We start from the raw sequence: 56,819 nt of genomic DNA, 5'->3' as shown, positions 1-56,819 counted from the left end.
TGTTCCGGTCCGGAGTGAGTGAAGTCGCCGCGATCGCCCTCGTCAGAACCGCGGTGCGATGCTCACCGACGGCAGAAAGCGATTCGCCCGCACCTGCAGGCGCAGCTGGCCGCGGCGCGCCAGCACGGCCCCGACGACGACCGCAGCGAGAGCGGGAACCCCACCAGAAATCACCATGCCGGCGTGGGCGCCGAACTGCTCGATGATCAGGCCCATGAGCGGTCCGCCGATGGCCTGTCCGCCGAGCAGGACGAGGACGTAGAGCGACATCACACGGCCACGGATGGCAATGTTGCTCGACATCTGGATGAGCGAGTTGCACGCCGTCAGAAACAGCAGGCAGGCCAGACCGACGGCAACGAGGCTCGCCGTGAACAAGGCGATCGTCGGCATCAGCCCCGCTGTTGCCTGCAGCAGCCCGGTCAGCCCGACCCCGATCACGATGGTGCGAAGGCGGATCGACGTTCGCCGAGTGGAGAGCAGCGCCCCGACGAGCGCACCGACCGCGAGCATGGAGTTGAACAGTCCGTACCCGCCGGGCCCTACGGCGAACACGTCCGCGGCGTAGGAGGCGAGGATGACCGGCATCGTCAGCCCGAACACCGAGAAAAACGCGATGAGGATCACCGGGTAGAGAATCGTCGGCTTCGCGACGGCGTAGCGCAGCCCTTCCCGGAGCTGCCCCTTCGCGCGCGGTGCCGGCGTAAGCCGAGTCATCTGGCCGGTGCGGAGCATCCCGAGCATGACCATGACGAGGAGACAGGCGATCCCGTTGAGCACGAATGCGGGGCCGGCTCCGACGGTCAGCAGAAGCACGCCGGCGATCGCGGGCCCGATCATCCCGGACAGCTGGAACACCGATGAGTTGATGCTGATCGCGTTGCGCAGCTTGCGTTGTCCGACGAGTTCGGAGACGATCACCTGGCGTGCCGGATTGTCGACGACCGTGACCAGCCCCGTGGCGAACGCAATCGCGAAGACGTGCCAGGCCTCGACGACCCCGAGCAGCGTGAGAACGGCCAGCCCGAAGGCGAGCACGGCGAACAGCGCCTGCGTGACCAGCAGCAGCATCCGCTTGCTGTACCGGTCGACGATCACTCCGCCGAACAGACCGAAGAACAGCATCGGCGCGAACTGCATGGCCACGGTGATGCCGACGGCGGTCGCGCTACCGGTGAGCTCGAGGACGAGCCAGTCCTGGGCGATGCGCTGGGTCCAGCCGCCGGTCATGGCGAGAAGGTTGCCGACGGTCCAGATTCGGAAGTTCGGCACGTCGAGCGCCATGAAGGTCTTGCGCCAGGGCAGGGGTCCGGTCTGCTGCGACACGGGTTCGGTGGGCGGGAATGCGGGCGAGGGCGCGGAGGCCACGAAAATTCTCCTGAACGTCGGGAAAGGCGGATGCCGCTGTCAACGTTAGCGACGACATCCATATTCGGACCCTCAATGGATAGAATAAGTGCCATTGCGTTGTCGAATGACGCTCATCGAAGGTCAGGGTATCTGTGTACGATCCGGTGCTGTTGAACACCTTCCTCGTGGTCGCCGAAACGCATAGTTTCACCAATGCGGCGCAGCGACTCGGCATCAGCCAGCCGACGGTGAGCCAGCAGATGAGCAAGCTGGAGCGGGCGGCGGGGCGGATGCTCATCGTCCGCGACACACGCGACGTGCGCCTCACCGACAACGGTGACGCGATGGCCGGATTCGCCCGCACGATCCTCGCGGCGCACGCGGCGGCGGAGAGCTATTTCAACGGGTCGGCGATGCGCGGCCGGCTGCGTTTCGGAACCGCAGACGACCTGGCCATCACGCAGTTGCCGAGGATCCTGAGGCATTTTCGGCAGCTCTATCCTGAGATCAACCTGGAGCTCACCGTCAACCAGAGCGCACCGCTGCAGCGGCGGCTGGAGGCCGGTCACCTCGACCTGATCTTCGTGAAGCAGAGTTCGGGTGAATCGAACGCCAGCACGCGGGTGGCCAAGGACACCATGGTGTGGATCGGGCAGGAGACCCTGACGTTCGGCGAGGCGGGACCCGTGCCCCTGATCGCGTACCAGGCGCCGAGCCTCAGCAGGCAACTCGCCATCGACGCCCTCGAGTCTGCCGGGCGGACGTGGCGGATCACCTGCAATACCCGCGACGTCAATGGGGTGCTCGCCGCCGTGCGCGCGGGGATCGGAGTCGCGGTGTTCCCGCACTCGCTGATTCCGTCCGATCTCGTCAAGGTCAGCGACAGGTTCGGACTGCCGGAACTCGGCGACGTCGACTACGTGCTGATGGCGAACCCGTCGGCGGCGAAAGAACCGGTGCAGGCGCTCATGTCGGCGATCATGAGTCGCGGGGTGCGACGCGAGGAGTAGGCCGGGGCTCGGAAAGGCGGCCGACGTCAGACCCCGATGTCCTCGTTCCACAACTCGGGCTCCGCGGCGATGAACTCGGTCATCAGTTCGACGCACTCCGCGCTGTCGAGCACGACGACGTCGACGCCCCGTTGGCGGAGGTAGTCCTCCCCGCCGTAGAAGGTGCGGTTTTCGCCGATGATCACCCGCGGGATCTTGTACAGCAGGATCGCCCCCGTGCACATGTCGCACGGTGAGAGCGTGGTCACCATCGTCGCCCGCGCGTAGACGCTCGCCGGCAACCGGCCCGCGTTCTCGAGACAGTTGGTCTCCCCGTGATGGATGGGGCTGGCATCCTGCACGCGGCGGTTGTGCCCGGTGGCGAGCACCTTCCCGTCGACGATGAGGGCCGCCCCGATCGGGATGCCGCCCTCAGCGCGGCTCTTGCGCGCCTCGGCGATCGCTGCATCGAGTTGTTGGCTGTCAGTGAGAGGCATGATTACTCCATTCGAAGAACACAAGAGGGGCGGATGCCGCGGGCGGAGAAAACAGGACGGTCATCACGCCCGCCGGTACGGCTTGAGGTAGGCGCCCGGGTAGCGGACGCCCCGGCCCCAGATCGCCAGCGCCGCGATGACGACAAGATAGGGGAAGGCGATGAGCAGTTCGTTGGGCACGTCGCTGAACAGCGGCGTGATCGCGAGCTGCAGCTGGAGGGCATCGGCGACGGCGAAGAGCAGCGCACCGCCGACCACCGGCCACACCTGCCACCGCCCGAAGATGACCAGGGCGATGCAGATCCAGCCGCGGCCGCTGACGATGTCGATGGTGAACGAGCCGAGCAGTGACAGGGTGAGGAATGAGCCGCCTAGCGCCATCAGCGCTCCGCCGAGGATGAGAGCCGCGTACCGGGTCTTCGCGACCGGGATACCGGCGGCATCCGCTGCTTCGGGGTTCTCTCCCACGGCCCGCAGCCGCAAGCCGAACCCACTGGACCGGAACACCCACCACACCGCGGGCGCCAGCACGAGGAAGGCGACGTAGGTCATCGGGTATTGCGAGAGCAGGCCGCCGCCGGGCAGCAGCCGGTCGAACTTCTCGGTCGTGGTCTGTGATCCGTCGCTGAACAGCAGCCGGTTGGTGAAGTTGCAGACGGCGACGAGCAGCAGCGTCGTCCCGATGCCGGCGACGTGCTGGTTAACGCCGAGGGTCACGGTCAGCAGGGCCATCAGCGCCCCGGCGAGGAGCCCGGAGACGAGCGCCGCCCCGACGCCGAACGCGAGGGATCCGCTCATCGCTGTCGCGAGGAAGCCGCAGAACGCCCCGGCATACATGGTGCCTTCGATGCCGAGGTTGAGTACGCCCGCACGCTCGTTGATCACCGCTCCGAGCGCCGCCCAGACGAGCGGCGTGGCGATGGTGAGGGTCGCGGCGAGGATGGCGAAGACGGGCAGGTTCACGAGGCCTCCCCCGCCACACGGGACCGTCGGCGGAACACCAGACGGTAATGCCGCAGGGACAGCACCGAGACGACGGCGAGGAGCAGGGTCGAACTGACGATCGCGCCCATCTGCGTCGGCAGCTGCAGAGTGATCGACGCGTTCTGCGCCCCGACCGTCATGGTGCCGAGCAGCAGCGCGACGAGGAGAACGCCGCCGGCGGTCAGCCCGCCGAGCGCGGCGACGACGACGCCGGTGTAGCCGTATCCGCTCGAGATCCCGCCGGTGAGCTGGTGCTGCACGCCGAGCACCTGCACCGCCCCGCCGAGCCCGGCGATGGCACCGGAGATCAGGGCGCAGCGCCACTGCAGCCGCACGACCGGGATGCCGGAGAATTGCGCGGCCCCGGGTGCCTGGCCCGCCGCCTTGAGCCGGAGCCCAAGCGGCGTGAACGACATCACGACGAAGGTGACGATCACGAGCACGAGCGCGATGACGAAACCCCAGTGCGTCCGCGTTCCCTCGACGATGGCGGGCAGCGTGTAGCCGGCGCCGTACCGGTCGCTGTCGGGAAAGCCGCTCTCGGAGTTGCGCCACGGCCCGTTGAGGAGCCCCTGGATCAACAGCAGCGCGACCGGGTTGAGCAGCAGCGTCGTGACCACTTCGTCGATGTGGGCGTGGCGTTTCAGCCAGGCCGGGACGACCGCCCAGGCCGTTCCGCCGATCGCGCCGGCGCCGAGCGCCAGCGGCAGGGCGACCGCGGCTGGGGCGTCGGCGAGGTACAGCCCGGGCACGGTCGCGGCGGCAGCGCCGGCGAGGAACTGCCCCTCCGCGCCGATGTTGTAGTAGCCGACACGGAACGCGATGGCGACGGCGAGACCGGTGAAGATCAGCGGTGTGGATGCCAGGAGCACCTCGTTGAGGCCGCCGACGGTCGTCAGCGGCGTGACGAGGTAACGCTGGTACGCGGCCATCGGGTTCGCGCCCGCGAGCCGGATCGGACCGGCGGTGAGCAGCAGCGTCACGAGCACGGCAATGGCCACGGCGGCCGGAGCCAGCCAGCGGGATTCGCGGGCGCGGAGGAGCACTTTCATGCGGCATCCCCGGCTCGTTGTCCGGTCATCAGCAGGCCGAGCGACTCGTGGGTGGCCTCGGCGGCGGGCAGTTCGCCGAGGATCTCGCCGGAGAAGATGACGGCGATGCGGTCGCAGATGCCGAGGAGCTCGTCGAGGTCCTCGGAGATGAGCAGCACCCCGGCCCCCGCGTCACGGAGGGCGCGCAGCTGCGAGTAGACGTACTCGCACGCGCCGACGTCGAGTCCGCGGGTCGGCTGGGAGGCGACGAGGGCGCGCGGGTTGCGGGAGATCGCCCGCGCGAGGAGCACCTTCTGCATGTTGCCGCCGGACAGCGACCGGATCGGGTCGCCGGGCTGCGCACGGATGTCGAAGCGTTCGATCAGCCCGGCCACGTGGTCGCGGATGCTACGGCGGTCGAGGAACGGCCCACGGCGGAACCCGTCGAGGTCTTCGAGCACGAGGTTCTGCGCGACGGTCAGCGCCGGGATGACGCTGCCCTTGCGGTCCTCGGTCAGCCGGCCGAGCCCGGCGCGGATCCGTCCGGCCGGGTCGAGGTCGGAGATGTCCGTCCCCGCGACGATGACGGACCCGCCCGTCGCGGGCAGGGTTCCGCAGAGCACCGACACGAGCTCGGTCTGGCCGTTGCCAGAGACCCCGGCGATGCCGACGATCTCGCCGTGGCCGACGCTCAGGGTGATGTCGTTGAGCACCGTCGATGTCGTGGTGCCGAGGCTGATCCCGCGGAGGGCGAGGGCCGGTTCGGCGATCGCACGCGGGGCGGATGCCGGCGGCGCGGCATCCGGGATCGTCGCCGGTGTGGCATCCGTCGCGGCATCGGGCGCCGTCGTTTCGTCGAGCTCGAGTCCGATGCTCGTGGCGAGGGCGGGCGATTCCTCGTCGACGAGCGCGGCCGACCCGACCATGAGGGCGGCGATGTCACGGGGGGCGAGGCCGGACGCGGGCCGGGAGGCGACGATCTTGCCTCGGCGGAGGATGCTCACCCGGTCGGCAATGCGGGTGACTTCGTGCAGTTTGTGGGAGATGAAGATGACGCCCATGCCGTCGGCGGTGAGCCGTTCGATGGACTCGAACAGCAGCTCGACATCTTGAGGCACGAGCACGGCGGTGGGTTCGTCGAGGATGAGGACGCGGCAGTCGTGGAACAGCGCCTTGACGATCTCGACCCGCTGGCGTTCGCCGACCGACAGGGTCTCGACGATGGCATCCGGGTCGATGGTGACGCCGATCCGCCCGGCCGCCGCCAGCACGCGGCCCCGGGCATCGGAGCGGGAGATGCGGCCGAACCCCACGCCCGCGAGCATGAGGTTCTCGGTGACGGTCATCGTGTCGACGAGGGAGAACTCCTGGGTGACCATCCCGATGCCGGACGCCATGGCATCCGCTGGCGAGACGATGCGGGTGGTCGCGCCGTCCACGCGGATCTCGCCGCTGTCGGGCTGGCTGAGGCCGAAGAGGATGCGGGTCAGCGTCGACTTGCCCGCGCCGTTCTCTCCGAGCAGCGCGTGGACCTCGCCGGGCAGCACAGTCAGCGAGATCGAATCGTTGGCGACGACCGCGCCGAAGGTCTTCGTGATGTCGACGAGTTCGGCGAGCGGGGTGGGGTGCGGGGCGGCGCCGGTCGACGCCGCCCCGGTGGTGCTGGAGTTCACGGAGCGCTTACTCGCCGATCGTGGTGGAACCGGCGGGGGCCTCTTCGTTGATCGGGGTTTCGAAGCTGCCGTCGAGGATCTCGGCCTGCTTCGCTTCGACCTTCTCGACCAGGTCAGCGGGGATCTCGAAGGCCGTTCCGGTGTTGATCGGCGCGATCGAGCTGCCGCCGTTCACCATGAACGAGTACTCGGCGAGGTTCGACGCCTCGAACTCGTCGGCGACGACCGCTTCGACGACCGCGTCGACCGTGGGGCGCATGTTCCAGAGCAGCGACGTCACGACGTGCTCAGGGGCCTGGTCCTGCTGATCGACCATCATGCCGAAGACCGGCAGGTTGTTCTCCTGGGCGGCGGCGATGACACCGTCGCGTTCGGCGAACAGCACGTCCGCTCCGCCGGCGATCGCGGCTTCAGCGGCCTGCTTCGCCGTGGCCGGGTCGAAGAACGAGTTGATGAACGAGACCGTCACCGTCGCCGATGGGTTGGTCTCTTCGACGCCGGCGATGAAGCCGTTGACGATGCGGTTCACCTCGGGGATCGGCATGGCGCCGACGACGCCGATGGTGCCGGACTTCGTCAGTCCACCGGCGAGCATGCCGGCGAGGTAGGCCGGGTCCTGCATCCAGTTGTCGAAGACGCTGAAGTTCGGCGCCTGCTCTTCTCCGCCGGAGCCGAACGCGAACGCGATGTCGGGGAACTCGGTGGCGACGGCACGCACGGCGTCTTCGGCGGCGAAGGCGTCACCGATGATGATGTCGGGCTTCTGGTTGGTGGCGATGTCTCGGAGCGCGCGTTCCATCTCGTCGGCGGTGTGCAGGTTGTCGGTGTGGTCGTAGGTGATCAGGCCGTCTTCCTCGGCCGATTCCAGCGCGGCGTGGATGGCGCCGTCCCACGGCTCTTCGAGCGGGGTCGCGAACGCGCCGAAGACCGAGGGCACGTCGGCGGCGCCGGGCTCGGTCGTCGCGTCGTTTCCTTCGTCGCCGGTCGTTCCGCCGCAACCGGCGAGGACGAGGGCGGCTGCGGATGCCACGCCCAGCGCGGCGAGGAATCTGCGGGGGGTGCGGGAGGAACGTCGGAGCATGAGGAGCCTTCTCTCTCGGGTGATGCCGGGTGGTGCCTGCTGTAGTCCTTCTGGTGCTGGTGCTGCGTGGGCGCCAGGGTGCGCCTTCCTTCCGAGAATAGGCCCACGGCATCCGTCGTGTCAGGCGGTGTTATTTCTCGCTCGTTAACTTTCTGGGCGGCCCTCGGCCTCGTCGCTGACGCAAAACTCACTGTTGCTTCAGAAACCACACCGTCAACGCCGATCGGGACGATACCCCCAGCTTGTGCAGGGTGTTTGCCACGTGATTCTCGACCGTGCGCTCCGACAGAAACAACCGCTCGGCGATCGCCCGGTTGCCGAGCCCCTCGGCGACGAGGGCAGCGACCTCCGTCTCGCGCGCGGTGAGCGGATGCCGCGCGCCGCCACGAGAGGACGTCGCGAGGTCGCCGCCCGCCTCCACCCCGAGCCGGTCCAGTTCGGCCCGCGCCTCGGCTGCGTAGTGCGCGGAACCCAGCCCTTCGGCGAGCGCGAGCGCGGTCTCGAGGTGGCGCCGGGCGGCATCCGTCTGGGACCGCAGCGCAGCCAGGCGTCCAAGGGCGAGGGCGACCGGCCCGCTGGAGGGCGTCAGTGCGAGAGCGGCAGCCTGCATCCGCTCGAAGGGAAGGAGGTCGTCGTAGAGTTCCCCCGCGGCATCCCGGTCGGCGAGATAGACACAGACTGCGCTGTGCCCGACGGCCCCGATCAGCCATTCCAGACTGTGCCGGGGGAATTCGGCCAGGTGCGGACGGATCGCCTTCCACATTGCCTCCACCTCGGTGCGGCGCCCCTGAGCGGTGAGGAGGCCGGCGAGCCAGCCGCGCGCGAAATACGGGGCATCCTGCAGCACCGCGCGAACGGAGGCCTCAGCCTCTTCGAGACCCTCGCCGGTGCGCAGCGCGATGTCACTCGTCATGATGAGGTGCATCCAGCTCGCGCTCGCGTCGCCTGCACCCTCGGCGAGACTAAGGGCGTCGTCGGCCCGCTCCCGCGCGTCGGCGAACCGTCCCTCCAGGTGCAGGAGCACAGCGTGCACGAGCGCCAGTCTCCAGTCCCAGAGCGGCTCGCGCATCCGCCGGACGACGGCGGTCAGCACCGCCAGTTCGGCGGTCAGTTCGACGAGGCGCCCGAGCTGCAGCAGCGCATTGATACGCCAGAGCAGCCCCCACGAGAGGTCGTCGTCGTTGCCGATTCGCCGGCCGAGCTCGATCGTGCGGTCGGCGATCGCCAGCCGGTCATCGACGTAGCCCACCCACACCTGCTGCACCTGGAGCGCGTTGAGGGTGAGGAAGGCTGCATCCGGATCGCTCGTCGTGACATCCGGCAGCGCCTCATCGAGGATGAAGTAGCGGGTGGCGACCCACGGGCTTCCCGTGACGGCGAGCTGCGCACGCACGCGCGCCGATCGTGCCGGGTCGCTCTCGCCGAGCAGCGCGAGGGCTTCGATGCAGAGTTCGTGGATCTCGGCTTGCAGCGCGAAATCCATGACGCCGCGAAGCACGACGGCGGCGTCGGCCATCGCGGCAGCATCCGCACGCGAGCGGGCGAGATCGGCGATCGCGGTGCAGGTGTGCCAGGCGACGGCGGTGCGGCCGGCGCGGGCCTGGCTGCGGGCCTTCTCGAGGAGCAGGTCGGTCGAGCGGATGCCGTGTCCGGCGGAGAGAGCGACCGCCGCGTCCCACAGTTCAGCGGCTTGAGCGTGCTCCCGACGCGCCGTCGCCTCCTGCGCTCGGCGGACCGCGGTCTCGAGGTCGGTGTCGCGGGGCTCCGTCACGCCCTCATCGTAGGACCGCCTCGGGCGGCGGATCTAGGTGGGAATCCCCGTATTTCCACGGATGCCGCCGGTCGCGCCCGCGAGCAGACTGAAGCCACGAGGCCATCAGAGAAAGGACACCATCATGGTCACTGCAACCGAAACGCTCGCGGGGCTGCGAGCCCGTCGTGTCGAATCCTGGGGTGCGATCGGGTTCTGGGGCGGGATCGCGGGCGCACTGTCGGCGATGCTCCTCATCGTCTACCCGCCGCAGGTATCACCGGACCACTTCAGCTACCCGTTCCGCGGCATGGGGTTCACGATCGCGCAACTGTTCTTCGCACTCCAGCACGTGACGATGATGCTCGTGGTCGCCGGTCTACTGCGCACAGCGGCGGGGCACTCGCGGCTGGCGCGCGGCGGCATTGGCGCCGCCATTGTCGGGCTTCTCCTCATGTCCGTGGTCGAGCTCGTCGTCATTTCCGCGGCGGATGCCGTCGTAGGAGATCCGCTCTACGACACGATGTCGTCGCTGTACGGCATCCCGACGATTCTCACCGCGACGGGACTTGTCGTCGGAGGAATCGGCATCCTCCGCGTGGGGGTGTGGCGGAGCCGGACGCGGCTGCTGCCCCTGATCCTCGGCGTCTACGTGTTCGTCGTGCTGACGCCCGCGCTGTTCGGGCCGAACTGGCTCGGCCGTGTCGCTATCGGCCTCTGGTGCCTGCTGTTCGCGCTGCAGGGCTGGATCCTCTGGCGTGGCACGCTGTCGCGAACGGTGGTGGAGTCATGAACAGACGTCGGCTGAACCCGATCCTGGTCGGGGCCGTGGGGGGCCTCGCGTGGTCAGCCAGCCTCCGCGGTTTCATGGTCGAGATCGCCGGGTCGGAATCGCAGTTCAGGTGGTTACGGACGTTCGGTGGCATCCTGATTCCGAGCACGGTCGCCGGTGGTCTGATCGGCTGGGCCGAGGTGAGGCGTCGTGCTGGACGCCCGGTCCGGGCGGTGATCCTGGCGCCGCTCCTCCCGTCGGTGGTGACGCTGGCGATGCCGGGGCAACTCGCGTCGGTGGTCACGACCGGGCAGGGCACCGCAGGCCCCGCCGTCGCGCTGATCGGGATGGCCGGCGGCTACGCGCTCTCGCCCGGTGGCCGGGTGTGGGCGCGGGTCGCCTGTGGCACTGTCGCCTTGTCGATCGTGCCGCTGTGGGCGGCGTTCTCGACGCAGATCGGAGAGACGCCCGCGGTCACGACCCCGCGGGGCGCCTGGACGGCGGTGCTCTTCTGGTCACTGCTCGCGGTGCTGGCGTTCGCCTGCACTGTTCCGTTGCGGCGGGCGGATGCCGCGCCCTCCGGCCTCACGGGCACCTCCGCTCGCGCCCAACTTCCCGCTCGCTTGAGGGAGCGCAGCGACTGAAGTGTGCGGGCCGGAGTGCTGCTCCAGCCAGCGGGGGCGGATTACACCGTCAATGACCCACGTATACGGCACGGGGTCACCCGTTGCGGACGAGGTCATCCGGTACGTCGGATGACCTCGTCCGGAACGGATGACCTCGCCACGAGAGAGGGGCCTCGGCACGAAAGCGGTGCAGGTCACTCGTCGCCACGACAGAAACGGCTGCACCACCCCAGCTACGACAAAACGGCTGGACTTTTCGAAAAAGTCCAGCCGCTTTCGTCGTTTCAGCGAGGGATGCGACCTAGGCGGCGGGCGCCGGGATCGTCGCCGTGTCGATGACGAACCGGTAGCGCACGTCGCTCTTGATGACACGCTCGTATGCGTCGTTGACCTGGTCGGCATCGATCACTTCGATGTCGGCACCGAGCCCGTGCTCAGCACAGAAGTCGAGCATCTCCTGCGTCTCACGGATGCCGCCGATGTTGGATCCGGCGAGGCGGCGGCGTCCGCCGACGAGGGAGAAGACGCTGAAGGTCTGCGGCTTCTCGGGCAGCCCGACGAACACCATCGACCCGTTGAGGGTGAGCATCGACAGGTAGTCGTCGATCGGCAGGTCCGCCGAGACCGTGTTGATGATCAGGTCGAAGCGCTTGCGGTTCGTCTTGAAGGTCTCCGGGTCGCTCGTGGCGAAGTAGTCGGTGGCGCCGAGCTTGAGCCCGTCCTCCTGCTTCGACAGCGTCTGGCTGAGCACGGTCACGTCGGCGCCGAGCGCCGCGGCGATCTTGACGCCCATGTGGCCGAGCCCGCCCATGCCGACGATCGCGACCTTCTTGCCCGGGCCGGCGCCCCAGTGCTTGAGCGGCGAGTAGGTGGTGATGCCCGCGCAGAGCAGCGGTGCGGCTTCGTCGAGGCCGATGCCCTCGGGGATGCTCAGCACATAGTTCTCGTTCGCGACGATCTGGGTGCTGTAGCCGCCGTGGGTGTTCTCACCCGTGTATTCGCGCCCGTTGTAGGTGGCGACGTTGCCCTTGAGGCAGAACTGCTCCTCGCCGGCCAGACAGTTGTCGCACTCGCGACAGGAGTCGACGAAGCATCCGATGCCGACCCGGTCGCCGACCGAGTGCTTGGTGACATCCGCCCCGACGGCCGTGACGATGCCGGCGATCTCGTGGCCGGGGACCATCGGGAAGATGCCTGCGCCCCACTCCTCACGGGCCTGGTGGATGTCGGAGTGGCAGATGCCGGCGAAGGCGATGTCGATCTGCACGTCGTTCGCGCCGACGTTGCGGCGTTCGATGGTGGAGCGCTCGAAGGCTGCTCCGGGGGATGCGGCGACAAGCGCGGGCACGGTGGTGGTCAAAGGGATACCTCCGGAGTGGGTGGGGCAGGCGCGTGTGCACCCGCGGTAATCGTCAAGGCTACAACGGCTCCCCGGGGATCCCGGCCCGCCGCCTGGAGCGAGCTGCGCTCAGGTAGAGCCGCCCTCAGGTCTCTGCGTCTCCCCCGGCCGCGAACACCCGATTGTCGAAGGCGGAGTATTCGTCGTAGCCGAGCAGGTCGTAGAGCTCGTCCCTGGTCTGCATCTGATCGAGGCTGGCGTGCTGCGACCCGGTTGCGAGGATGTCATCGATCCCGCGCTCCATTGCCCCCATGGCCAGTCGCATCAACGTCATCGGATAGATCGCGACGTTCACACCGAGGTCGATCAGCTGCTGGCGCGTGAGCGGCAGTCCACGTCCGAACTCGTTGAGGTTCACCATCAGGGGCACCGTCACGCTTGCACGCATGGCCTCGTATTCGGCGGCGCCGCTCAGCGCCTCCGCGAAGATCACATCGGCGCCCGCCTCTTCGTATGCTCGGGCCCGCTCGATCGCATCGGCCAGGCCATTCACGTTTCTGGCGTCAGTCCGGGCGATGATGGCGAAATTCTGGTCGCGACGGGCAGAGACCGCGGCGGTGATCCGGCGCACAGCAACACCCCGGTCGACGACAGCGACGCCCTCTGAGTGGCCACACTTCTTGGGGTTCACCTGATCCTCGATATGACACCCGGCCAGTCCTGCATCCTCCAGGCTCTGGATGCTCCGGGCAACGTTCATCGGCTCGCCGAACCCCGTGTCGGCGTCGACGATCGCCGGGATGTCGACCATCCGGGCAATCTGGTGCGCGCGGGAGGCCACCTCAGTGATGGTGGTCAGGCCGATATCGGGCAGTCCGAGGTCGGCGGCGATCATGTGGCCGGAGATGTAGACCCCGTCGCAGCCTTTTCGCTGGATGATCTGGGCTGCGAGGGCGTTGAAAGCACCCGGAAGGGTGATCAGCGCACCGCTTGCCAGGCGCTCGCGGAAGACCCTACGCTTCTGCTCGGGCGTGGTCGCGGAATACAACACGGGAGTTCCCCTCTCGGTGCGGGGCGGTCCGAGCCGCCGAAGCGCCATCAAATTTCATATTATGCAAACGGTAGTCGCTCAAAGTGATAAAGTGAACGCCATGGGGCCAAAGCGAAGCGCGACAATTCTCGGAAACGACCATCGGGTGCCAGGGACGGAAAGCGGGCGACGCCTGCTGAACGTTCTGCTGAGCTTCTCTGAGTCGCGGCCGCTGTGGACGGTGACGGAACTGGCGAGCACCCTCGAGCTCAGCCCCTCGATGGTGTACCGCTACATCGCCTTGCTGCGCGAGGTCGGCCTCGTCGACGGCGCCCCCGACAGCAAGTACCGCGTGACCGACCTGGCGGCGTCGCTCGCTGCGGCGGCAGGCGCCGCCCGTGCCCCGCTCGGAGAAGCGGCATTGCCCGTGCTCCTGAGGCTGCGAGACGCCATCGACGAGACGGTGCTGGTTGCCCGCAGAAGCGGATGGCGGGTCTTCACTGTCGACCGGGTCGAGTCGCGCAAACCCGTGCGGCTGCAGTTCGAACCCGGCCAGGCCATGAACCTTCACACCGGTTCGATGCCGCGCGTTTTGTTGGCGACGATGTCGCCCAGCGAGCGGGAAAAGTACCTTGCGAGCCTCGATGAGCAGACTCGGTCCGCTCCGGCGCTCAGCCGTGACGCGCTCGACCAGGTGGCCACTGAGGGCGTGACCGAAAGCTTCGAGGAGATCGACGAGGGGATCTGGGGCGTCGGGGCCGCCATCGTCGTGAAGGGTGAGACGCTCGGCGCGATCGGCTGCGCCGCCCCGATCTACCGCAACGACGCCGACAAACGGCGGATGATCCGCGAACTCGTCGTGGGCGCTGCCGGTGACATTGCCCGGTCGATGAGCTGACACCTCATCGCCACGCATCGACTCCGGCCACCACCGAGACGAAGTCGGCGACCCGCTCGGTGACCTCCTTTTCGTAGCCGTGGTACCAGTGGTCAGAGTCCGGCATCCTCGCCGGGTAGGTGTCGACGGTGAGCCCGTCGTAGATGTCGGTCCACAGGCCGTCACGGGACTCGGTTCCTCCCCAGCCCATGAGAACCGGGGACGGAAGGGCGTTGACCCGGTCGATCCAGAACTCGCTGCCGGGCTGCGCCACGCGCTCCCGCAGGGACTTCGCGCTGATCGCCCAGTACCAGGACGGCAACGGGATGAGCTCGTCCGGTCGCCCGGCCGCGATGAGGTCGTCGGCGTGAGCGAGCGCGCGATCGAGGTCGGCGGCATCCGGCCACCACCAGGAGAGCGCCACCTTGTTGTCGGTGAGCGGTGACAGCAGGATCCGCCCGACGATGTCGTCGCCCTCGGGCGTGAAGACGCCGGCGTAATATCCGCCTGACGAGTGCCCGGACAGGATGATCCTGGTGAAGCCCTCGGCCCGGAGGAAGTCGACGGCGGCGTGGATGTCGGCCTCGCCGTCGGCGAGCGACTCATACATGCCACCGGCCACCGGGACGTCGTCACGGTCGGTGTTATAGGCGAGCGCATGGCAGCGCATGTTCACGGCGAAGTGCGCAACTCCGCGCAGGGCGTCAGGCAACCACCGGGCGTGGATGTCGAGCATGGTCGCTCCCTTGCCGTGCACGTGCAGCAGCACAGTGCCGGCACCCGCCTCGGATTCGGCGGGGTAGAGCACGGAGTCCAGCTCCCAGCCGTCCGAGGTGACGAGTGTCACCAGCTCGGCTGAGCGGCGGCGGGTGGGCTGACGTGACGCCATGGGAAACTCCTGAGGTTGAGGGACGAAAGAATTCAGTGCATGACCGTGCCGCCATCGATCACCAGGGTCTGCCCGGTGATGATGCGCGCATCGGATGAAGCCAGGTAGCGCACGGTCGAAACCACGTCGCTGATGGCGAGGTCGACGGGCAGGGCGCGGCTGTCGCGGAAGGCGGCCTTGCGTTCATCGGACCAGACGCCCTCGTTGCGTTCGGTGGAGATGAGACCGGGAGCGACGGCGTTGATCCGCACGCCGTCCGGCCCGAACGCGAACGCCAGCGCCTTCGTCATCCCGATCACTCCGGCTTTGGCCGCCGCGTAGAACACCATCTCCGCGTGGCCCTTGAACGCGATCGCCGACGCGATGTTGACAACGGCTCCGGATGCCGCGCGCAGCGCCTCCCGGCAGGCCCAGGTCGCGAAGTAACTCGAGTTGAGGTTGATGTCGACGTACGTCTTCCACAGCTGCGGGGTCAGGTCGTCGAACGAGGTCAGCGGCCACACACCGACGCCGTTCACGAGCACGTCGATGCTCGGGATGTCGCTGAGTTCGGCGACAGCGTCGGGGTCGCTGAGGTCGACGATGTGGGCGATGCCGCCCACACGGCGAGCGACCTCCGTCGCGGTCGGCGACAGGTCGACGACGTGGACGCTGTAGCCGTCGTCGGCGAAGGAGCGAGCGAGCGCCTGCCCGATCTCGCCCGCTCCCCCGGTGACGACCGCCGTCTTCACGCGCGTTCGCCCCGCATCAGCGCGGCAGCAGCCTCGCCGGAGACGACCTCGCCGATCTTCGCCTGGATGTCGAACAGGTTCGCCTCGTGCGGCCCGGGGAGCCGGTCGCCGACGGCGTCGGCGACGACGATCGGGATGAAACCGTTCTGCATGGCATCCGTCGCGGTTGCCCGGATGCATCCGCTCGTGGACAACCCGGTGATGATGAGGGTGTCCACTTTCATCGCGGTGAGCATGGCCTGCAGTGAGGTGTGCGCGAAAGCGCTGGGGTACTGCTTGACGATCTCGATGTCGCTCCCGTCGGGGGCGAGGCCCTCGATGTAGCCGCTGAACGCGCTGTCGGGCTCGAACCACTTCAGCGCCGGCACCTTCTTGATGAAGACGCCGCCGTTCAGGCCGGCCGGGTCGTGCTCGACCCGGGTGATGATCACGGGGATGCCGGCATCCGTCGCGACCTGCCGCATCCGCCGCATCCCCTCAGCGGCGTCTTCGACACCGGCATAGAGCGGACACTCCGGGTTCACGTATGCCTCGGCCGGGTCGACGATGATCAACGCGAGGCGCTCCCCTGCCTGCAGTTTGCCCTGCAGCCCGGCGGCCTCGTAGTCCGAGACGTCGGTCGGCTCCGAAGCGGTCACAGCGAGACCTCGGCGAAACCGGTGGTCTGCAGGAACGACTTGGCGACGATCACCGGGGCGATGCGCTCCGCCACGAGTTTCTGGTGGGCGGGGTGCGCCCCGTAGTTGCGCCAGGCGTCCTCACTGTCGAAGCTGAGCTGAAAGATCAGCCCGGCGTTGCCGTCCTTGAGGCCGGCGTCCTGGGCGACGGCCACGCTCGTCAGGCCGTCGATCTGGCCGAGCATCGCGGCGAGACCGTCAGCGATCGCCTGCCGGTCGGCGTCGGTGGCCGTCGGGGCGAAGGTGAGCATTCCGATGTGCGTGATCATGTCGATTCCTTTTGCTTAGTGCTCGGAGAAGAGCGAACCGAAACCGTCGAACTGGTCGAGGATGCCGTTGGTCCGGTAAGCGTGCCACACCGTCGCCGTATTGATCGCGAGCACGGGCTTGCCGAGTTCGATTTCCATCTCGGGGGCGACCCGGGCTACGGGAAGGTTCGTGCCGGCCTGGATGAGCAGGTCGACGTCGTCGGCGTTGACCTTGCGGAACGCCTCCTTGATCTCTTCAGGCGTCACATCGCCGATCGAGGTTGCGGTTTCACACTTGAGACCGTGCACCTCGGCCACTTCGAAACCCATCTGCTCGAAGAAGTCGCGGACCTGCTGGTCGCCGACCGGCTGGTACGGGGTGATGACGCCGATCTTCTTTGCTCCGTAAGCGTCGAGGGCCGCCTTACAGGCGAGCGCGCCGGTCGTGACGTCGAGCCCGTTGGAGAGGTCCTTCATCCACTTCTCGAATTCGGCCGCTCCGTCTGCACCGCCCCAGAAGGTTTCGGCGCTCATACCCATCACCAGGTAGTCCACCTTGGCGGTGACGACGTCGCGGACGGCGCGTCCGATCTCGGTGCGCAGTCCCTCGAGGAACCGCACGAAAGACGCGTCGTCGTTGAGCACCGGGTCGGGGATGTAGATACGGCCGGTGTGCCATGAGACACCCTCGACCCGCATCCAGTTGAACTCGGCTTCGACGACGGTGTTCGTCGACGGGAGGATGAGCCCGAACTGTGCGCGGGGTGACGATTGGCTGGTCATTGTGCTCCTTGAGAGGTCGGGTGAGAGTGGATGGGTCAGTGCGCTGGCGCCGGGACGGCGAGGCAGACGCCGGCGAGCGTGAGGCGCTTGAGCGACGGCAGGCTGTCGGGGTCCACCGCGAAGACGACGAGGGGCACCTCGGGAACCGCCCGGTGGATCCGCGCGATGTCGTCGGCGTCGGTCACCCAGACCCCGAGCAGGTCGGCTCCGGCCTTGACGTAGGCGGCTCCGCGGTCGATGGTTTGCGTGACCGCGTCCTCGCTGAACGGCCCCGCGGTCGCGAGGACGAGCATGTCATGTCTCGTCCCGATGGCGGCTGAAACGGCGGACGACACCTGGTCGGGTGGGGTGCTGCCGTGGTCGCTGAATGCGACCGCTGCGATGTTGGCGCGTTCGAGAGCGGACACCGCGCCGGACACCCCGGACGGGACCTCGGTGCCGTTGAGTTCGACGATGAGAGGCCCCGAATCGTCGCCCACCAGGTCGAGCGATTCAGCCGCTGTCCTGCCCTTCGACGCGGGGACGAACGCGACAGTGTCGGATTCGCTCTCGGAGTCCCAGAGGTGCCCGATCCGGGCGCCCTCGCGGATGGAGTCGGAGAATTGCTGCCCGGCCGGTGCGGCGGGAGCGGGACGCACGGGGCTGAGTCCCCGGGTCATGCGCCTGCGCGACACCTCGAATGAGGCGATCATCGAGGTCTTCCGGAGGTACGCCCGGGCGGCAACGGGATCCGCGGCGATCGCGGCCATCTCCGCCATGCGGCTGTTGCGGTTGCCGGCATCCCGTTCGCGCATTTCCTCGTAGTTCTTCTGCGTGTTCTGCTGCACGTCGCTGGCCGCGGCATCCCGCCGGACCTTCGCGTAGGTCTCGACCGCGCGCCGGGGGTCGCCGCCCTCGAGCGCGAAGCGCACCGCCTGAACGGCAGCGTGGGCGTCGTGGATTCCGCTGTTCATCCCCATCCCGCCGAGCGGGTTGTTGATGTGCGCGGCGTCCCCGGCGAGCAGGATCCGTCCGTGACCGAACGTGGCGGCGAGGCGCTGGTGCACTTTGTAGATCGTGCTGTGGGCGACCGGGTACGGTTCGCTGAGCGGCACGACACCCTGAAGGCGTTCTTCCACGCGGGCCGGGTCGAGCGCTTCTTCGTCGGTCTCGTCTTCGGCGATCGGGAACAGCACACGCCAGTGGTTCGGCGTGCGAAGCAGCACTCCCCAGTCGTCGGGGTCGTACACGTAGCTGACGTAGGCCAGGTCGTCGTAGTCCTCGAGGAAGTCGTGGGTGGTGGATGCCACAAGGAATCGTTCCGGGTAGGTGACACCCTCGAAAGCGATGCCGAGCGAGTTGCGCACGGCTGACCCGGCACCGTCAGCGCCGATCAGCCAGTCGGCGGTGTACGAGGGGGTGCGCCCGTCGCCGGGGAGGAAGACGTAGGCCTTGTCACGCCCGAGTTCGACCCGCTCGACCGGAGCGTTGTAACGCAGCGTGACGTGGGGCATGGCCTCGAGGTGGCGGCGGATGATCCGCGTGATGTTGCCCTGCTCGTTCTGGATGCGGAACGGGAACGGGGTGTCTCCTTCGAGCAGGCCCATGTCGAGGTGGGCGATGAGCTCGCGGTTGCGCCCGCGGTACTGGAAGCCGGGTGCCTTGAGACCGGTCGCGATCAGCTCGTCGACGACGCCGAGTTCGGCGAGGATCTCCAGGCTCGGCGGATGAAAGGTCGACGCCCGCGACTCAGTGGACAGGTCTGCCCCCGCCTCGAGGACGGTGACCGGGATGCCGGCGCGAGCGAGGCTCAGGGCCGCGGTCATTCCGACCGGACCCATTCCGGCGATGACGATGGTGGGTGGGGTGTCGCTCGTCATGTTGTTACCTTTCGACGAAGCCGATTCGGCGGAGAGAGGGGAAAGTTCAGGAGTACGAGAGTGTTGCTCTCGGGGTTGTCGGGTCGGCGAATCCGGAGAGCGGCTGACCGGCTACGGAGAGCTGGCCGGCGTCGATCGGCAGGATGTGGCCGGTGATCATCGACGCGTCGGCCGAGAGCAGGAACGCGATCGCTTCGGCGACATCGACCGGGTCGGCCATGGCACGGAGCGGCACGCGCAGGGTGAGGACGTCTTCACCCTGCGTTTCGCGCATGAATTCGGTGAGTGGAGTCCGCACGAGCCCAGGGGCGACCGCATTCACGCGGATGCCGTGTTGCCCGAGTTCGCCGGCCATCGCCCGGGTGAGGGCGATGATGGCGCCTTTCGACGCGTGGTAGTGCGAGCCGAGCCCGGCGACATAGCCGAAGCCGACGGTCGAGGCCACGGTGACGATCGCGCCGCCGTTTCCGGCAGCGACCATGGCCCGGGCCGCACTGCGGCACGCCGTCGCGGTCCCGATCACATTGACGGCCATGGTCTTCGCCCAGGCGTCGTCGCTCGAGTCGAGGAATGGTTCTTTGATCGAGATGCCGGCGCAGGCGACGAGCCCGGTGAGGCCGTCGGCCGCGATCTCGTCTGTCGCTTTCGCGAGCGCTGTTGCGTCGGAGGCGTCGACGGTGGCCCAGTGGCCGCGACGCTCAGCGGGTAGCTCGTTCCACCACTCCGCGGTCTCAGGACCCGACCGGTCGAGAACGGAGACGCGACTGCCGGCATCCGCGAGGAGCTGGGCGGTGGCTGCGCCGATACCGGAGGCTCCTCCGGTGATGAGCACGTGGTTCACGTTCTGCTCCCTGCGTAGTCGGTCGTGAAGTGGGGGATGTCGCGGGTCGAGGGTTCGGACGGCGGAAAGCCCGCGCCCGGCGCGCCGGTCACGGCCATCTGGCCGCCTTCGACCGGGAGGACGTGGCCGGTGGTCAGCGAGGATGCCGGCGACAGCAGCCAGGCGATGGCACCGGCGACTTCGTCCGGCTCGGCGAGCCGGCCGGCCGGCACACGGGCGCCGAGCTTCGCTTCGCCGAGTTCTTCGCGTTCGGTCGCCGACATCGGAGTGCGGACGAGGCCGGGGGCGACGACGTTCACTCGGATACCGTGGCGGGCGAGATCGCCCGCGAATGCCTTGGAGAGGCCGATCACGGCGGCCTTCGAGGCGTGGTAGCCGACGCCGAGGCCGGCGACGTAGCCGAGCCCGGCCGTCGAGGTCAGGGTGACGATGCTTCCGGGGCGTGCGGATCCGACCAGATGCTGCGACACCGCCTGCACGACGGTGAAGGTGCCCGTCAGGTTGATGGCGATGGTGCGTTCGAACTCGTCGGCTGAGATGTCGAGGCTGGATCCGCGGGTGACCACGCCTGCGCAGGTCACGAGGCCGTCGAGCGGGACCTCGGTCGCCGCGACCGCCGACCGGACGGCGGGGCCGTCGGTGACGTCGATCGCGTGCCAGGCGCCCCTCTTCTCAGCGGGAAGCCCGGCCCACCACGACGAGGAGTCCGCCGGGCTCCGGTCGATCACGCTGATCCGGTGACCGGATGCCGCCAGGCGGCGCGCCAGGGATTCTCCGATCCCTGACGCACCACCGGTGATGAGGGTGTGGGTCACTTCGGGTCCACGGTCAGCTGCTCATCGGGGACGTACGTACCGTCTTCGTAGTGACCGATCGTCACACCGAACGACAGGTTGCCGGTCTCGGTGCCTTCGTGCGCTCCACAGATGCCCTCGGACTCGGGCAGCTCGGTCAGGGCCGTCCGGATGGCTTCGGGGTCGGTGCCGGCCTCCTTGATCGCTTCGGCGAGGAGCATCATGCCGTCGTAGGCGATGGCAGCGTATTCGGTCGGCGCTTCGCCGAACTCCTCTTCGTAGGCGGCTGACCAGTCGGCGAGGTCACCCTCGGTCGCTGCGGACGGGATGCACTGGTTGCGGTTGTAGATCGTTTCGAAGCCCTCCTGGTTCAGCTGGGCGTAGGTACCCGGCTGAAGTCCGGCGACGAAGCTCGGAAGCTTCACACCCGCGGTCGCGAGCGCGTTGGCCGCGACGATGTAGTCGGCCTGCTGCCCGTAGATGAAGAGCATCTCGGCGTCGGAGTTGCGAAGGTTGTTCGCCTGCGTTGACAGGTCGACGTCACCCGACTGGAAGATCTCCTCGTCGACGATCTCGAAGTCGAACTCTTCCGCGGCCTCCGTCAGAACTTCGAAGGCACCGGTGCCAAGCTCTCCGCTCTCACGGAGGACGGCGACCTTCGACACCCCGAGGGATTCGACGGCGAACTGCGCCGCAGCCCGCGAGGTGATGGCGTCGCTCGAGGTCATGCTGAACGCCCAGTCGCTCTCAGCGGCGAGCCGGGAGTTGGTGCCACCCATCACGACGGGGATTCCGGCACGGTCAACCTGTGTCATCACGGCGAACCCCTGGGTGCTCACTGGGAAGCCGATCACGGCTACCGGGTTCTCGCCGGTCACGCGGTTGAAGGCGTTGAGGGCCGTCTTGTCGTCGGCTCCGGTGTCTTCGTTGATGAGCTTGATGGTGGCGCCGTCGATTCCGCCGTCTTCGTTGATGGCTTTGGCGGCCATTTCGATGCCGTGCGTCATTGGTTCGCCGAGGACAGCGGACCCGCCTGTCGTGGGCAGGGCAACGGCGATCGTGAGCTCTTCGGGTGCGTCTCCGCCGGCGTCTCCGCTGGCGCCGCCGCCGGAACATCCGGCGAGAACCAGAACGGCCGCAGCCGCGGTGAGCAGCGACGCAGACTTCTTCAGTGCGATGGTCATGGTACGTCCTTACTTGTGAGGGGGTGTTCGGAATGTGCGATGGTGCGGGGTGGGGGACTGTGGGGGAAGCTCAAGAGCCGAGGTAGGCCTTACGGACGTCGGGGTTGTCCATCAGCTCTCCGGCGACGCCTTCTGCGACGATGCGGCCGGTCTCGAGAACGTAGCCTCGGTCGGATGATCCGAGCGCGAGTCGGGCGTTCTGCTCGACGAGGAGAACGGACAGGCCGTTCTCCCTGCTGTAACGGCTGATTAGCCGGACGACCTCGGTCGCGAGCTTGGGCGACAGACCGAGCGAGGGCTCATCGAGGAGCAGCAGGCGCGGTTTGGCGATGATCGCGCGGCCCATCGCCAGCATCTGCTGTTCACCGCCGGACAGCGTCCAGGAGAGGCTGTCCTTGCGCTCGCCGAGTCGGGGGAAGATGTTGTAGATGTCGGCGATCGCTGCCTTCAGCTCCGCCCCGCGCATGCTGCTGGCGACGGAGGCGACGTCGAGGTTCTCGGCGACGGTCAGACCGGGGAACACCCGGCGGCCCTCTGGAACGAGGTTGAGGCCGTTCCGCGCGAGCCAGTCCGTGTTTTTCCCCACGACGTCGGTGCCTTCGAAGACGACGGCGCCCTTGGTCGGCTTGACCAGTCCGACGATGCCTTTCAACGTCGTCGACTTGCCGGCGCCGTTGGCGCCGATCAGGGTGACGACCTCGCCCTGTTCGATGTGCAACGAGATGCCACGGACCGCTGCCGCCGCGCCGTAGCCGAGGACGAGGTCGTGGATTTCCAGGATGGCGGTCATAGTTCTTCCTCACTTGCGCCGAGGTATGCCCGCAGCACTTCCGGGTGCTCGCGAACTTCGGCGGGAGTTCCCTCGGCGATCACGTGCCCGTTGTCGAGGACGGTCACCTGGCTGGCGACGGAGGCGACGAAGTCCATGTTGTGTTCGACGACGAGGATGGACAGGTCGTCCCGGCCGATGCGCTGGACGAGTTCGGCGAGCTGCACGGTCTCTGCGTCGTTCATGCCTGCCGCGGGTTCGTCGAGCAGCAGCACGGTCGGCTTCAGCGCGAGCGCGCGGGCGATCTCGACCAGGCGACGGTGACCGTACGGCAGCGTTCCGGCCGTGCGATTGGCGTCTCGCGCCACGCCGGCGAGTTCGAGAAGTTCGAACGCTTCCTCTCGCATCCGCTTTTCTGCCGCCCGGTACGTCGGCAGCTGGATGACGGCCGAAAGGAAGCCGTACCCGCGGGAGTGGTGCATCGCGACCATGATGTTGTCGAGTACCGTCATGTCGTCGAAGAGCCGCAGGGTCTGGAACGTTCTCGCGATCCCGCGTCGTGCTGCTTTGGCTGAATTCTTGCCGGCCAGTTCTTCGCCGTTGAGTGTGATCGTGCCGCCGTCCCACTGGTCAACCGCTGAGACGCAGTTGATCAGGGTCGACTTGCCGCTCCCGTTCGGTCCGATGAGCGCACGCGTGGTGCCCTGTTCCACTGACAGGTCGACATTGTCGAGGGCGACGACGCCGCCGAACCGGCGGGTGAGCCCGGTCACCGAGATTGCCGCGGTCATGACTCTTCTCCCTTCAGAAGATCGAGCTCGGTCTTCTCCCGTCGACGGCGGATGCCGGTGAGACGGCCGACGTACCGTCCGATGCCGAGGATCACTCCCCAGATGCCGCCGGGAACGAACGCGACCATGATCAGGAGGAGCACACCGTAGAGCAGCAGGTAGTAGTCCTGGATCGGCCGGAGCAGCTCGGGCAGGAAGGTGAGCAGCACGGCGCCGATCACGGCGCCCCAGTGGCTGGTCGCTCCGCCGACGACGACCATGGCGAGAAGCGACACCGAGAGCGCGAGGTTGTACGTTCCCGGGCTGATGTAGGTGGTGAAGCCGGCGTTGAGCGCACCGGCGAGGCCTGCGAATGCCGCCCCGATGACGAAGGCGAGAACCTTCACCGCACTGAGCGAGACGCCCATGGCCGCGGCGGCCACGTCGCTGTCGCGAACCGCCTGCATCGCCCGGCCGTAGGAGGAGTTCTTGACCCGGTGGACGACGAAGATGGCGAGGACGGCGAAGATCCCGATGAAGACGGCCCAGTCAGACACGGTCACGAGCTCGAAACTGCCGAAGAGGGGGGCGGTGATGCCGCTCACGCCGGTCGCTCCGCCGGAGAGCCAGGTCCAGTTGACGAGGATGAGGGCGACGACCTGGCCGAAGCCCAGCGTGGCCAGCGCGAGATAGTGTCCCTTCAACCGGAGTGCGGGGATGCCGAGGGCGAGGCCGACGATCGCGCTCAGGAGAACACCGATCACCATGGCGAGGCCGAAGTCCATCGACAGTTTCGTGACCAGGAGCCCGACCGAGTAACCGCCGATCGCGAAGAACGCGGCCTGTCCGAGGGAGACCTGGCCGCTGAGGCCGAATGTCACGTACAGGCCGACCGTGGCGATCACCATGATCTCGGCGTTGACCGTGACCTGGAGCCAGTAGTTGTTGTCGATGCCGAGCCCCAGGCCGACAGCGAGCACGAGGAGCGCCGGCCAGATCAGCCAGGATGCCACCCGGCTCACTGTGCCGTTGGGCTGCATCCGCGGAGCGGGGGTCAGTGCACGTTCGCTCGATTGCGTGGTCAGATTGCTCACAGCTTTTCACCTACCTTCGCGCCGAAGATTCCCTGCGGCCGGAGCAGCAGGAACCCGATCATCAGCGCGAACGCGAGAAGGTCCTTGCTGTCGGAGCCGATGAACGAACCGCCGAGGTTCTCGACGATGCCGAGGCCGAACGCCGCGACCGCGGCGCCGGGGAGGTTCCCGAATCCGCCGATCACACACGCGGCGAAGGCCTTGAGCGCAATGAGCATGCCGACGTGGACGGTGACGGAGAACATGGGGGCGACCAGGACGCCGGCGGCGCCGGTCAGCGCGGTGCTGATCGCGAAGGCGATGACCACGATCTGCCCCGTCCGGATGCCCATCAGCTGGGCGGTGTCTGCGTCAACCGCGGTCGCCTGCATCTGCCGACCGAGCCGGGTTCGGCTGAGGAGGAGCGTCACGCCGATGATGAGGACGATCGACACCACGAAGATGAACAGCGAGACGGTGCTGACCCGTGAGCCGAGAATGTCGAGCGACACGTTCGGCACGAGCGAGGGCAGCGATCGCGGGTTGGGTCCCCAGATCAGGTGGGCGGCCTGCTGCAGGATGATGCCGACGGCCACCGTCGAGATGATCATCGATGCGTGTGGCGCGTTCCGCAGTGGACGGTAGGTCACCCGCTCCATGAGCACACCGACGACGGCGGCTGCTCCGATGCCGAGCAGCGCTGCCGCGACGAGCGGGACACCGGCGACGGCGGCGACGGACGAGGCGACGAATGCCCCGATCATCACGAACTCGGCCTGGGCGAAGTTGAGGACTCCGGCCACCCGATAGGTCAGCAGGAACGCGACAGCCAGGAGGGCGTAGATGCCTCCGACCGCGAGTCCGCTGACGACGGATTGAATGATCATGAAGTGGAGGCTCCGTTCAGAACGAGCGCGTCATAGAGATGAGGCTGGCGGGTGGCGACCGGGTCGAGGTGGAAACCCTGGACCTTGCTGTGCGAGTCCATCAGGTCGAGTTCGAGGAAGATGTTCTCTTCGAATCCGGTGCGCGACGAGACAGCGGTCGGGTACCGCATCAACGCGACCGGCTGGCCGGGAAGGAACCGGTCGGCGATGACGATCTGGCTGCCGAAGCCGGCCGGGTTGTCGGTGCGCGCACAGGAGATCAGATGGGTGCGGTTTTCCTCCGTGCGTTCGGTGGCCGCCTGCGTGGCCGCTTCGAGGCGGTCCCAGTTGGCCGGGTGTGCAATGACCTCGGCTCCGCGCAATGTGAGGATGCGCGCGACCTCCGGCAGCCAGATCTCGTCGCCGATCATCAGGCCGATTCGTCCGATCGGAGTGTCGGCGACCACCAGGTCGTCGCCCGCGGTCGCCCACAGCCGCTCGGATTCGTTGAGGTGCGCCTTGCGGTAGGTCGAGTGGATGTCGCCGCTGTCGCTCAGGAGGTACGCGGTGGAGAAGTAGCGGTCGCGGTCACGCTCGACGAGGTTGACGACGATCCAGACGCCGTGTTCACCGGCCGCGGCGGTCAGGAGGTCGAGGGCCTGTGCCGACAGCTCGGCTGCCGCCCCCGGATCCGCTTCGATTTCGCCGGGGCGGTGGATGAAAAGCTCCGGGAAGACGCCGAGAGCGGTGCCACGTTTGGCTGCGTATTCGACCTGGGCCACCGCACGGGTGAGCGTCCAGCTGGTCGCGTGGTACCAGGATGTCTGCAGGGTGGCGACGGGGAGCGGCTTTGCCGGGGTGCCGGGCGGCACTGGGCCGTACATCTCGGCGACGCGGAGTCCGTGGATGTCGTCGAGCAGTTCTCCGTACAGGTCGGGCCGGCGAAAGCTGTCGAGGTCACCGATCCCGGCGAGCACCTTCGGGTGGCTGGTCGCCGGCGTGATGTCGGCGACGACCATGCCCTCGTCGGTCTCTCCGGCGTTGGCAAGAATCTGGCCGGTCGGCGAGATGATCTGAGAGCCACCGGTCCACGGGTATCCGTTCGCGGGGCCGCCGACGGTGTTGGCTGCGATGTGCCAGACGTGGTTCTCGATCGCGCGAAGCGGTTCATGCACCCGCATCTCGTCTGGCCCGCGGGAGTTGAGTGAGTTGGTGAGGATCTGCGCTCCCTGGAGGGCGAGGAGCCGCGGCACTTCGGGAACGATGCCGTCGGCGCAGAGCAGCATGCCGATCCGGCCGATCCTCGTGTCGACGACCTCGATCGCTTTGCTCCCCGGCGTGAACAGCGTGTACTCGTAGTCCCAGAACACCGTCTTGTGGTGCACGTGGAGGATGTCACCGGTCGAGTCGATGAGGATCTGGGTGATGTAGACGTCGGGAGCGGTGTCCGCCCGCAGGTCGACGCCGACCGCCGCCATGATGCCGAGCTCGCGCGCGGCTGCCTGGATCCCGGTGACGAAGGGCCCGTCGATGGCCTCACATGCGTCAAAAGCTGCCTCGCGGCTGGTGAAGTCCCGCACCCGGTTCGAGTTCTCAGGAGTGACGAGCAGGTGCGCGCCCTCTGCTTTCGCCTTCGTCATGTAGCCAACGACCAGGTCGAGGTTGGCGGCGACGTCAGCGCCCGAGAAGAACTGCGCTGCGGCGACGCGCACCGTCTCGGCCGGGGCCACGGGGCTGGACTTCATGTCTTCCGCCTTTTTCTCAGATTGTAGAAAAGAGATTCGCTCTGTGTGCGATTGAGGCAACACTAGGCACTTGGATCAGACTGTGTCAAACTTTTCATGCAGCGTCGCCCAGAGTCTGTAATCAGATTGAAACAGCCTCTCCCGACCTCCTTTTTCCTGCTCTCACGTGGAATTTTCCTTCAACTTGGCAGCCCGAACAGCGGCTCTGCGCCGATCTGTTTGCTTGGGGGCGGGGGGAAATTCTCGCGTTTCTAGCAAAAGTTTTACGCCTCTGAAACAAAGAATGCAAACACCGGAAAGAGAGCCGGCAGCAAGCGCGGCGCGGCGCTCTCTTGCGGGTTCATTGCACATTGTGAAAACTGAGTTCTCTATAGTGCAAAGAGGGAGACCCATCCGAGGGCCTGCCGGAAGGGAGTTCCGAATGACGACTGCGCGAACGCTGGCCGAGAAGATCTGGGATGCGCACCGCGTCGGCGAGACGGCCCCTGCGGAGCCGGACCTCCTCTACATCGACCTGCATCTGGTGCATGAAGTGTCGAGCCCGCAGGCGCTCGATGGACTCCGGCAGGCCGGCCTTCCCGTCCGTCGGACCGACCTGACGATCGCCACCGAGGACCACAACACTCCGACCCAGAACATCCTGCGGCCGATCGCCGACCCGGTGAGTCGCGTGCAGATCGAAACTCTCCGGGCCAACTGTGACGAGTTCGGCATCCGCCTCCACTCACTGGGCGACAGCGAACAGGGCATCGTGCACGTCGTCGGCCCACAGCTGGGGCTCACCCAGCCGGGCATCACCGTCGCGTGCGGCGATTCGCACACCTCGACCCATGGAGCATTCGGCGCGCTCGCGTTCGGCATCGGCACGAGCGAGGTGGAACACGTACTGGCCACCCAGACCCTGGCCCTTGCACCGTTCAAGACGATGGCCGTCACCATCGACGGGGATCTGCCCCCGGAGGTGAGCGCCAAAGACATCATCCTCACCGTGATCTCCCGCATCGGAATGACGGGGGCCCAGGGCCACATCGTCGAGTACCGCGGTTCGGCCATCCGCTCCCTGTCGATGGAGGCGCGGATGACGGTGTGCAACATGTCGGCGGAGGCCGGCGCCAGGGCCGGCATCATCGCCCCGGATGACACGACGTTCGAGTACGTGCGTGGTCGCGCCCATGCGCCGGGTGGCTCCGACTGGGCTGAGGCGGAGGCGTACTGGCGGACCCTTCGCACAGACGAGGACGCCGTGTTCGACCGCGAGGTCGTCCTCGATGCCTCCGAACTCTCTCCCTTCGTGACCTGGGGGACGAACCCCGGCCAGGGCGTGCCTCTTGCTGACATCGTCCCCGAACCGTCGTCCTTCCCGACGGCGGACGAGCGCGCGGCTGCGACCCGGTCGCTGGAGTACATGGACCTCACGGCGGGAACACCGATGCGGGAGATTCCAGTGGATGTCGTCTTCATCGGGTCCTGCACGAACTCACGGATCGAAGACCTGCGGGCAGCGGCGGACGTGATGCGCGGACGAACGAAAGCCGACGGCATCCGTGTGATGATCGTTCCCGGGTCGGCCCGCGTGCGGATCGAGGCCGAGGCCGAAGGGCTTCACACGGTGTTCACCGACTTCGGCGCCGATTGGCGGTTCGCGGGCTGCTCGATGTGCCTCGGCATGAACCCCGACCAGCTCGCCCCCGGCGAACGCTGCGCCTCGACCTCGAACCGGAACTTCGAAGGCCGGCAGGGCAAGGGAGCGCGAACCCACCTGGTGTCGCCGGCGGTCGCCGCGGCGACCGCCGTGGTCGGCCGCCTCGCCGCGCCGTCGGACCTGGCTCCGCGCGAGGACTGACCGGTCAGGCGGGCTGGTGCGCCGTCGACCCACGAATGACGAGCCGCGACTCCAGCACGACCTGCTCGGCCGGGGCCGCCGGGTCCTGGATGCGGGCGAGAAGCATCCGGGTCGCAGCGCCCGCCATCCCCGCGATGTCCTGCCGCACGGTGGTGAGGTCGAACGACTCCCACGACGCCATGTCGGTGTCGTCATAGCCGATGATCCAGATGTCGTCGGGCACCGCAGTCCCGGCCGACCGTGCCGCGTCGATGGCGCCGAAGGCGAGGAGGTCGTTGCTGCAGAAGACCGAGTCGACGGCGTCCGACCCATCCAGCGCCCGGGCCATGGCGGCGTAGCCGTTGCGGTGGGTGTACTCACCCTGGAAGATACGGTCGGGACTGAGCGGATGCCCCAGTTCGGCAAGCCGTGTGGCGAAACCGTGCAGCCGCCCCTGGGAGGTCGTGGCGAGGGGCGTGCCCCCGATGAAGGCCGGGCGGGTCCTCCCGTGCCGGACGAGGTAGTCGGCGACAAGCGCTCCGCCGGCGACGTTGTCGCTGCCGACCTGGTCGCAATCGACGCCCGCGAGGGTCCGGTTCACGAGGACGAGTGGGCTCTGCCGTTCGAGCGCGCCGTGCAGTTCGCTGGACGTCTCGGTGACCGTAGTGAAGACGACGCCGTCGACGGAGCCCTGGCGGATGGCGAGAAGCGCGGCGTCGTTCTTGGCGGAATCGGCGACCCACACGGTCATCCGGTACCCGGCCTCGTCGAAGGCGTCGCTGAGGGCGTCGAGGATCTGCGGGTAGAACGGGTTCGTGAGGTCGGCCACGACAACCCCGACGGTGCCGGTCCGGCCGGTCTTCATGGTCTGCGCCGCGAGGTTCGGCTGGTAGCCGACCGCGGCCATCGCCTGCAGCACCCGGGCTCGGGTGGCATCGCTGACCGGCGTGCCGGGCGTCATAACCCGCGACACCGTCGCCTGCGACACGCCCGCCGCGCGCGCGACATCCCGGCTGTTCACCATGTTTCCTCCGCTCCCGAATCTAGCGCCCTTTTTCGCGAAGCGCTTGTTTCCGCCGATGAATACGTATACAGTCCTACCAATCCCCGTTTCAACGTCGAAAGAGAGACCCCCGATGAGCACACCGGCATCCACCCTGGTGAAGGCACGCAGCGCAGAAGGCAACGACACCTCAGGCCGCGCCGACGTCAGCACCATCGTCGAAGGCGTGATCGCCGACATCCGCGAGCGTGGCGACGTCGCCGTTCGTGAATACTCGGAGAAGTTCGACAAGTGGTCGCCTGAGGCGTTCCTGCTCAGCGACGGGGCCATCGCCGAAGTGATGGCCCGTGTTCCCCAGCAGGTGATCGATGACATCCTCTTCGTGCAGGAGCAGGTCCGTACCATGGCGACGCGGCAGCTCGAGTCGCTGGGCGAGTTCGAGATCGAGACCTTTCCCGGCGTGAAGCTCGGGCAGAAGAACATTCCCGTGTCGGCGTCGGCCGCCTATGTGCCCGGTGGGCGCTACCCGCTGCTGGCCTCGGCCCACATGACGATCATCACCGCCAAGGTCGCCGGTGTTCCGCGGGTGGCCGCGGCGACCCCGCCGATCGACGGCGGCATCCCGGATGCCACGGTGGCCGCCATGCACCTCGCCGGCGCTGACGAGATCTACATCCTCGGTGGCGTGCAGGCGATCGCTGCCCTCGCCGTCGGTACCGAGACGATGGACCCGGTGAACCTGCTGGCCGGCCCGGGCAACGCGTTCGTGGCCGAGGCGAAGAAGCAGCTCTTCGGCGAGGTCGGCATCGACCTCTTCGCCGGCCCGACCGAAGTGCTCATCGTTGCTGACGACAAAGCCGACCCGTTCATCGTCGCTGTCGACCTGCTCTCGCAGGCCGAGCACGGCCCGGACTCCCCCGCCGTGCTCATCACCACCTCCGACGAGCTTGCGCATGCCGTTCTCGACCACATCGAGCGCATCCTCCCCGACATGCCGACCCGCGACTTCGCGGAACCGGCCTGGCGCAACTTCGGCGAGATCCACGTCGTCGACAGCCTCGACGATGCGTACGTGCTCGCGGACGAGTACGCGTTCGAGCATGTACAGATCCTCACCGAGAACCCGCGCGAGGCGCTTGAGAAGATGCACCACTACGGTGCACTGTTCCTCGGTGAAGGCACCTGCGTCTCCTACGGCGACAAGACCATCGGTACCAACCATGTGCTGCCGACGCGGGGCGCGGCCCGGTACACCGGAGGACTGTGGGTGGGCAAATACCTGCGCACCGTCACCTACCAGGAGGTCACGAACACCGAGTCGAGCGCCATGCTCGGCGAAGTGACCGGTCGTGCCGCGCGCGTCGAACGCTTCGAAGGGCACGCCCGCTCCGGCGACGTGCGTGTGGCCAAGTACCGCGGCGCCAGCTTCGACTGGATCCCCGCCAACGCGACCGTCTGAGCCCGAAAGCAAAAAGGGGCAGGGCGCATCCGTCGCTAACGTTGGACCATCAGCGACCGGATGCGCCTTCGCACTCGTCAGGAAAGGACCCCATGCTTGACTTTCGACTCGACGGCCACACGGCGCTCGTCACCGGGGCCGGGCGCGGCCTCGGTCTGGCCATCGCCGACGGTTTGCAGGAGCTGGGGGCCACGGTCTACGGAACCGCGCGGGATGCGACGAACGCCGCGACCGTTGCCGAGCGCTACGGCACGACGGCGGTGACGCTCGACGTCACCGATGTACGATCGGTCCGCCGGGCGGTCGATGCGTTGTTCGAGTCGGGTGTCGAGATCGACCTTCTGGTGAACAACGCCGGAATCAACGCGCCAGGGCCCGCGCTCGACCTCGAGCCCGAGGCCTGGGACTCGGTTTACGCCGCCAATGTGCGCGGTCTCTTCTTCACCTCGCAGGCGGTTGCGCGACAGTGGGTCGCCAGTGGCATCCGCGGGTCGATCGTCAACATCGGATCGCAGGCCGGGAGCGTCGCCATCGAAGAGCGTGCCGCGTATGGTTCGAGCAAGGCTGCCGTTGCGCAGCTGACCAGGAACCTGGCGCTCGAGTGGGCTGCGGCCGGCATCCGGGTGAATACTGTGGCGCCGACCTTTGTGCGCACCGAGTTGACGGCGTCCACGCTGGCTCGGGGCGAGTGGGCTGCTGAGCTGCAGTCCCGGATTCCGCTCGGGCGCTTCGGGGAACCGTCGGAGGTCGTGGGTGGAGTTGCCTATCTCCTCGGCGGCGCGGCGTCTCTCGTCACGGGGCACACCTTGGCGATCGACGGCGGCTATACGATCCGCTGAGGGCCCCGCCCCACCGCTGACCGGGCTCGTCACAATCGAGGCCAGGTCATCCGTTCCGGACGAAAACACCCGGCGCGCCGGATGACCTCGACCGAAACGGATGACCTGGCGGCTCAGGGGGCGAGCGCAGCGGGGGCGACCGGCGGCGCGCGCGTCAGACGGAAGCGGTCCCGACGAGGTTGGCCGCCTCGTGGTGGGCGCGATAGCCGCGCTGGATCTCGATCTGGTCGGCCACGTACTTGGCGTCGTGCCAGACACCCCAGATGAAGCTCGACCCGCGGCGTGACTGCCAGGGCAGCCCGAGGAAGTACACGCCCGGCTCCGTCGAGACCCCGCGCTGGTGCCGCGGCCTGCCCCGTTCGTCGAAGGCGTCGATCTCGAGCCAGCTGTAATCGACGGCGTAGCCCGTCGCCCACACGACGGATGCCACGCCGGCGTCGGCGAGGTCCAGCTCGAGGATCGGGTTGATCACGCTGTCCGGGTCCGGCCGCTGACGACGGGCTTCAGGCTCTTCGGGAAGATCGAGCCCGTTGCGCTCGACGTAGGCATCGGCTTCGTCGAGCACACCCAGGTAGTTGGCGTCGCCGTTGGCGATGTTGGCCCGGAGGTCCTGGCCGAAGTGCACGGTCCCGCCGTCGAACGACTGGGTCCGGCCGACGAGCGTGATCCCGTCCTCGGCGAGTTCCCGGAAGTCGACGGTGTGGCCGCCGTTCGCTCCGCTGACAGCGATCGTGACGTGCTCCGCGCCCAGAGGAGGCGTCGAGGCATCCCACTTGCCGAGAACTCCGAGCCACCAGACGAAGTCGTGCCCGCGGTAGCTGCGCGGCGGGCGGTCATGAGGCCCGACGGAGAGGTAGACCTGCCGCCCCGAGCGCTGGATCTCGGCAGCGATCTGAACGCCGGAGGATCCGGCACCGACGACCAGGACGGCGCCCTCGGGCAGCTGCTGCGGGTTGCGGTATGAATTCGAGTGGATCTGGACGAGCTCGGCGCTCTGCGGCACGACGGCAGGAAGAACGGGCCGCTGGAACGGGCCGGTTGCAGCCACCACGTACTGGGCGTCGAGATCGCCGTCGGATGTTTCCACGCGGAAGCCGCTGCCACCGACGTTCCGGCGCACGGCGGTCACCTCGACACCGCACCGGATCGGGGCTCCGATCTTCTCGGCGTAGGCGACGAAGTAGTCGGCAACCTGTTCCTTGGAGGCGAAAGCACCGGGTTCGAGGTCGGGAAACTCGAGGCCCGGAAAACGGTCGTGCCAGACCGGCCCGTTCGCGACCAGCGAGTCCCACCGCTCCGAACGCCACCGTTCGGCGATGCGGTGTCGCTCCAGGACGAGGTGCGGGATGCCGCGTTCGGTCAGGTGCTCGCTCAGCGCGACCCCGGCCTGGCCGGCCCCGACGACGACGACCTCGATCTTCTGGCCTGACATGCAACCTCCTGGTACTGGGCAAACTGCCGTGGTTATTTCCCCATCTCAGCAGGACGATCTGCATCTGCCTAACGAATAAAAATGCTGAACCACATCACTTTTCGAAATGTAAAAGCTGTGTTTCGGCATGGTTTCCGTTGGCCTGTTTTAGACGGCGACCGTCGCAGGAGGAACCGGCGCCTGCACGGCACGGCGGCACTGGTCGGCGAAGACGCGGGCGCGTTTACCGACGGCGGCATCGGCGCTGGCGAGCACGATGTCGAGGCCGGGCACGGTGTCGGTTACGCGCAACGTGTGGATCATCCGCCCGTCGTAGGTGTAGTCCAGCGCCGGTTTCTGGTGGAGCAGCGTGAAGCCGTGGTTGCGCGCGACCATCGCGCGCACGGACTCGAAACTCGCGAACCGGTGACCGACGACCGGGGTCAGGCCGAGTTCGAGGAACGCGTTGAGAAAGTAGTCCCGGCTGATGGGCATGTCGAGCAGCACCATGGGTTCGTCGACGAGTTCGGCGAGGCTGATCTCGGAGCGGGATGCCAACGGGTGGCTGGCAGCAACGGCCGCGTACAGCGGCACCGTCGCCAGTGTCTCGACGTGCAGGGACGGGTCGAGCCCGATGTTGTAGGTCAGCGCGACCTCGATCGCGTGGTTCAGGATCGCCTCATTGATGCCATCGGCTCCGAGGTCCCGGATGCGCAGTTGCAGGTCCGGGTATTCCTTCGCTGTGCTCTCCAGGATCTCCGGCAGGTAGAACGGCGCGAGGGTCGAATAGCAGGCCGCCTCCAGGTTGCCTGAGATCGACTCGGGCCGGAGCGCGTCCACCGCGTCCTCCACCGAGTTCAGGATGCTGCGCGCTCGCACGAGAAGCTCCGAGCCGCTTGCCGTCAGCAGGAGCCCTTTGGCGCGCCGGCGGACGAACAGCCGCGTCCCGAGGCTGTCCTCGAGGTTGCCGATCGATGTCGACACCGCCGACTGTGCAACATAGAGGGAGGCGGCCGCCAGGGTCATGCTCCCGTGCTCGGCCGCAGCGATGAAGTAGGACAGCTGCGTGAGCGACAGGTCGCGTGCGGCGGAGGGGCGCATATTGCGGCCAATCGTTCGGGATCTGGTCCGTCGAGTATCGCCCGATGTTGTTACTAATAGATTTCTGTGTCGTTGCTGACCGATTGCATCTGCAAAATCGATGCAGATGGGCGCAGGAGGCTATTTGCATCCCATGCCCGGATGCGCGAAAACTGGTCGTGGCGGCATCAGCCCGTCGGAAAGAAGGCTGTCGAGATGACGACCCACACGCGCATCCGTCCGTTCAACACCAAAGAGACGTATCCCGAGCAGAATCTCGACAACGATCTCTGCCAGGCAGTTGTCGCCGGCGGTGTCGTCTACCTCCGTGGACAGATCGCGCAGGACCTCGACACGCGTGAAAGCGTCGGCATCGGCGACATTGAAGCCCAGGCCGAGAAGGCGATGGCCAACATCGACATGCTGCTGCGGGAGGCAGGCGGATCCCTCGAGCACATCGTCAAGGTCGTGGTGTACCTCACGGACATCCGCTTCCGCGAGCCTGTCTACACGGTGATGGGGCGCTGGCTGAAGGGCGTCTACCCTGTCTCCACCGGCCTCGTCGTGTCGGCCCTCGCCCGGCCGGAATGGCTCGTCGAGATCGACGCGACCGCTGTCCTCACCGAACCGAGCGGCGCGTGACCTTCTCCCTGGCCGCCCGTGACCCGGCCACGGGCGCGTTCGGCATGGTCATCAGCTCGTCCAGCCCCGCTGTCGCGTCGCGGTGCCTGAACCTGCGCGCGGGCGTCGGCGTGGCGGCATCCCAGAACGTCACCAACCCGGCACTTGGGCCCCTCCTGCTCGACGGACTCGAGGCGGGGGCGGATGCCGACAGCGCGATCGCAGCAGCCGTGGCGGCTGACCCGTTCAGCGACTACCGCCAGCTCACCGTCGTGGATGCCGAGGGCCGCGTCGCCATGCATTCCGGCACCCAGGCGCTCGGCATCTTCGGGGTGGCCGTGGGCGACCATGCGGTTGCCGCGGGCAACATGCTCTCCGGCTTGGACGTGCTCGACGCGATGGTCGGCGGCTACGCCTCCAGCGGTGCGGAAGCCTTCGAGGAACGCCTGCTGGCCGGCTTCCTCTCCGCGATCGAGGCGGGCGGCGAGGCCGGCCCCGTGCGATCCGCCGGCCTCGCCGTCGTCGAGGACGCATCCTGGCGGGTGACCGACCTGCGCGTGGACGACTCCGACGACCCGGCCGGCGAACTCACCCGGCTGCTCGCGTTGTGGCTCCCGCAGAAGAACGACTACCTGGTGCGGGCCCTGCGCCCGGGGAACGCGCCCTCCTACGGCGTCCCCGGAGACGAGTGATGCCCGCGCCCGCCGAGCTCAAAGCGCGACTGCGAGCATCGGTCGAGGACTCGGCCGACAGCATCCTCGCCGTGAGCCACCGCCTGCATGCCGACCCCGAGCTCGGCTGGCAAGAGGTGCGATCGGTCGCTCTGCTGACCGCGCAGCTCGACGCGCTCGGCTTCACCATCGACCGCGATGTGGCCGGGCTGCCGACGGCGTTCGTCGCCAGCCGGGGCTCCGGCCCGGTCGTCGTGGGCCTGATCGCCGAGTATGACGCTCTCGCGGGGATCGGCCACGCCTGCGGGCACAACATCATCGCCGCGGCGACGATCGGCGCAGCGGCGGCTCTCGCTCCCCACGCCGACGAGCTCGGCATCACCCTCCAGGTGATCGGCACGCCGGCCGAAGAGGGCGGCGGAGGCAAGATCTATCTGCTCGACGCCGGGGTCTTCGATCGTCTGGATCTGGCCATGATGATCCACCCCGGACCGGTCGACTCGGTGATGGCGCGGCCGCGTGCCGTCGCCCACTTCGACGTCGAATACACCGGCAAGGCGTCCCACGCGGGCGCGTACCCGCACCTCGGCCGCAACGCGGCGGATGCTTTCACCGTCGCGCAGGTGGGAATCGGGCTGCTCCGCCAGCAGCTGCCCGACAGCGTGCGCGTGCACGGAATCGTGACCGAGGCCGGCACCGCTCCGAACGCGATCCCCGAGACGGCGAAGGGCAGCTGGTACGTCCGGGCTGATTCCCTCGAGCAACTCGATGGCATCTTCGACCGGGTGTCCGCATGCTTCGCGGCAGGCGCCCTCGCCACAGGATGCGAATGGGAGCTTCGGGAGACCAGCCCCCGCTACGCCGAATTCCGCAACGACGTCGCACTTGCGAACCTGTTCACGGCCAACGCGGCCGCGCTCGGCCGCGACATGGACCCCGACGAACTCCTGCCCGGCGGCATGAACACCGCCTCGACCGACCTCGGGAACGTGTCCCAGCGGGTGCGGGCGATCCACCCCTACCTCGGCATCGGCTCGCTGCCCGCCGTGAACCACCAGGCGGAGTTCGCCGCGGCGAGCGTCACGGCGACCGCCGACCGGGCGGTCCTCGACGGCGCCATCCTGCTGGCGCAGACGATCGTCGACGCCGTGACAACCGAGAGTTTTCCCCGTGAGGCCGACCCGCAAACAGCCGGCGACCTCACCGACCCCAAGGAGTGAACCGTGCGTTCTCACGCAGAATGGCAGTCCCTCGCGGCAGGCGTCCGCCCCCGAACCCAGCTCTTCATCGACGGCTCGAGCGTCGCGGCGGCCGACGGTGAGGCGTTCGAGACGATCAACCCGTCGACGGGCCTCGTGCTGGCATCCGTCGCCCGCGGAAAGTCCGAAGACGTCGACCGCGCCGTGCGCGCCGCCCGTCGCGCGTTCGACGCCGGCTCCTGGTCACGTGCGGCTCCGACACACCGCAAGACCGTGCTGCTGCGGCTAGCCGACCTGATCCGCACCCACGCCGACGAGCTGTCGCTGCTCGACACCCTCGACGGCGGAAAGCTGATCAGCGACACGTCGACGATCGACATCCCGGGGAGCGCCGGGATTCTGCAGTGGTACGCCGAGGCGATCGACAAGCTGTACGGCGAGGTCGCCCCGACGGGCCCCGGCGACCTCGCGATCGTGACCCGCGAAGCACTCGGGGTCGTCGGTGCGGTCGTGCCGTGGAACTACCCGCTCGAGATGGCGATCTGGAAGCTGGCCCCTGCGCTCGCGGCAGGCAACAGCGTCGTCCTCAAGCCGGCGGAGGAGTCGCCGCTCTCGGCGCTCCGTCTCGCCGAACTCGCCGCCGAAGCCGGGCTGCCCGACGGCGTCCTCAACGTCGTGTCGGGGCTCGGCCCCGAAGCGGGTCGCGCCATCGGCGAGCACCCCGACGTCGATTCCGTGGTCTTCACCGGGTCGACCGCCGTGGGCAAGATGTTCCTCGGCTACGCGGCGACCTCGAACATGAAACAGGTCTGGCTCGAGTGCGGCGGCAAGTCCTCGAACCTCGTCTTCGACGACGTCGAGGACCTCGATGCGGCCGCCGACAAGGCGATCGCCGGGATCTTCTCCTGCGCGGGGCAGGTCTGCTCGGCGAACTCGCGCCTGCTCGTGCAGTCCGGCATCGCCGACGAGTTCCTGCAGCGCGTCGCCGACCGGGCCGCGGGCATCCGCGTGGGTGACCCGCTCGACCCGGCCAGCGAGATGGGTCCGATCGTCAGCTCGGCGCAGCTCGACCGGGTGCTCGGCTACATCGCGACCGGGAACAGCGAGGCCACGCTGACCTCCGGCGGGCAGCGCCTGCACGCCGAGACCGGCGGGTACTTCGTGCAGCCGACCGTCTTCTCCGGCGTCGCGCCCGGATCCACGCTGGCCCGCGAAGAGGTCTTCGGCCCACTCCTCGCCGTCAGCACCTTCGACACCGAAGCGGATGCCATCGCGATGGCCAACGCCACCGAGTACGGCCTCGCCGCATCGGTGTTCACCGACAACATCCGTCGGGCCCACCGCGTCTCGCGAGCGCTCCACGCCGGAACCGTCTCGGTCAACACCGTCGACGCGCTCGACGTGACGACCCCGTTCGGCGGCGTCAAGCAGTCGGGCTACGGACGCGACCTGTCGCTGCACGCGCTCGACAAGTTCACCTCGCTCAAGACGACCTGGTTCGCGAACTCGTGACCGGCGACGTCGACTACCTCGTCATCGGCGGGGGAACCGCCGGCTGCATCGTCGCCGCGCGGCTGAGCGAGGATCCGTCGGTTACCGTCGCCCTGGTCGAGGCCGGCCCGAGCGATGCCGACGAACCGCGCGCCCACTCGATCCGGCGCTGGGACGAGATGCTCGAGGGCGAATACGACCTCGACTACCGCAGCGTCGAGCAGCCCCGCGGCAACTCCTTCATCCGGATGGCGCGGATGCGGATCCTCGGCGGATGCTCCACCGCCAACACCATGATCACCTGGCGTCCGCTCCGCGGCGACATGGACGAGTGGCAGTCGCTCGGCGTGACCGGGTGGGACTACGACACCATGTCGGCCTACTACGACCGCCTCGAGACGCCGATCACCCCGGTGGCCCCGCAGGACCGCAACCCGTACCTGCAGACCGTGATCGACTCGGCGGCCGCTGCCCTCGACATTCCGGTGCGCGAGTCGTGGAACGACGCCGAGTTCCTCACCGGCGCCGGCTACTTCGAGATCGGCTACGAACCGGAGACGAACGCGCGGTCGTCGACGTCCCGGGTCTACATCCGCTCCGGCGCCGAGAACCGGGCGAACCTCGACCTCGTCCTCGACGTGCTGGTCGAGCGGATCCTCCTCGACAACGGCCGCGCCGGCGGCGCCGTGCTCCGTGAGAAGGACGGCAGCCTCCGCGAGCTCCGCGCCCGCCGCGAAGTGATCGTCTGCTGCGGCGCGATCGACTCCCCTGCCCTGCTCATGCGGTCGGGCATCGGCCCGGCGGCCGTGCTCGAAGCAGCCGGCGTCCCGGTCACCGTCGACCTCCCGGGTGTCGGCGAGAACCTGCAGGACCACGCCGAAGGACTTGTCATCTGGGAGGCCCGCGGCGAGCGCCCGACCGTGAGCGCCACCGGGTGGGATGCCGGTTACGTCACCACCATCGATCCAGACAGCACCATGCCCGACGTGTCGACGCACATCCCGCTCGAGACCTGGGGCGTGCACGCGGAACGCCGCGGCGTGGAGCTGCCGGCGAACACCGTCTCCCTGGTGCCGAACGTGGCGAAGCCCCGCAGCCGCGGGCGCGTGTGGATCACGTCGCCGGCATCCGACGCTCCGCCGTCGATCGACTACGGGTACTTCACCGATCCTGAGGGCCACGACGAGCGGATGCTCATCGCCGGCGCCCGCAACGCACGTCTCGTCGCGCAGCAGGAGCCGTTCGCGTCGCAGCTCGTGCGCGAGGTGTTTCCCGGGCCCGAGGTGCAGTCGGACGAGGAGCTCTCCGAGGCGCTGCGGGCGACGCACCAGACGGTGTACCACGTGTCCTGCACCTGCAAGATGGGTGCCGACGACGATCCGCTGGCCGTGCTCGACTCGGAGCTGCGGGTGCGCGGTGTGGACGGCCTCCGGGTCGTCGACGCGTCCGTCTTCCCGACGATTTCGGCGCTGAACCCGGTCGGCCTCATCATGGCGATTGCGGAGCGCGCGGCGGACCTCATAGCGGCGGACCGCTGACCCACCCCGCTGGCTCGACCAAACCCCGCTGGCTGGAGCGAAGCGAAGCCAAGGCCCCGCACAAAACCCAGCCTCGGTGCGCGGCACTCGTCCCTCGCACCGCTATTCGCCCACCGAGGTCGCCCACTCGAACGTGCTCAGCGACGCCGCAGGAACCTCCGCCGTGACCGTCATTCTGCCGTCCCCCACGTCGATCGACCGCGGAACGCCCGACGGGTTCCAGACGAGAAGGACCGTCGAATCGTCGGGCGTCCGGAACGCCACGTGCCGCAGCTCACCGTCGCCCGAGTTAGAGTCGACCCGCACCGACCCCGGTGGCACGAAGCGCGCGGCGTGCGCGAGCACGTAGTACTCGGCGTTGCGGGTCACGGTCCCGTCCGACGCGATCGTGACCACACCCGAGCAGGTCGAGCAGCCTCCCCGGTGCGGTCCGTTGTTCTCGTCGAGCGCAAGGTTCCAGGTGAGCACGCCCGCGGCACGGTTGCGCAGTGAATCGATCAGCAGGTTCGTCGCCTGCCAGCTGAAGGTGTCGGCGAAGACCTTCTCTCGTGAGTCCCCGGCAGCGCTCGACCCCGAACATTCCGTGACCCAGATCTCGATCTCCCGGAACTGCTCCCACAGCCGACTCTGCGCCCCGGCGTTCCCGTAATAGCAATGGAAGGCGATGCCGTCGATCCACTCGGCGGCCGCCGTATTGAGCAGGTCGGCGGGGTACAGGTAGGCGGGGTCTTCCCCCTCCGGTGTCGTCGCCACGTCACCGGGATTCAGTTCCCAGTTGTGGTCGAAGCCGAGAATCGACGTCTCGAATCCGGCGGCCTCGAGCGCCGGACCGAGCTCCTCGATGAGTTTCGCCTGCTGCCAGACCGGCATGTCGGTGCCGGGGTACCCGTCGGGGTAGCGCAGCTGCGGCTCGTTCTGCACGGTGAGGTAGTCGATGTCGAGGCCGGCGTCGCGGTACTCCTCGAGGAAACGCACGAGGTACGCGGCATACGTCTCGTAGGCGCGGTCCTCGTCGAGTAGCCGGCCTCCTTCGAGGCTGCCGTTCGTCTTCAGCCAGCCCGGCGGGCTCCACGGTGAGGCGATCAGCCGCAACTCGGGGTTGATCGCCACCACCTCCTGCAGCACCGGGATCATCGCGCGCCGGTCCGGTTCGACGCTGAATCGGTCGAGTTCCCAGTCCGTCTCGCCGGCCGGCAGATCGTCGAAGGTGAACGCGTCGGTGTCGACGAAGTCCGAGGCTCCGATCGGCAGTCGCAGGGTCGACAACCGAGCCGGCCCGTGAAGGTCGAACAGCTCGTCGAGCAGGTCGGCCCGGGCGTCGGCGGGCATGCCGGCGAACAGGTCCGCCGACGCATGCGTCATCGCTGCACCGAAGCCGTCGACCCGCTGGTGCTCGACGTCCGTGTCGACTGAGACGGTCAGCTCTCCCTCCGACGCCGGCTGCGCGTCGACGTCGAGGGGGCGCATGAGGTCGCGTCCGTCGGCGCTCGTCGTCACGGCGGTGACCTCGGATGCTGTGGGGCTCGGCGTCGAGGTCGGCGACGAGTTCGGCGTCGCGACCTCAGGTGCGGCGTTGCGTGGGGTGACGACCAGAAGGATCACGAGAAGTGCCGCGATCCCGGAGGCGAGGAGAAGCCATCGGCGACGCGACCGGTCGGGCTGCCGGTCCGTGTCGCTCATGAATCCTCCGTGCCGGGGCTCGCCCCGCACGCGGGCCGGCGTCCGGCACCGAAGTGCCGGACGCCGACCGTGCATTGCGAGACCGGCGTCATCCCCCCTGCACCTTCAGTGCGAAGGCCTGGGCCGGATCGTCGGCGTCACAGGTCTGCTGGACGATGCGGGCGCCGTTGTCGCGACTGCCCCCGTCGACCGCGGCGCAGAGCCCGCTGTTCGCGTTGACGAGCTGGTAGTAGCCGTCGCCGACACGTACCAGTTCGAATCTCTGGCTGGCATCCCTTCTCGCCAGTTCCGAGATCACCAGCGGGGCCCCCACCGCAGTGGAGGCATCCGCCACCTCGAGCACCAGGCCCGCATTCACATTCGTGATCCGGTAGGTGCCGCCCCCGGCCTGGGACAGCGTCCACTCGGCGTTGGACTGAGGAGCCGGGCAGGTCCACTGCTGCACCGGCGTTCCCTCCGCCGTGCCCTGGTCGACCGCGTCGAGGCAGGCGCCGGAGTTTTCGCTGACGACGGTGTAGACCGCGTCCGTCGAGATCCCGTTGACGTTCTCCCTGTCTGTGGACTTCACGCGCACCGAGTCGGAGAGCTCGATGTCCTGCGCCGAGGAGCCGACGAGCACGTCGATCGTCCCTCTGGGGGTGATCCACTTGTCGACGTACGAGTCCCAGTAGGACAGCGACTCACGGTCGAGCTCGACGGTGACGGTCGTCGACTCGCCGGCCGCGAGCGCGACCCGAGTGAATCCCGCCAGCTGCCGAGGTGCCGTGTTGACGACATCCGTCGGCAGCTCACCGACGTAGACCTGCGGTGTTTCGATACCGGCACGGTCACCGGTGTTGGTGACCTCGAACGTCGCCGTCACCCGTCCCTTGCCCCGTGAGGTCAGGTCGAGGTCGGAGTATTCGAAGGTCGTGTAGGAGAGCCCGTGACCGAACGCGTACTGCGGCTCGATGTCGAACTCCTCGTACCCGCGGTATCCGACGAAGACGTCCTCGGTGTAGTACGAGTCGAGGCCGATACCCGGGTACTGCTCAGGCGTCGAAATCGGCGTCGCATCCGCTGTCACGGGGAACGTCACCGGCAGCCTGCCCGAAGGGTTCACCTCACCGAACAGGATGCGTGCAAGCGCGGCGCCCTGGTTCTGGCCGCCGTACCACGCCTCGAGGATGGCCGGCACGCCGTCAGCCCATTCGGCTGTTGTCGTCGGGCCCCCGGTCGTCAGCACGACGATCGTGTTCGGGTTCGCCGCTTTCACCTGCTCGATGAGCGTTTCCTGGCCGCTCGGCAGGCCGATGTCCGGCTTGTCTCCACCTTCGGAGCCGTAGTCGCGGACGACCACAACGGCGACGTCCGACTCCGCGGCGAGGTCAGCGGCAGCCAGCGCCTTCGGATCCACGACGCCGGCAGGCTTCGTCCATCCGAGCTTCAGCTGCGTGCCCTCTTCGGTGCCGTCGGAGACGTCGAGCGTGTAGTCGACCTCGAGGGCGTATTCCTGGCCGGCCATCAGGTCGAGCGAGACCGTGTCGGTGCCCAGTTTCGTCGCACCTGTTCCGAGGATCGCCTCGCCGTCGAGGGTGACTGTCGACGTGCCGGATGCCACCAGTTCCAGCACGTAGGTGCCGGTCACTGGCGGTGTCAGCGTCGTCGAGAAAGTCGCTCCGGTGCCTCGGCCTGGCAGCGCAGGCAGAAGCGTCGACTGCGAGTTGAAGCCCTCGAAGTAGTAGAACCCGCCGTTGATCGAGACGTCCTGAGTCGTCTCGTCAGCGATCACAGCACCGTCAGCATCGACGACGGTGGTGTCGACTCCCGGGCTGCCGTCCGCACTGGTGAGGTAGTCGGAGGGAATCGCATCGAGTCCCGGCAGCAACGTCGACGATGTGACGAAGTCCGTGCCCCGTGCGTGTTGCACCGTTGCGTCGGGCAGCAGCTCGGTGAGGCCCTCGAGTGGGCTGATCGTGTCGGTCGGCAGAACCAGCGAGCTTCCGCCGCCCGCCGTAGCTGCGTCGGCATCCGCACCGATCACCGCTACCGAGTTGATCTCATCCTCATCGAGAGGCAGGATGCCGTCGTTCTTCAGCAGGACCGTGCCCTGCTCGGCGATCTCCTGCGCGGCGAGCGCGTGGCCGGCTTCATCGAATTCCTGGATGGTCGCCGGGTTGTCGAACAGTCCGAAGCGGATCATCGCCGTGAGGATGCGCAGTACCGCGACGTCGATCTCCGCTTCGGCGACCTGGCCGCTGAGCACGGCATCCTTCAGCGAGAGGAAGAAGCCGAAGCTCGGCTGCTCCTGGTCGAGCCCGGCCCGCAGCGCCTCCACGGAACTGTGGGTGGCGCCGTAGTCGCTCATCACCCAGCCCTCGAAGCCGATCTGGTCGCGCAGGATGCCGGTGAGGAGCTCGGAGTGCTCACACGCGTAGAGCCAGTTCACCTTGTTGAAGGCACACATCGCTGAACCCGGGTTCGCACCCGTGATACCGATGTCGAACGGCCGAACGTAAATCTCCTGGAGGGCGCGCTCGCTCACGATCGCGTTGCCGCCGACGAGGCGGTCCTCCTCCTGGTTGTACGCGGTGTAGTGCTTGATGTCAGCGACCACCGGATACGCCTGGATCGCGTTGATCTGCGCCGCTGCGATCGTGCCCGACAGGAACGGGTCTTCGCCGTATCCTTCGAAGGTGCGACCGGCCTGCGCGACGCGGGCGATGTCGACGGCCGTTCCGAGCGAGACATTGTGGCCGCTCTTGAAGGCTTCGTCGCCGATCACATCACCGAAGGTCGTCGCCGCCTCGGTGTTGAAGGTCGACGCGAGCGCGATCGGGGCGGGCAGTGAGGTCGCTCGCTTCTCGTTGGCACGGGGGTCCGCGATGCGGACGCCGGCCGGGCCGTCAGCCATGGTGAGCGCCGGGATTCCGAGGCGCTCGATGGGTGCGTTGTAGAACCCATAGAAGTTGTTCTGCTCACCTTCGAGCATGTCGATTTTCTCGTCGAGGGTCATCTGCGCCAGCAGCGCCTGTGCGCGGGCGACCGCGTCTGCGGGGGCCGCGGATGCCCCGGCCGGCACGGTGGCGACGACGAGCGCTGTCGCCACGGTGAGCGCGGCGATCAGTTTTCCCGTCGATCGTCGTTGATCGGTGCGAGTTCGCATTTTTCGTTCCTAACTAGTGGGGAATCCCCGGGCGCGCCACAGATGCCTGTTCCGCTGCCGCAGCAAGGACAGAGTGAGAACGGACGTGGCAGTCATCCGGGGGTCAAGCATTTAGTGGTTCTGTGTCATCCCTTCGTTCAGGTGGTGGGTGATGTCTGATTTCAGCGTGGGTGTGGAGGGTTGGCGGAATCGCCGGGAAGGGTGTGGCTCAGCGGAGCAGCACGACAGAGGTTGTCGAGGGAAGCCAGCGGTCGCCGGAACGGACGGCTGCGGCCATGGGCAGGCTCGCGAAAAGTGCCGGTTCTACGGCGAGAGGCTTCCACTCGAGCGGACGCACGCACCAATACCGCCTGCGCGCGGGAGGCAGATGTGGCGTCGGTCGAAAACGCACCCATGCACACCCCCTCAGCGAGATGACGAGGCGCGGGGTCTGGGTGCCGTCACGGCGATAGTACACATGAGCTGGACTCACCTCAAGGAAAACCCCTCCGCTCGCTTGGGGAGATCTCGACAGGCTTGGTTCCTGAGCCTGTCGAAGGGCGATCAACGGCTACGCGACCGAAGCGAAGGAACCCCGCGCAAACCCGGGCTACCCGCGGAACGCGGGCAGCCCAGTGATGTGCTGGCCGAGGATCAGCGTGTGCACCTCGTCGGTACCTTCATAGGTGCGCACAGACTCGAGGTTGTTCGCGTGGCGCATGGGCGAGTAGTCCAGCGTGATCCCGTTGCCGCCGAGCATGGCCCGCGCCTCGCGCGCGATGTCGATGGCGATGCGGGTGTTGTTGAGTTTGGCGACCGAGATCATGTGGTGCTGGAGCTTTCCGGCATCCTTCAACCGGCCCAGACGCAACGCGATCATCTGGGCCTTCGAAATCTCGAGCGCCCAATTCACGAGCTTCTGCTGGGTGAGCTGGAAACCCGCGAGCGGCTTGCCGAACTGCATCCGCTCAGACGCGTAGGCGAGGGCCTGGTCGAAGCTGTCGCGGGCGGCGCCCAGGGCGCCCCACGCGATTCCGTAGCGGGCCTCGTTGAGGCACGAGAATGGCCCTTTCAGGCCGATCGCTCCGGGCAGTACCGCATCTTCGGGCAAACGAACGTCGACGAGGTCGATGTCGCACTGAATCGACGCGCGCATCGAGAGCTTGGGCCCGATGGGCGTGGCGGTGAAGCCAGGCGAGTCTGTCGGCACGAGGAAGCCGCGCAGTCCTTCCTCGGCCCGGGCCCAGATCACGGCGATGTCGGCGATCGACGCGAGACCGATCCACCGTTTGGCCCCGTTGAGCACCCATTCGCCGCCGTCGAGGCGCGCGGTGGTGATCATGCTCGACGGGTCCGACCCGGCCGTGGGCTCGGTCAGGCCGAAGCACCCGATGATTTCGCCCGCCGCCATTCCGGGGAGCCAGGCCTGCTTCTGCGCCTCAGACCCGTGCTTGTGGATCGCCGACATCGCGAGGGATCCCTGCACCGAGACGAAGGTGCGGATGCCGGAATCCCCGGCTTCCAGCTCCTGCATGGCGAGACCGTAGTCGACGGCCGAGCCGCCGGCGCAGCCGTAGCCGGAGAGGTGCATGCCGAGCAGACCCAGGTCAGCCATCTCGGGAATCCGCTCGACCGGGAACGTCGCGCTCTCGAACCAGCCGGCGATGTTCGGGCGGATGCGGCGATCGACGAACTCGCGCACACGGCCGCGCAGCTCCAGTTCGGCGCTGCTGAACTCATCGTCGAGATCGAGGAGGTCGCTGGCGCTGCGCGCGGCGTCGGGAACACTCTGGTCTTTCACGGTCACTCCTCTGTGATTCGCCTCCGTCGAGTCTGCCGCGCAGCAACTGCCGCTGCGTCTTTCTCGTCGATCGAGTTGGGCAACTACCGAATGACGGTGACTCGCTCGCGGCCCAGCCACTGCTGGTCCGCGGTCAGGACGGACGCATCAAGCCGATCGGCGAGCGCGAGGCACAGCCGATCGGCAAGCGAAAGCCCTTCGCCCGAACGCCACAGCGCGGCCGCCTTCTCCGCGTCGGACGCCGTGACCGGTTCGACGACCAGCTCGAAGCTCAGCAACAGAGAGCGGGCGAGGTCCCAGTCAGCTTTCGCCGCGATCACCTTCTGGGCCACTTCCGACCAATTCGCTGCGCTGCACACGCCACCACGCTCGAGCTGCGTGCGAACGTGACCGCTTCCCGCTTCGCCACGCAGGTAGGCCAACAGAGCGGATGCATCGAAGACGGTCACGCGTCGTCTTCCGCCGCAGACGCCCTCCGGCGGTCCTCGAGGAGCGAGGCGACGACATCCGCCCCCGAAAGTTGCTTACGGAGGATCTCTTCGAGGGCGCTGCGCTCGGCAAGCAGCACTCCCGACTCCGTTTCGACAGCCACGAGCGTCGTACCTTCGGCCCACTGCCGACGTTGCCGGATGTCGGCTGGTAAGACAATACGGCCCTTGTTTCCCACTCGAATTGACTCAGTCCCACTCATGGGGTGACGGTACCACTTTCGGTCGCTACCGTGAAGGGCGTATCGACACGACGATCCACCCACCGGCTCCGAGCTTTTCGCGCAGATAACTAGATCGCCGCAATACTCCACGAGGCGAACGTGACCCCACCCGGCTGCAGCACGAGCAGGTCCTCACCCGAGTTGAATGCGTCGGGCGGGCACGTCATCGGTTCGACGGCGAGGCCGATCCGGCTGGGCTTCGGCGCCTCCTGGTCGGCGGTGTGCACCTGCACCCACTTGCACGACGAGTCCCACCGCATGCGCACCCCGGTTCCGGATGCCGCGGTCACGCGGACCTCGGCGGTCCGGTTCTCGTCGCGCACGAGCCCGGTAAACGCGTGGTCGAGGAAAGTGTCGCCGATCTCGCGGGGCTCACGGAAGTCAAAGGTTCCGCCTGACTCGGTGGCGACGTCCGCCACTCCGATCGGGATCAACCGGTCATCGGTCACCGTCAGCACGTGCTCGGCCGGGAGGAGAAGGGTCCAGTCATCGACGGTTCCCTCACCGGCGACGAGGTACGGGTGCGGGCCGGTGCCGAACGGGGCGGGCACGGTGCCGGTGTTGCGGGCGGCGACGGTGGTGTGCAGACCGTCTGCGTCGAGATGGAATTCGACCCGCACCTGGATCCGGAACGGATACGCGGTCTCGGCCTCGATCGTCGTGGCGAGCATCACTCGGTCGGCGGCCTCGTCGAGGGCGATGAAGTCGTGCCAGGCCACGAGTCCGTGCAGCGCGTGGCCGCGCTTCGGCTCGGTGAGCGCGAGCTCGTAGTCGGTGCCTTCGAAGCTGTAGCGACCGTCGACCACGCGGTTCGGCCACGGGGCGAGGGTGGCGCCGCGGTACGCCGGGCGCACCTCATCGGCGTCGAAGGGCACGACGAGGTCGCGGCCGTGATGCTGCAGCGAGCGCAGCGATGCGCCGACGCTGGCGATGGTGGCGGTGTAGGCGCCGCTGGTGAGCTCGAACTGCGTTCCGGAGAGTGGCGTGGTCATTCCCATATTCTGCCGGGTGTTTTGATGCGTCGTTTCACTCCGCCGGCGGCGCCCACGCCGTCACCGACACAGTGCCCCCGGTGATGTCGGTCTCGACGACGATCATCTGACGCTCGGCACCATGGTGGGAGGCGACGTGGAGCCAGCCGGCGGCATCCTGCCCCGCGGTCGGCATCGCCGCCCAGCCGAGCGTCGAGACGACGGCCGCACCGGGCTGCACATCGATGCGAGTGACGCCGGGATCGTCGCTCAACATCGATCCGCCGTGGTCGACGGCCACGTCGAGGGCGCTGCTGAACTCGTCGGCGAAGGCGACATCCGGGTAACCCTCCACGATGCACGCGGCATCGCTGACGTTCTCGGCCCGCAAAACGAGCGCTCGACTGCCGAGGGCGGCATCCGGCACCCCGGCCGACATCTCGAGCTGGCCGCTCGTGCACCACAGTGGATCTGCCTGCCAGTCGCCCGGTGCGACCGGCGGCACCGGGGTTCCGGTCGGGGCCGGCTCCGGCACTGCCTCGGTCGGAATCTGCGCCTGCATGGCGGCGTACGCCAACGGGGCGGCAACGGTCAGGCCCACCGCGGCGAGCAGGAACAGGCCGGCCGCAGGGATGGCGATCACCCGACGGGTGAAGACAGGGCGTTCAGGCCGACCGGCGCCGTCCAGGGCGACGGCGAGCAGCGCTGGAATCCACCCGAAGATGAGCCCCCACTGCGCCGCCCCGGCCACGCGCTCGGCGACGAAACGCAACGGCGTCTGCTGCTGCACGACCGCGTTGGCAAGCTCCAGCGCGACGGGAATCGCCAGCACAAGAAAACCGGATGCCACGGCGCACAGCCAGTAGGCGGCGAACGCCGTCGCCGTGTTGCCGGGTAGCTGGCGCCGCACGAGGGCGGCGAGCGCCGCGTAGGCGGTGAAGATCGCAAGCATCGACAGCGTGATCATGATGAAGGCCCACGGTGCCGGAGCGGTGAGTTCCAGCACCGGAATCGTCTCCGGGGCGACGAGCGCGAGCACGTGGCGGATCGGCCCAGGGAGCGTCTGACGGCCGAGCAGTTCGAGGCCGCCACTCGCCAGCCAAAGTGAGGCAGCAACGACGGCAGGGATACCAGCTCTGATCAGGCGCATTTCGCCAGCGTAGCGATTCCGGGGGCTCGACGGCACGCGACCGCCTCCGGAAAAACGGATCGGCCGCCTCTCTGTCGAAAGCAGCAAGCGGGCGGATTGGCGCATTCGCGCCAGCGACGAAGCGCCGGAGCCTCCGCGAAAGCTCGGTTCTCGCGCGCCTCGGCTTCGGTCGCTGCGCTCCCTCCAGCCAGCGGGAGAGTCTTAGCTATTGACGTTAGCCTGAAAGCTAATTACCATAGCCTCATGACAAAGCAGGATAAGCAGGCCGGTCCTACGACCGAGTACCTCTCGTTGACCGAGGGACGCGTCGCCTACGACGTGCAGGGAAGCGGCCCCCTCGTGCTGATGGTGCCCGGGATGGGCGACCTTCGCGCCACCTACCGGTTCCTCGCGCCCGCCGTTGTGGCATCCGGCCATAGCGTGGTGACCATGGATCTCCGGGGGCACGGCGACAGCGATGCCACCTTCTCCGAGTACGGAGACGCCCCGACCGCCGACGACATCGTGGCGCTCCTCCGCAAGCTCGGCCCCGCCGTGATCGTCGGCAACTCCATGGCGGCGGGAGCCGCCGTTCTCGTGGCGGCCGACCACCCCGAGCTGGTTCGCGGTCTTGTTCTCGTTGGCCCGTTCGTCCGCGAGCCGGCCTCGGACAACGTGTTCAGCCGCCTCTTCTTCCGGATGCTCATGGCGCCGCCGTGGGCAGCGGCGGTCTGGCGGGCGTATTTGCCCAAGCTGTACGCGGGCACGTTGCCCACCGACTTCGCGGCCTACCGCGATGAGGTCGTCCGCAGCATCCGGCGCCCGGGCTACGCTCGCGCGTTCAGCCGGACGACACGGACGGGTCATGCCCAGTCCGCCGCCAGTCTCGACCGCGTTCACACACCCACCCTCGTGGTGATGGGAGCGAACGACCCGGACTTCAAGGATCCCAGGGCCGAAGCCGAATGGATCGCGTCGACCCTTTCCGGCCGGGCCGTGCTCATCGCAGATGCCGGCCACTACCCCCAGTCACAGCAGCCTGACCACGTGGCATCCGCCGTCATGGCCTTTCTTGCGGAAGGAACCGATCGTGGCTAGGGCCGGGCTCACCACCGAGTCGGTGATCAGCGAAGCCGCCCGCCTGATCGACGAGCGCGGACTCGACGGGCTCTCGCTTGCGGCCGTCGCCGAGAAGCTGGGCGTGCGCGTCCCGTCGCTGTATAAGCACGTCGACGGTCTCCCCGCGCTTCGCCGCGGTGTCACGGTCACCGCGAAGAAGAGCCTCAGCGAAGCCCTCGGCAACGCCGCTCTCGGCCGCTCGCGCGACGACGCCCTCACCGCCATCTCCCTCGCCTACCGAGCATGGGCACGGGCACATCCGGGGCTGTATCCGATGGCGATGCTGGCACCCCACCCCGACGAGGCGGCCGACATCGCCGTGTCCACGGCACTCGTCGACGTCGTGTTCCGGGTGCTCGCCGGGTACGGGCTCGAAGGCGATGACGCAGTGGACGCCACCCGGTTCCTCCGGGCGTCGCTCCACGGCTTCGTCTCCCTCGAGACCGGCGGCGGATTCGCCCTGCCCGTCGACCTCGACCGCAGCTACCAGCGACTGACCACCAGCGTGATCACCGCGCTCAATACCTGGACCGCGTCACCCTGACGCCCGCCCTTCCCGACGCGGTGATCGGCATTCGACCCCGCTGAATCCAGCAGACACATCCTGGCTCGGTGGCACCAGCCCACTCAGGCGGTCCGTGCTGCCCGGATGCCCCTCGACCGGCGATCGCCGCGCCGAACGCAACAGACATTGACGCAACAACCGAATGGAATCGAATCATGTCTAGCTCCCCCACCCCCACACCGGAATACTTCCGCCCCACCGGGGCGACGCCGGCTCCCAGCCCCGCCGCCACCGCGACGCTGCCGACCTTCCGCCTCAACCTCATGCGCGGCGGGTATCTCCTCATGGCCGTCGGCCTGATCCTCGTCAAGTGGCCGCTGCTTCTCCAGGCCTCTTCCCTTCCGGTGATCGAGAGCGCCGTTCTCTGCATCCTGACGGCCATGTCGCTCCTGGCGCTGCTCGGCCTGCGCTACCCCATCGGCATGCTGCCGATCCTCCTGTTCGAAGTGATGTGGAAAGTGCTCTGGCTCGCGATCGTGGCCCTGCCGCATCTTCTCGCTAACGACATGGATGCCGCCACCGAGACCATGACGTTCAGTGTTCTCTTCGTCGTTCCGGTTCTCCTTGTCACTCCGTGGGACTACGTCGTCAAGCGGTTCGTGCAGGCCCGGGGCGACAAGTGGGTGCGGAGCGCATGATCCCGGCCGCCTGGGCCGCCGTGACTTTCGCGTTCGGCCGCGTCAGTCGTCGAAGGTGAGGATGGCGCTTCCGCTCTTGTGGCCCGTCTCCACGAGAGCGTAGGCCTCCGCCGCCTGCTCCATCGGGTACGCCCGGTGGATGACGGGGACCAGCGCACCGGCTTCCGCCAACTCGCCCAGCCAGGCCAGGTTCGTAGTTCTCACGGCCGGCTTCTCGAGACCAGTGAAAACGATCCCGGCCTTCTTTCGGCTCAACCGCGACAACGCCATCCGGGCGAGGATCGCGAGCGACGGCACAGTCGTCAGGAAGAGGCCGTCCCGGGTCAGCGTCTCCCGACTGCGGCCGAAGGAGCTCGTGCCGACCGTGTCGAAGATGAGGTCGTACCGGTCCCGGGCGGCCGTGAAGTCGGTCGCGGCGTAATCGATGACGGCATCCGCCCCGAGCGACCGGACCAGCGCCGCGTTCCCGGCGCTGCAGACCGCGGTGACGTGGCATCCGTAGTGCTTCGCGATTTGGACGGCAGCGGTTCCGACGGAGCCTGCGGCCCCATTAATAAGGACGGACTGTCCCGGCTGGAGCGCGGCACGGTCGCGCAGGAAGGGAAGCGCCGTGACGGATCCGTCGAACACCGCGGCGGATTCGGCGTCGGTGAGGTTGCTCGGCGTGGAAGTGAGGACTCCGTCCTGTTGAACGATCACGTACTGGGCGTGAGCACCGAATTCGGCGGTGTTCACCCCGGTGACCCGGTCGCCGATCCGGAACCGGGTGACGGAGGATCCAATCGCCGAAACGACGCCGGCGAAGTTCGTGCCGAGCACCGGCCACTTCGGCCGGGTGACCCCGAAGTACGGCCGGGCGACGACCGATCCTCGCCGGGCTTCGGCCAGGGCAGTGGTGACGACGGATGCATAGTTGCGGACGAGGATCTCGTCGTTCTCCGGCACGGGGGTGGGAATGTCTTCGATGCGCACGCTGTCGGGTGGTCCGTAGCGGCGGGAGGTGACTGCTTGCATGGTTTGGTCTCTCTATTCGTAGCGGAGGGCGTCGATGGGATTCTGGCGGGATGCGCGGCGTGCGGGGAGCGTGCCGGCGAGGAAGGCGATGAACATGACCAGCAGGATGATCGCTGTCACAGAGAGCGGCGCGAACTGCATGACCTGAAGTCCCTGCAGGTCGGCGAGGAACGTTTCCGCGAGCACGGCGCTGCCGATCGTGCCGGTGACGATGGCGGCGAACGCGCCGAGGATGCTGCCGAGGAAGCCGATGACGATGGCCTCCATGCTGAACAGGGTGAAGATCCGGCGCCCACTCATACCCATCGCCTTCATGAGGCCGATTTCGCGGGTGCGCTCCTGCACGCTCATGAGCAGGGTGTTGACGATGCCTACTCCGGCGGCGATCAGGGCGATGAGCGCGAACGCATTCAGCACGCCGATGATGCCGGCGAGGATCGTCTGGAACACGCCGATCTGATCGGCGACGGTCTGCGCGGTGTACCCCTGCTCTGCCAGGTCGGCCTGAATCGCGTCCACCTGCTCGGGCGTCGATTGCGGGTCGAAGCGGGCGGTGGCCAGGAAGTAGCCGGTGCCCGCCGTGGCGGGCTGCCCGGTCGACTGCACCTCGGCGAGAGTCTCGGTGAGGGCGCGGCTGAGGCGCACGCCCACTCCGAGCAGGGTGAGGTTCTGCACTCCCCGAACGGTTGCCGTCACTTCGTGCATCGTGCCGGTATAGTCGGTCGCGCCGATGACCACGGTTTCGCCGATCGCACTCTTCGCGCTGCGGAAACCGAGGTTTTGCAGGTATGACGCAGGGAGCAGGATGCTGTGATCCGCGTCGTCGACGGACAGCTGGGAGCCGGCGGCGAGGTCGGCGCGGGTCATCTCGGAGTTGGCGCCGACGACGATCTCGTGTTTTCCGCGCTGCTCGTATCCGATGTAGGCGGGGCTGACGGAGACGACGGGGTTCACCGCTGTGAGACCACCGGTTTCCCCGATCGCGTGGAGGTCGTCCGGGCTCAGCACGGCGGTCGATCCGGCTGTCTCGGTGGCGGCCGCACCGTTCGCGGTGACCGTCGCCTCTTCCCAGGGCGCGGGCCCGTCGCCGAGGCCGGCGGCGGCGGGTGCCGTCTTCGCAATGGAGAGCACATCCGGCGCTCCGACGGATGCCAGTTGCACGTCGAGGTAGCCGGACACCCCTGTTCCAATGGCGCTGGTCAGGGTGAGGGTGCTGGCGCCGATGAAGATGGCGACGATGGTGAGGGCGGTGCGCAGTTTGCTGCGGAACGTGTTTCCGATGGCCGCGCGAAGGATGTCGATGATGTTCATGCTGCTGCTCCTGCCAGTTCTGGTGCGTGGACCTGGCGGCCGTCGCGGACGAAAATCTGCCGGTCGCATCGCGCTGCCAGGTCGGTGTCGTGGGTGACGATGACGAGGGTGATCCCGTGGTCCCGGTTCAGGGAGAACAGGATGTCTTCGACAAGTCGGCCGGTGGTCGTGTCGAGGTTGCCGGTGGGTTCGTCGGCGAAGAGGACCTTCGGGTTGCTGACGAGAGCCCGGGCGATGACGACCCGCTGCTTCTGTCCACCGGAGAGATCCGTGGCCTTGTTCTTCGCTTTGTCGGCGAGTTCCAATTGCTCGAGCACGGCCATGCCGCGTGCCTTGCGTTCCCGAGGCGCCATGCCGGCGATCGTGAGCGGGAGGATCACGTTGTCGAGAACCGTCGCGTTGGGCGTGAGGAAGAACTGCTGAAAGACGAAGCCGAAGTCCGCGTTGCGGATGCGGCCGATCTGCCGGGCACTCAGCCCCCTGGCATCCGCCCCGCCGACGAACAGCGAGCCGCTGTCGGGAGCGTCGAGCAGGGCGAGTAGATGCATGAGCGTGGATTTGCCTGATCCGCTCTTGCCGACGATGGCGACCGAGTCACCGGCGTCGATAGCGAGGGAGACTCCGGAGAGGGCGTCGAATCGGGTGGAGCCTCGGCCGTAGGACTTGTGGATGTCGCGGGCTTCGAGCAGTGGGCTGGTCATTTTTCCGTCTTTCGGGTGGGCGTTGGGGTGGGTGGTCAGACGCGCGGCAGCTTGCGGCCCTTGATGAGGAGCCAGAAGATCATGGCGGTTTCGCCGATGAAGCCGAAGAATCCGAAGGTGGGAGCGAAGCCGGCGACGAAGGTGAGGCCGATGATGTCGGCGATGTAGCCGAGACCGGCGACGCCGATGAGGATGCCGAAGATCTTGGGCATGAAACCGGAGCGGATGGCCAGGTAGGCGACAACCAGGAGGTAGAGCCCGAAGAAGCCGAGACTGGCCTGCCAGATGCTCCAGAACGATTCGATGTTCGCCAGGGCAGCCTCGGGCCGGTCGAGGTTGGTGAAGGCGACGACGAGCTGGGTGATGGCGACCAGGTACCAGGCGGCGAAGGCGGTTCGCATCACCCAGGCCACCTGCGCGACCCGGCGGTGGACCGGCTTGAACACGGCGCTGGTGCCGAGGGCGGCGATGACATCAAGAATGGTCACGACGAACATCGCCACGATTCCGGCGATCCACAGTGCTGGTGAATTGCCGATGGCATCCGCCGTTTTCTGCGCGTCACCCGCCACCCAGAGACCTTTGACGGCGACGAAGTAGCCGAAGACGGCGAGCACGGCCATGGCGGCGAGTGCGGTTCCGGATGCGAGGGCGCCGGTGCGTTGCGACCAGCGGAACGGGTTGAGGTTGCGCGTCGCCGGAGCGGCGGTCGGTGTGGTGAGGGTTGACGTAGTCATTTCAGTTGTCCTTTTCAGTTAGACTTACGACGTAAACTTATGGTGTAAGTAAAGTTCGCATACATGGTAAGGTTTGTCAACGACCAAGATTTCGGAGATGTGAATGAGAGCTCAGCGCAAGGAAGCGCCCACCCGCGTCCGCCTCAATCGCGAGCGGGTGATCGCCGCAGCGATCGTGCTCGCCGACAAAGGAGGCCTGGATGGGCTCACGATGCGACGGCTGGGTGAGGACCTGGGCGTGGAGGCCATGTCGCTCTACAACCACGTCGCCAACAAAGACGACCTGGTCAACGGCATGGTCGACGCCATCTTCGGTGAGATCGAGTTGCCGTCGCACAGCGACGACTGGAAGACCGCCATCCGCAAGCGCTCGATCTCATTCCGGGCGGTGCTGGCCGAGCATCCTTGGGCGAGCAGCGCCCGGGATTCAGGCGTCAACCCCGGACCGTCGACGTTGCGACATCACGACCGGGTGATCGGCACGTTCCGCAACGGCGGGTTCTCCCTCCCTATGACGGCGCACGCATTCTCGGCGATCGACAGCTACATCTACGGCTTCGTGCTGCAGGAGAAGAGCCTGCCGTTCACCACGCCCGAGGAGACGGAGGCGATGGCGCACCTCATGCTGGCCCAGCTGCCGACCAAGGAATACCCGTACCTTGCGGAGCTCACCGCCGATCACGTCCTCAAGCCGGGGTACTTCTACGGTGACGAGTTCCTCTTCGGCCTCGACATCTTGCTCGACGGGCTCGAACAGAAACGGGAGCACTCCGGCGACTGAGTGGACGACGCCGCTCCCACCCCGCTGATCGAGTAGCGCCCGCCCTTCGACAGGCTCAGGAACCAAGCAAGCGAGGCCGCGTATCGAGCGGTGGGGGCGCTTTGCGCCGTTGTGGTGTGACGGAAACTCTCTTGTGGCTGGGTTCTGATGGGTTGGATGATGAGCCTGTCGCGG

At 67.5% G+C, this 56,819-nt stretch carries 53 protein-coding genes; 16 read left to right on the top strand and 37 right to left on the bottom strand.

Features of this window, described 5'->3' with window-relative positions:
- Window positions 1-42: 42 nt before the first annotated feature.
- Window positions 43-1,368, bottom strand: a complete 1,326-nt coding sequence (locus ABIE24_RS02640) for an MFS transporter (protein WP_354496541.1) — start codon at window positions 1,366-1,368, stop codon at window positions 43-45.
- Window positions 1,369-1,502: 134 nt separating this feature from the next.
- Here ABIE24_RS02640 and ABIE24_RS02635 point away from each other — a divergent pair, with 134 nt between their 5' ends.
- On the top strand, window positions 1,503-2,360 hold the full coding sequence (locus ABIE24_RS02635) for a LysR substrate-binding domain-containing protein (protein WP_354496539.1): 858 nt from the start codon (window positions 1,503-1,505) through the stop codon (window positions 2,358-2,360).
- A 26-nt stretch (window positions 2,361-2,386) separates the two neighbouring features.
- Here ABIE24_RS02635 and ABIE24_RS02630 read toward each other — a convergent pair whose 3' ends face one another.
- The 6 genes from ABIE24_RS02630 to ABIE24_RS02605 form a co-directional block, all read right to left on the bottom strand.
- Window positions 2,387-2,836 carry a nucleoside deaminase gene (locus tag ABIE24_RS02630; RefSeq protein WP_354496537.1) on the bottom strand — a complete coding sequence of 150 codons (450 nt, stop codon included), beginning with the start codon at window positions 2,834-2,836 and terminating at the stop codon, window positions 2,387-2,389.
- Between the two features lie 63 nt (window positions 2,837-2,899).
- Window positions 2,900-3,799 (bottom strand): ABC transporter permease, encoded by a 900-nt coding sequence (locus ABIE24_RS02625; protein ID WP_354496536.1) that lies wholly within the window; start codon window positions 3,797-3,799, stop codon window positions 2,900-2,902.
- Entirely contained in the window at window positions 3,796-4,872 is a 1,077-nt protein-coding gene (locus tag ABIE24_RS02620) for an ABC transporter permease (protein ID WP_354496534.1), read from the bottom strand. Before ABIE24_RS02620 ends, ABIE24_RS02625 begins: the two co-directional genes overlap by 4 nt.
- A complete protein-coding gene (locus ABIE24_RS02615; RefSeq protein WP_354496532.1) occupies window positions 4,869-6,524 on the bottom strand; it encodes an ABC transporter ATP-binding protein in 1,656 nt (551 codons plus the stop codon). The genes ABIE24_RS02620 and ABIE24_RS02615 overlap by 4 nt, the downstream gene beginning before the upstream one ends.
- 7 nt (window positions 6,525-6,531) lie before the next feature.
- Complete coding sequence (locus ABIE24_RS02610; RefSeq protein ID WP_354496530.1) at window positions 6,532-7,605, bottom strand: BMP family protein; 1,074 nt, start codon at window positions 7,603-7,605, stop codon at window positions 6,532-6,534.
- A 187-nt stretch (window positions 7,606-7,792) separates the two neighbouring features.
- Window positions 7,793-9,376, bottom strand: coding sequence for a LuxR C-terminal-related transcriptional regulator (locus tag ABIE24_RS02605; RefSeq protein WP_354496528.1), 1,584 nt, complete (start codon window positions 9,374-9,376; stop codon window positions 7,793-7,795).
- A gap of 124 nt (window positions 9,377-9,500) precedes the next feature.
- Here ABIE24_RS02605 and ABIE24_RS02600 point away from each other — a divergent pair, with 124 nt between their 5' ends.
- Together ABIE24_RS02600 and ABIE24_RS02595 are read left to right on the top strand one after the other, a co-directional pair.
- Window positions 9,501-10,148 carry a hypothetical protein gene (locus ABIE24_RS02600; RefSeq protein ID WP_354496526.1) on the top strand — a complete coding sequence of 216 codons (648 nt, stop codon included), beginning with the start codon at window positions 9,501-9,503 and terminating at the stop codon, window positions 10,146-10,148.
- On the top strand, window positions 10,145-10,771 hold the full coding sequence (locus ABIE24_RS02595; protein ID WP_354496524.1) for a hypothetical protein: 627 nt from the start codon (window positions 10,145-10,147) through the stop codon (window positions 10,769-10,771). Before ABIE24_RS02600 ends, ABIE24_RS02595 begins: the two co-directional genes overlap by 4 nt.
- 283 nt (window positions 10,772-11,054) lie before the next feature.
- On the opposite strand, the gene ABIE24_RS02590 is transcribed toward ABIE24_RS02595, so the two are convergent.
- On the bottom strand, window positions 11,055-12,113 hold the full coding sequence (locus tag ABIE24_RS02590; protein ID WP_354496522.1) for an NAD(P)-dependent alcohol dehydrogenase: 1,059 nt from the start codon (window positions 12,111-12,113) through the stop codon (window positions 11,055-11,057).
- Between the two features lie 124 nt (window positions 12,114-12,237).
- The gene (prpB, locus tag ABIE24_RS02585; RefSeq protein WP_354496520.1) at window positions 12,238-13,143 is read right to left on the bottom strand and encodes a methylisocitrate lyase; all 906 of its coding nucleotides are present in this window, start codon (window positions 13,141-13,143) and stop codon (window positions 12,238-12,240) included.
- A 145-nt stretch (window positions 13,144-13,288) separates the two neighbouring features.
- On the opposite strand from prpB, the gene ABIE24_RS02580 reads away from it, so the two are divergent.
- Window positions 13,289-14,020, top strand: coding sequence for an IclR family transcriptional regulator (locus ABIE24_RS02580; RefSeq protein WP_354496519.1), 732 nt, complete (start codon window positions 13,289-13,291; stop codon window positions 14,018-14,020).
- Window positions 14,021-14,024: 4 nt separating this feature from the next.
- On the opposite strand, the gene ABIE24_RS02575 is transcribed toward ABIE24_RS02580, so the two are convergent.
- The 14 genes from ABIE24_RS02575 to ABIE24_RS02510 form a co-directional block, all read right to left on the bottom strand.
- Complete coding sequence (locus tag ABIE24_RS02575) at window positions 14,025-14,888, bottom strand: alpha/beta hydrolase (protein WP_354496517.1); 864 nt, start codon at window positions 14,886-14,888, stop codon at window positions 14,025-14,027.
- Window positions 14,889-14,920: 32 nt separating this feature from the next.
- Window positions 14,921-15,619: an SDR family NAD(P)-dependent oxidoreductase gene (locus tag ABIE24_RS02570; protein ID WP_354496515.1), complete on the bottom strand. Its 699-nt coding sequence runs from the start codon at window positions 15,617-15,619 to the stop codon at window positions 14,921-14,923.
- Complete coding sequence (locus tag ABIE24_RS02565; RefSeq protein ID WP_354496513.1) at window positions 15,616-16,257, bottom strand: isochorismatase family protein; 642 nt, start codon at window positions 16,255-16,257, stop codon at window positions 15,616-15,618. Before ABIE24_RS02565 ends, ABIE24_RS02570 begins: the two co-directional genes overlap by 4 nt.
- On the bottom strand, window positions 16,254-16,565 hold the full coding sequence (locus ABIE24_RS02560; RefSeq protein ID WP_354496511.1) for a Dabb family protein: 312 nt from the start codon (window positions 16,563-16,565) through the stop codon (window positions 16,254-16,256). The genes ABIE24_RS02565 and ABIE24_RS02560 overlap by 4 nt, the downstream gene beginning before the upstream one ends.
- Window positions 16,566-16,580: 15 nt before the next feature.
- A complete protein-coding gene (locus tag ABIE24_RS02555) occupies window positions 16,581-17,327 on the bottom strand; it encodes a maleate cis-trans isomerase family protein (RefSeq protein ID WP_354496509.1) in 747 nt (248 codons plus the stop codon).
- Between the two features lie 35 nt (window positions 17,328-17,362).
- Window positions 17,363-19,186, bottom strand: a complete 1,824-nt coding sequence (locus ABIE24_RS02550; RefSeq protein ID WP_354496507.1) for an FAD-dependent monooxygenase — start codon at window positions 19,184-19,186, stop codon at window positions 17,363-17,365.
- Window positions 19,187-19,232: 46 nt separating this feature from the next.
- Window positions 19,233-20,027 (bottom strand): SDR family NAD(P)-dependent oxidoreductase, encoded by a 795-nt coding sequence (locus ABIE24_RS02545; RefSeq protein ID WP_354496505.1) that lies wholly within the window; start codon window positions 20,025-20,027, stop codon window positions 19,233-19,235.
- Window positions 20,024-20,842, bottom strand: a complete 819-nt coding sequence (locus ABIE24_RS02540; protein ID WP_354496503.1) for an SDR family NAD(P)-dependent oxidoreductase — start codon at window positions 20,840-20,842, stop codon at window positions 20,024-20,026. Before ABIE24_RS02540 ends, ABIE24_RS02545 begins: the two co-directional genes overlap by 4 nt.
- Complete coding sequence (locus tag ABIE24_RS02535) at window positions 20,839-22,005, bottom strand: ABC transporter substrate-binding protein (protein WP_354496502.1); 1,167 nt, start codon at window positions 22,003-22,005, stop codon at window positions 20,839-20,841. Before ABIE24_RS02535 ends, ABIE24_RS02540 begins: the two co-directional genes overlap by 4 nt.
- A 70-nt stretch (window positions 22,006-22,075) precedes the next feature.
- Window positions 22,076-22,795: an ABC transporter ATP-binding protein gene (locus ABIE24_RS02530; protein WP_502916228.1), complete on the bottom strand. Its 720-nt coding sequence runs from the start codon at window positions 22,793-22,795 to the stop codon at window positions 22,076-22,078.
- A complete protein-coding gene (locus ABIE24_RS02525) occupies window positions 22,792-23,565 on the bottom strand; it encodes an ABC transporter ATP-binding protein (RefSeq protein WP_354496500.1) in 774 nt (257 codons plus the stop codon). The genes ABIE24_RS02530 and ABIE24_RS02525 overlap by 4 nt, the downstream gene beginning before the upstream one ends.
- On the bottom strand, window positions 23,562-24,638 hold the full coding sequence (locus tag ABIE24_RS02520; RefSeq protein ID WP_354496498.1) for a branched-chain amino acid ABC transporter permease: 1,077 nt from the start codon (window positions 24,636-24,638) through the stop codon (window positions 23,562-23,564). Before ABIE24_RS02520 ends, ABIE24_RS02525 begins: the two co-directional genes overlap by 4 nt.
- Entirely contained in the window at window positions 24,635-25,504 is an 870-nt protein-coding gene (locus ABIE24_RS02515) for a branched-chain amino acid ABC transporter permease (RefSeq protein ID WP_354496496.1), read from the bottom strand. The genes ABIE24_RS02520 and ABIE24_RS02515 overlap by 4 nt, the downstream gene beginning before the upstream one ends.
- Entirely contained in the window at window positions 25,501-27,228 is a 1,728-nt protein-coding gene (locus ABIE24_RS02510) for a nitrilase-related carbon-nitrogen hydrolase (RefSeq protein ID WP_354496494.1), read from the bottom strand. Before ABIE24_RS02510 ends, ABIE24_RS02515 begins: the two co-directional genes overlap by 4 nt.
- Window positions 27,229-27,649: 421 nt before the next feature.
- On the opposite strand from ABIE24_RS02510, the gene leuC reads away from it, so the two are divergent.
- Entirely contained in the window at window positions 27,650-29,071 is a 1,422-nt protein-coding gene (leuC, locus tag ABIE24_RS02505) for a 3-isopropylmalate dehydratase large subunit (RefSeq protein WP_354496492.1), read from the top strand.
- Between the two features lie 4 nt (window positions 29,072-29,075).
- Here leuC and ABIE24_RS02500 read toward each other — a convergent pair whose 3' ends face one another.
- Entirely contained in the window at window positions 29,076-30,074 is a 999-nt protein-coding gene (locus ABIE24_RS02500; RefSeq protein WP_354496490.1) for a LacI family DNA-binding transcriptional regulator, read from the bottom strand.
- A gap of 112 nt (window positions 30,075-30,186) precedes the next feature.
- Between ABIE24_RS02500 and hisD the strand changes: the two genes are divergently transcribed.
- A complete protein-coding gene (gene hisD, locus ABIE24_RS02495) occupies window positions 30,187-31,512 on the top strand; it encodes a histidinol dehydrogenase (protein ID WP_354496488.1) in 1,326 nt (441 codons plus the stop codon).
- 92 nt (window positions 31,513-31,604) lie between these two features.
- Complete coding sequence (locus tag ABIE24_RS02490; protein WP_354496486.1) at window positions 31,605-32,351, top strand: SDR family NAD(P)-dependent oxidoreductase; 747 nt, start codon at window positions 31,605-31,607, stop codon at window positions 32,349-32,351.
- Between the two features lie 154 nt (window positions 32,352-32,505).
- On the opposite strand, the gene ABIE24_RS02485 is transcribed toward ABIE24_RS02490, so the two are convergent.
- Window positions 32,506-33,783 (bottom strand): flavin-containing monooxygenase, encoded by a 1,278-nt coding sequence (locus ABIE24_RS02485; protein ID WP_354496484.1) that lies wholly within the window; start codon window positions 33,781-33,783, stop codon window positions 32,506-32,508.
- Window positions 33,784-33,930: 147 nt separating this feature from the next.
- Window positions 33,931-34,863 carry a LysR substrate-binding domain-containing protein gene (locus tag ABIE24_RS02480; RefSeq protein ID WP_354496482.1) on the bottom strand — a complete coding sequence of 311 codons (933 nt, stop codon included), beginning with the start codon at window positions 34,861-34,863 and terminating at the stop codon, window positions 33,931-33,933.
- A gap of 195 nt (window positions 34,864-35,058) precedes the next feature.
- On the opposite strand from ABIE24_RS02480, the gene ABIE24_RS02475 reads away from it, so the two are divergent.
- From ABIE24_RS02475 to ABIE24_RS02455, 5 genes are read left to right on the top strand one after another with little or no spacing between them, the layout of a single operon-like run.
- Window positions 35,059-35,484, top strand: coding sequence for a RidA family protein (locus tag ABIE24_RS02475; protein WP_354496480.1), 426 nt, complete (start codon window positions 35,059-35,061; stop codon window positions 35,482-35,484).
- Window positions 35,481-36,155, top strand: coding sequence for a DUF1028 domain-containing protein (locus ABIE24_RS02470; RefSeq protein WP_354496478.1), 675 nt, complete (start codon window positions 35,481-35,483; stop codon window positions 36,153-36,155). The genes ABIE24_RS02475 and ABIE24_RS02470 overlap by 4 nt, the downstream gene beginning before the upstream one ends.
- Window positions 36,155-37,354: a M20 family metallopeptidase gene (locus ABIE24_RS02465; protein ID WP_354496476.1), complete on the top strand. Its 1,200-nt coding sequence runs from the start codon at window positions 36,155-36,157 to the stop codon at window positions 37,352-37,354. The genes ABIE24_RS02470 and ABIE24_RS02465 overlap by 1 nt, the downstream gene beginning before the upstream one ends.
- A 3-nt stretch (window positions 37,355-37,357) precedes the next feature.
- Window positions 37,358-38,845 carry an aldehyde dehydrogenase gene (locus ABIE24_RS02460; RefSeq protein WP_354496474.1) on the top strand — a complete coding sequence of 496 codons (1,488 nt, stop codon included), beginning with the start codon at window positions 37,358-37,360 and terminating at the stop codon, window positions 38,843-38,845.
- Window positions 38,842-40,362, top strand: coding sequence for a GMC family oxidoreductase (locus ABIE24_RS02455; protein ID WP_354496472.1), 1,521 nt, complete (start codon window positions 38,842-38,844; stop codon window positions 40,360-40,362). Before ABIE24_RS02460 ends, ABIE24_RS02455 begins: the two co-directional genes overlap by 4 nt.
- Window positions 40,363-40,464: 102 nt before the next feature.
- On the opposite strand, the gene ABIE24_RS02450 is transcribed toward ABIE24_RS02455, so the two are convergent.
- The 7 genes from ABIE24_RS02450 to ABIE24_RS02420 form a co-directional block, all read right to left on the bottom strand.
- A complete protein-coding gene (locus tag ABIE24_RS02450; RefSeq protein WP_354496470.1) occupies window positions 40,465-42,042 on the bottom strand; it encodes a glycoside hydrolase family 30 protein in 1,578 nt (525 codons plus the stop codon).
- A gap of 88 nt (window positions 42,043-42,130) precedes the next feature.
- On the bottom strand, window positions 42,131-45,187 hold the full coding sequence (locus tag ABIE24_RS02445; RefSeq protein ID WP_354496468.1) for a glycoside hydrolase family 3 C-terminal domain-containing protein: 3,057 nt from the start codon (window positions 45,185-45,187) through the stop codon (window positions 42,131-42,133).
- Window positions 45,188-45,776: 589 nt separating this feature from the next.
- Window positions 45,777-46,886 (bottom strand): acyl-CoA dehydrogenase family protein, encoded by a 1,110-nt coding sequence (locus ABIE24_RS02440; RefSeq protein WP_502916238.1) that lies wholly within the window; start codon window positions 46,884-46,886, stop codon window positions 45,777-45,779.
- 164 nt (window positions 46,887-47,050) lie between these two features.
- Window positions 47,051-47,416, bottom strand: coding sequence for a PIN domain-containing protein (locus ABIE24_RS02435; protein WP_354496464.1), 366 nt, complete (start codon window positions 47,414-47,416; stop codon window positions 47,051-47,053).
- On the bottom strand, window positions 47,413-47,658 hold the full coding sequence (locus ABIE24_RS02430; protein WP_354496462.1) for an AbrB/MazE/SpoVT family DNA-binding domain-containing protein: 246 nt from the start codon (window positions 47,656-47,658) through the stop codon (window positions 47,413-47,415). Before ABIE24_RS02430 ends, ABIE24_RS02435 begins: the two co-directional genes overlap by 4 nt.
- A gap of 89 nt (window positions 47,659-47,747) precedes the next feature.
- Window positions 47,748-48,671 carry an aldose 1-epimerase family protein gene (locus tag ABIE24_RS02425; RefSeq protein ID WP_354496460.1) on the bottom strand — a complete coding sequence of 308 codons (924 nt, stop codon included), beginning with the start codon at window positions 48,669-48,671 and terminating at the stop codon, window positions 47,748-47,750.
- Between the two features lie 34 nt (window positions 48,672-48,705).
- Window positions 48,706-49,800 (bottom strand): DUF4232 domain-containing protein, encoded by a 1,095-nt coding sequence (locus ABIE24_RS02420; RefSeq protein WP_354496459.1) that lies wholly within the window; start codon window positions 49,798-49,800, stop codon window positions 48,706-48,708.
- A gap of 243 nt (window positions 49,801-50,043) precedes the next feature.
- On the opposite strand from ABIE24_RS02420, the gene ABIE24_RS02415 reads away from it, so the two are divergent.
- The 3 genes from ABIE24_RS02415 (at window position 50,044) to ABIE24_RS02405 (ending at window position 52,101) form a co-directional block, all read left to right on the top strand.
- Window positions 50,044-50,877, top strand: coding sequence for an alpha/beta fold hydrolase (locus ABIE24_RS02415; RefSeq protein ID WP_354496458.1), 834 nt, complete (start codon window positions 50,044-50,046; stop codon window positions 50,875-50,877).
- On the top strand, window positions 50,870-51,442 hold the full coding sequence (locus tag ABIE24_RS02410; RefSeq protein WP_354496456.1) for a TetR/AcrR family transcriptional regulator: 573 nt from the start codon (window positions 50,870-50,872) through the stop codon (window positions 51,440-51,442). The genes ABIE24_RS02415 and ABIE24_RS02410 overlap by 8 nt, the downstream gene beginning before the upstream one ends.
- Window positions 51,443-51,618: 176 nt before the next feature.
- The gene (locus ABIE24_RS02405; RefSeq protein WP_354496454.1) at window positions 51,619-52,101 is read left to right on the top strand and encodes a hypothetical protein; all 483 of its coding nucleotides are present in this window, start codon (window positions 51,619-51,621) and stop codon (window positions 52,099-52,101) included.
- A 42-nt stretch (window positions 52,102-52,143) separates the two neighbouring features.
- Here the strand turns inward: ABIE24_RS02405 and ABIE24_RS02400 are convergent, their stop codons facing one another.
- The 4 genes from ABIE24_RS02400 to ABIE24_RS02385 are packed head-to-tail and all read right to left on the bottom strand — an operon-like array spanning window position 52,144 to window position 55,864.
- The gene (locus ABIE24_RS02400) at window positions 52,144-53,115 is read right to left on the bottom strand and encodes an NAD(P)-dependent alcohol dehydrogenase (protein WP_354496452.1); all 972 of its coding nucleotides are present in this window, start codon (window positions 53,113-53,115) and stop codon (window positions 52,144-52,146) included.
- Window positions 53,116-53,127: 12 nt separating this feature from the next.
- Window positions 53,128-54,426, bottom strand: coding sequence for an ABC transporter permease (locus ABIE24_RS02395; protein ID WP_354496450.1), 1,299 nt, complete (start codon window positions 54,424-54,426; stop codon window positions 53,128-53,130).
- Window positions 54,423-55,127, bottom strand: coding sequence for an ABC transporter ATP-binding protein (locus tag ABIE24_RS02390; RefSeq protein ID WP_354496448.1), 705 nt, complete (start codon window positions 55,125-55,127; stop codon window positions 54,423-54,425). Before ABIE24_RS02390 ends, ABIE24_RS02395 begins: the two co-directional genes overlap by 4 nt.
- Window positions 55,128-55,162: 35 nt before the next feature.
- Window positions 55,163-55,864, bottom strand: a complete 702-nt coding sequence (locus ABIE24_RS02385) for a DUF4386 domain-containing protein (protein WP_354496446.1) — start codon at window positions 55,862-55,864, stop codon at window positions 55,163-55,165.
- A 103-nt stretch (window positions 55,865-55,967) separates the two neighbouring features.
- Between ABIE24_RS02385 and ABIE24_RS02380 the strand changes: the two genes are divergently transcribed.
- Window positions 55,968-56,645, top strand: coding sequence for a TetR/AcrR family transcriptional regulator C-terminal domain-containing protein (locus ABIE24_RS02380; protein ID WP_354496444.1), 678 nt, complete (start codon window positions 55,968-55,970; stop codon window positions 56,643-56,645).
- Window positions 56,646-56,819 lie beyond the last annotated feature (174 nt).

This window comes from Mycetocola sp. 2940, from assembly GCF_040548835.1.
In the GTDB taxonomy this organism is placed as follows: Bacteria; Actinomycetota; Actinomycetes; order Actinomycetales; family Microbacteriaceae; genus Mycetocola_A.
This window is presented reverse-complemented; position numbering and strand designations above follow the sequence as displayed.

Bases quoted from the DNA above. Each gene is read 5' to 3' on its own strand.
- ABIE24_RS02515 (WP_354496496.1), bottom strand. From the start codon at position 25,504: ATGATCATTCAATCCGTCGTCAGCGGACTCGCGGTCGGAGGCATCTAC.
- ABIE24_RS02510 (WP_354496494.1), bottom strand. From the start codon at position 27,228: ATGAAGTCCAGCCCCGTGGCCCCGGCCGAGACGGTGCGCGTCGCCGCA.
- ABIE24_RS02475 (WP_354496480.1), top strand. From the start codon at position 35,059: ATGACGACCCACACGCGCATCCGTCCGTTCAACACCAAAGAGACGTAT.
- ABIE24_RS02390 (WP_354496448.1), bottom strand. From the start codon at position 55,127: ATGACCAGCCCACTGCTCGAAGCCCGCGACATCCACAAGTCCTACGGC.
- ABIE24_RS02380 (WP_354496444.1), top strand. From the start codon at position 55,968: ATGAGAGCTCAGCGCAAGGAAGCGCCCACCCGCGTCCGCCTCAATCGC.
- ABIE24_RS02560 (WP_354496511.1), bottom strand. From the start codon at position 16,565: ATGATCACGCACATCGGAATGCTCACCTTCGCCCCGACGGCCACCGAC.
- ABIE24_RS02575 (WP_354496517.1), bottom strand. From the start codon at position 14,888: ATGGCGTCACGTCAGCCCACCCGCCGCCGCTCAGCCGAGCTGGTGACA.
- ABIE24_RS02530 (WP_502916228.1), bottom strand. From the start codon at position 22,795: ATGACCGCCATCCTGGAAATCCACGACCTCGTCCTCGGCTACGGCGCG.
- ABIE24_RS02450 (WP_354496470.1), bottom strand. From the start codon at position 42,042: ATGAGCGACACGGACCGGCAGCCCGACCGGTCGCGTCGCCGATGGCTT.
- ABIE24_RS02480 (WP_354496482.1), bottom strand. From the start codon at position 34,863: ATGCGCCCCTCCGCCGCACGCGACCTGTCGCTCACGCAGCTGTCCTAC.
- leuC (WP_354496492.1), top strand. From the start codon at position 27,650: ATGACGACTGCGCGAACGCTGGCCGAGAAGATCTGGGATGCGCACCGC.
- ABIE24_RS02400 (WP_354496452.1), bottom strand. From the start codon at position 53,115: ATGCAAGCAGTCACCTCCCGCCGCTACGGACCACCCGACAGCGTGCGC.
- ABIE24_RS02485 (WP_354496484.1), bottom strand. From the start codon at position 33,783: ATGTCAGGCCAGAAGATCGAGGTCGTCGTCGTCGGGGCCGGCCAGGCC.
- ABIE24_RS02630 (WP_354496537.1), bottom strand. From the start codon at position 2,836: ATGCCTCTCACTGACAGCCAACAACTCGATGCAGCGATCGCCGAGGCG.
- ABIE24_RS02525 (WP_354496500.1), bottom strand. From the start codon at position 23,565: ATGACCGCGGCAATCTCGGTGACCGGGCTCACCCGCCGGTTCGGCGGC.
- ABIE24_RS02405 (WP_354496454.1), top strand. From the start codon at position 51,619: ATGTCTAGCTCCCCCACCCCCACACCGGAATACTTCCGCCCCACCGGG.
- ABIE24_RS02500 (WP_354496490.1), bottom strand. From the start codon at position 30,074: ATGGTGAACAGCCGGGATGTCGCGCGCGCGGCGGGCGTGTCGCAGGCG.
- ABIE24_RS02430 (WP_354496462.1), bottom strand. From the start codon at position 47,658: ATGAGTGGGACTGAGTCAATTCGAGTGGGAAACAAGGGCCGTATTGTC.
- ABIE24_RS02535 (WP_354496502.1), bottom strand. From the start codon at position 22,005: ATGACCATCGCACTGAAGAAGTCTGCGTCGCTGCTCACCGCGGCTGCG.
- hisD (WP_354496488.1), top strand. From the start codon at position 30,187: ATGAGCACACCGGCATCCACCCTGGTGAAGGCACGCAGCGCAGAAGGC.
- ABIE24_RS02395 (WP_354496450.1), bottom strand. From the start codon at position 54,426: ATGAACATCATCGACATCCTTCGCGCGGCCATCGGAAACACGTTCCGC.
- ABIE24_RS02555 (WP_354496509.1), bottom strand. From the start codon at position 17,327: ATGACCAGCCAATCGTCACCCCGCGCACAGTTCGGGCTCATCCTCCCG.
- ABIE24_RS02595 (WP_354496524.1), top strand. From the start codon at position 10,145: ATGAACAGACGTCGGCTGAACCCGATCCTGGTCGGGGCCGTGGGGGGC.
- ABIE24_RS02600 (WP_354496526.1), top strand. From the start codon at position 9,501: ATGGTCACTGCAACCGAAACGCTCGCGGGGCTGCGAGCCCGTCGTGTC.
- ABIE24_RS02550 (WP_354496507.1), bottom strand. From the start codon at position 19,186: ATGACGAGCGACACCCCACCCACCATCGTCATCGCCGGAATGGGTCCG.
- ABIE24_RS02490 (WP_354496486.1), top strand. From the start codon at position 31,605: ATGCTTGACTTTCGACTCGACGGCCACACGGCGCTCGTCACCGGGGCC.
- ABIE24_RS02425 (WP_354496460.1), bottom strand. From the start codon at position 48,671: ATGACCACGCCACTCTCCGGAACGCAGTTCGAGCTCACCAGCGGCGCC.
- ABIE24_RS02415 (WP_354496458.1), top strand. From the start codon at position 50,044: ATGACAAAGCAGGATAAGCAGGCCGGTCCTACGACCGAGTACCTCTCG.
- ABIE24_RS02465 (WP_354496476.1), top strand. From the start codon at position 36,155: ATGCCCGCGCCCGCCGAGCTCAAAGCGCGACTGCGAGCATCGGTCGAG.
- ABIE24_RS02610 (WP_354496530.1), bottom strand. From the start codon at position 7,605: ATGCTCCGACGTTCCTCCCGCACCCCCCGCAGATTCCTCGCCGCGCTG.
- ABIE24_RS02620 (WP_354496534.1), bottom strand. From the start codon at position 4,872: ATGAAAGTGCTCCTCCGCGCCCGCGAATCCCGCTGGCTGGCTCCGGCC.
- ABIE24_RS02385 (WP_354496446.1), bottom strand. From the start codon at position 55,864: ATGACTACGTCAACCCTCACCACACCGACCGCCGCTCCGGCGACGCGC.
- ABIE24_RS02420 (WP_354496459.1), bottom strand. From the start codon at position 49,800: ATGCGCCTGATCAGAGCTGGTATCCCTGCCGTCGTTGCTGCCTCACTT.
- ABIE24_RS02445 (WP_354496468.1), bottom strand. From the start codon at position 45,187: ATGCGAACTCGCACCGATCAACGACGATCGACGGGAAAACTGATCGCC.